A 57671-nucleotide genomic window follows, 5' to 3' on the forward strand; every position below is an offset into this window, starting at 1 on the left:
AAAGATTCGGGACGTATTCTGCCAGGACATGGTGGTGTATTAGACCGTATTGATTCTCTCCTTGCTGCAGCACCGATTTTTGCTGCAGGCATGTATGTCTTAAAACTAATTGGCGTAGATTTATAAATGTCACAAGCTGTTTGTATAATGGGTGCTACAGGTTCTATTGGGCAAAGTACTTTAAAAATCCTGCAGCGACATCCTGAAGCTTACAGCGTATATGCTGTGACTGCACAAAGCCGTATTGCTGAACTGGTCGAGATCTGTAAGCAGTTTCGACCAAAAATCGCTGTGGTGCCAGCCTTTAAAGTAGATGAACTGGCACAATTGCTGAAACAGCAACAGTTATCCGAAATAGAAATTTTACCAGATGAAGCAGGCTTGATTGCAGTTGCTGAACATCCAGAAGTAGATATAGTCATGGCGGCGATTGTTGGTGCAGCTGGCCTTTTGCCGACATTGGCTGCGGTCAAAGCGGGAAAACGCGTCCTGTTGGCTAATAAAGAAGCTTTGGTGATGTCTGGTGATATTATGATGCAGGCTGCTCGTGATCATGGGGCTTTATTGCTACCTGTGGACTCAGAGCACAATGCAATTTTCCAGTGTTTGCCGGCGAATTACTTCGATGCTGAGCGTAACGGTCAGCCAAAACTGGGTGTACAGCAGATTCTGTTAACTGCCTCTGGTGGTCCATTTTTAAATCATACTTTCGATCAGCTGCAGACGGTCACACCAGCACAAGCCTGCAAACATCCAAACTGGTCAATGGGTCAAAAAATTTCAGTAGATTCAGCAACCTTGATGAATAAAGGTTTGGAACTGATTGAAGCCTGTCATTTATTTGCAGTAAAAGAACAATTTGTTACAGTTGTCGTGCATCCACAGAGTATTATTCACTCCATGGTTCAATATGTAGATGGTTCAACTTTGGCGCAAATGGGTAACCCGGATATGTGTACCCCGATTGCACATGCCTTGGCATGGCCAGAGCGGATCAGTACGCATGTCGCTCCATTAGATTTATTTGTACATTCACAACTGAATTTCCAGCAACCGGATACCCAGCGTTTTCCTGCATTAAAACTGGCACGCCAGGCAATGCAGCAAGGCGGGATTGCGCCTGCTATTCTGAATGCAGCCAATGAAATTGCCGTGGCAGCATTTTTGCATGAAAAAATTACTTTCATTCAAATACCTCAGATAGTTGAATATACGCTGAATTCGATGGACAATCGGACAGCAGATCAGCTGGAAGTGATTCTTCAGGCTGATCGGCAGGCGCGTGATATCGCCCGTCAATTCGTTGTGAATAAAGGAAGTTAAGCCATGAACGCCTTGTTTATTATCGCAGCTGCAATTCTGTTATTAGGTCCTCTGATTGCGATCCATGAATTTGGACATTACTTTGTAGCTCGAAAACTTGGCGTAAAGGTTTTAGTTTATTCGATTGGATTTGGTCCAACGCTAATTAAATGGACTTCAAAAAAGTCTGGTATCCAGTATCAGCTTTCTGCTTTGCCGTTTGGCGGCTATGTCAAAATGCTCGATGAACGTGAAGGTAATGTACCTGAAGAGGACCTCCCTAAAGCATTTAATCGTCAACATCCATGGAAACGTATCGCGATTGTTGCGGCTGGTCCTTTAATTAATCTTTTCTTTGCAGTGATTCTATTCTGGATTTTATTTTTACCTGCACAAGAGCAGTTAAATACCCGTGTGGGTCAGGTTTTGCCTAATACACCTGCAGCTGCTGTACAGATGCAGCAAGGTGACAAAATTACCGCAGTGGATGGCACTGAAGTCGCAACCTGGGAAAAGCTGAATTATGCCTTGGTTGATCGTGTTGGTGAAACCGGGCTGATTACGATTCAGGCCGAACGTGATGGACAGATAAAAAGTTTCCAATTGCCGATTCAGAGTTTTCTGAAAGATCAGTCACAGTCTCCACTGGATACTTTAGGTTTTATACCGTATCGTCCAGAAATTCCTGCCGTGGTATCTAAGCTCAGTGACGATGGGGCTGCAATCCGCCAAGGCATGAAGGAAGGTGACAAGATCATTGCCATTGATGGTGTGGCGATGAAAAACTGGTTTGATGTGGTACAGGTTGTCCAGGCATCACCAGAAAAATTATTAAAAATAGATGTATTACGTAATAACCAGGTGGTGCATTTACAGGTGATGCCACAGGCGAAACGTGACAATATGGGTAAAGTGACGGGTATGCTGGGTGTACAAAGTGACCCAGGTAAAATTACAATCCCGGCAGAATATAAACAGACAATTCAATATAGTCCGACTGAAGCACTGGTCATGGCTTTTGACAAAACGACACAACTGTCTTCGATGATTCTGAACTCGATTGTGAAGATGGTTCGTGGTCTGATTGGTCTGGATAATTTATCTGGTCCAATCACGATTGCCAAAGTGGCAGGTCAAAGTGCGGAAATGGGATGGCAAACTTTTATTTCCTTTATGGCGCTAATGAGTGTAAGTTTAGGGATATTAAATTTACTGCCAATTCCAATGCTTGATGGCGGACATCTGGTTTACTATTTTATTGAATTATTACGTGGTAAACCTGTTTCTGAACAAATACAATTGGTTGGCTTAAAAATTGGTATGGTATTGCTGGGTAGTATGATGCTACTTGCACTATTTAATGATTTTATGCGTTTATAACAACGTAGATGGAATAAATTAACAAGCGGAAAAGACTGGCATGCAGCACACACATTTATTTATGCCTTTGGCACTCGTTAGTGCTATGGCAGTTGCACAACAAGTATATGCAGCAGATGAATTCGTAGTACAAGATATAAAATTTGACGGACTGGTTCGTCTCACTCCCGAAAATGTGTATGGCCTGGTGCCAATCAATAGTGGTGATCGTGTCAATGATCCGATTATTGCCAATGCGATCCGGAGTCTGTATGCCTCAGGCTTGTTTGATGATATCAAGGCAATTCAAGCTGGAAATACGCTAGTATTCCAGGTGGTTGAACGCCCGGTTATTTCCAAGATCGAACTAAAAGGCAACAAGCTGATTCCGAAGGAAGCTTTGGAAGAAGGTTTGAAAAAAATGGGTCTTGCTGAAGGTGAGGTTCTAAAAAAATCTGCTCTGCAAACTGTAGAAACTGAGCTTGAACAGCAATATATGCAGCAAGGTCGTTATGATGCAGACATTACAGTAAAGACTACGCCGAAGCCAAATAACCGTGTCGATCTTCTGATTGAATTTGTGGAAGGTAAGGCTGCAAAAGTTTTTGACATTAATATTATTGGGAATACGGTCTTTAAAGAAGATGAGATCAAGCAGGCTTTTGCTATCAAGGAAAGCTCTTGGAATTCGATTATTTCCCGTAATGACCGTTATGCACGTGAGAAAATGGCAGCAAGCCTTGAAGCTTTGCGTGCCATGTACCTGAACCGTGGTTATATTAACTTCAATATCAATAACTCAAGTCTAAACCTGAGTGAAGATAAGAAAAATGTCTTTATTGAAGTATCGGTAGATGAAGGTGAGCAATTCAAATTTGGTGAGACCAAATTCCTGGGTGATGCGCTTTATTCAGCAGATGAACTCAAAGTTTTACAACTATACAAAGACGGTGAAATTTATTCACAGGAAAAAGTGAATGCGGTTAAACAGTTATTACTGCGTAAATATGGTAATGCTGGCTATTATTTCGCTGAAGTAAATGTTGTTCCAGAAATTAATAAAGATACTAAACTGGTTGACTTAAATTATTACATCAACCCAGGTCAGCAGGTGACTGTACGTCGCATTAATTTTACTGGTAATAACAAAACTGCGGATGAAGTATTACGTCGTGAAATGCGTCAGATGGAAAGCGCACTGGCTAGTAACGAAAAAATTGATCTGTCTAAGGTCCGTCTGGAACGTACTGGTTTCTTTAAATCGGTTGATATTAAACCGGCGCGTATTCCTGGTTCGCCGGATCAGATCGATTTAAATGTTGCAGTTGAAGAGCAGCATTCCGGGACAAGTACCTTGGCAGTTGGTTTCTCGCAAAGTGGTGGTGTAACCTTCCAGGCAGGTTTAAGTCAAACTAACTTCCTGGGTACAGGGAATAGTGTATCGGTTGATCTATCTCGTTCTGAAACTCAAGATTACTATAACCTGAGTGTAACCGATCCATACTTTACTATTGATGGGGTACGTCGTGGTTATAACCTGTACTACCGTAAAACCAAGCTGGATGATGACTATAACGTCAACAACTATGTAACAGATAGTTTTGGTGGTGGGATTAACTTTGGTTATCCAATCGATGAGAACCAGAGTATTAGTTTTGGTCTGAATATTGATCAGACCGATGTTACGACTGGTCCATACGTTTCTACCTATGTACGTGACTATTTGCTAGCAAATGATGGCAAAACTAAACGCACTCAAACTTACTGTCTTGATGAAACAATTGATCCTCAGGTTGGGTGTTTGAATGTAAGTGATCCGTATGGTTCAGAATTTACGGGTGATTTTTTAACCTATAATTTAAATCTTGGTTGGTCATATAATACCTTAAACCGCCCAATCTTCCCTACAACTGGTTTCTCACATCGTGTCAATGGTGAAATTGCCTTGCCAGGCAGTGATGTGGAATATCAAAAACTGACCTATGATGCACAAGCTTATTTCCCATTAGGCAAGAATTTTGTAGTTCGTGGCTATGGTAAGCTTGGTTATGGTAATGATTTGCCATTCTATAAAAACTTCTATGCGGGTGGTTTTGGTTCAGTCCGTGGTTATGAGAACAGTACTCTAGGTCCTAAATACCCAGGCGTTACATATAATGAATCACGTACACGTGACACTGATCCGGAAGAAGTAGGGGGTAATGCGCTTGTTCAGTTTGGTGCTGAACTTGCACTTCCAGTACCATTTAAGGGAGATTGGGCACGTCAGGTTCGTCCAGTACTATTCGCTGAAGGTGCACAGGTCTTTGATACTCAATGTGATGTGCCATCAGGTAATCTATACTTGAATGGTAGAAATGATCCAGGTGTGAGCGCGAAACAATACTGTAAAGATAACTTCGGTTTTGAACTGGATAACATGCGTTATAGCGTAGGTGCCGGCTTTACCTGGATTACTATGATCGGCCCATTATCATTAAGTTATGCATATCCGTTGAATGATAAAAAAGGTGACGATACTAAGAATGTTCAATTCGAAATTGGTCGTACCTTCTAATTTAATTAACCAAAATTAATATTATTTGGCCTTATGAATAGTAAGAAATTACTATTTGTAAGGCCATTTTTATAGATAGAGAAATACAGATGAAAAAAATGATGATGGCGATGGGTATCGCTGTGGCAACTTTAACTTCAATGGTACAGGCAGCTGGTGTTGGAGTAATTGATCTGGAACGTTTGGTGGAAAATAGCACATATCTAAAACAGCAAAATACGTCATTCCAGCAGACTATCAAACCACAAACCGCCAAAATTGAGCAGCTAAATAAGGAATTGGAAGCCATTCAGCAACGTGCCCAGGCAAACCCTAAAATGAGTGCGGCAGATAAGAAAAAGCTCGAAGAACAATATCAGGCAAAATTTAAAGAGTTAGGTCAGTTACAGCAAGCTATACAGACTAGCGCGCAAAGCTCTATTCAGCAGGTTCGTACTGTATTTGATGCACGTGTGAAGCAAGTCGCTGAACAATTACGCCAAGAAAACAAGCTGGATGTGGTTTTGAATAAAAATAGCGCGCTTGCCTATGACCCTAAGTATGATTTAACTGATAAAATGATTCAAAAGGTTAATGCAATTAAATAATCAATGAATCATCAACAGCTTCAATTAGCTGACCTCGCTCGTCTGGTGCAAGGTGAGTGTATAGGTCAGTCCGATTTGCAGTTAAGAGGCTTGGCAAGTCTTGAGCATGCAACAGTACAGGATCTGGCGTTTGTTACTGCTGATAAATATCTGGAACAGGCAGCTCAAAGCCAGGCAGGTGCTCTGATTGTGACAGGTGAGCTTAAAACACAGCTAAGTTCACATCAGAACTTTATTGTCGTGGCAAATCCTTATCTTGCTTTTGCAATGCTGACTCATGTATTTGAGCAAAAGCAGACTCAACGTGGTATAGAAAGTACGGCACAGGTTCATCCTTCGGCTGTAATTGCAGATGACGCCTATATTGGTCACTATGTGGTGATCGGTGAAAATTGTGTAGTTGGATCAAATACGGTCATTCAGCCCCATGTGCAGATGGATAACCAGGTAGAAATTGGTAAAGACTGTTTTATTGATGCTCATGTGACCTTGACCGGTACGACAAAAATTGGTGACCGGGTACGTATCCATGCCAACAGCGTCATTGGCAGTGAAGGTTTTGGCTTTGCGCCTTATCAAGGTAAATGGCACCGCATTGCACAATTAGGGTCGGTACGTATTGGTCATGATGTCCGTATTGGTTCTAATTGCAGTATTGATCGTGGTGCTCTGGATGACACAATTCTGGAAAATGGCGTCATTATTGATAACCTTGTGCAAGTCGCTCATAACGTTAAAATTGGTGCCAACACTGCCATTGCAGCAAAAACAGCGATTGCAGGCAGTACCAGTATTGGCAAAAACTGTATCATTGGTGGGGCTACAGCGATTTCAGGACACCTGAATATTGCGGATAATGTGACTTTGACCGGAATGTCAATGGTGACAAATAATATTTCTGAAGCTGGAAAATATTCTTCAGGTATCGGATTGTTTGAAAATCAGAAGTGGAAGCGCACAGTGGTTCGCATTAGACAATTAGCAGATGTGCCATTGACCCAGGTAATGAAACGCCTTGATCATATGCAGTCTCAAATTGAGTCCATTGAATCAACATTTAAGTTGCGTAAATAATTATGATGACAGAATCGAATTTGCCTACATTCACGAAGCCTGAATTGCCAATGACCATTCAAAAGATTCGTGAGTATTTGCCTCATCGCTATCCATTCCTGCTTGTGGATCGCGTGGTAGATATTACTGATAATGGCATCGTGGGTTATAAAAACGTTTCAATTAATGAAGAGTTTTTACAGGGCCATTTTCCTAATTACCCAATCATGCCAGGTGTGCTAATTGTAGAAGCATTGGCACAGGTAGCAGGTATTCTTGGTTTCGTCATGAACAATGAGACTCCAACAGAGGGCTCTTTGTTCCTTTTTGCTGGTGCTGAGAAGGTTAGATTTAAAAAACAAGTGGTTGCAGGCGACCAATTGGTATTAAAAGCTGAATTAGTGATGCAAAAACGTGGCATTTACAAATATAATTGTATAGCCACAGTAGATGGCGTAGTCGCAACAACCGCGGAAATTATGGTTTCGCATCAGAAAGTCGAGCAGGCATGAGCAATAACTCCCTTATTCATCCAACTGCCATTATTGACTCATCTGCAGTAATTGCTTCAGATGTTCAAATTGGTCCTTACTGTATTATTGGGCCAAATGTCACTATTGGTGCAGGTACCAAACTTCATTCACACGTCGTTGTGGGTGGGTACACACGCATTGGCGAACACAATGAGATTTTCCAGTTTGCGAGTGTGGGAGAAGTTTGTCAGGACCTGAAATATGCAGGTGAAGAAACCTGGCTTGAGATTGGTGATCATAACAAGATTCGCGAACATTGCAGTCTGCACCGTGGTACTGTTCAGGACAATAGCATTACCAAAATCGGCAGTCATAACCTGCTGATGGTAAATACGCATATTGCACATGACTGTATGGTGGGCGATCACAATATCTTTGCAAATAATGTAGGTGTAGCTGGTCACGTCCATGTGGGTGATTATGTGGTAATTGGGGGTAACTCAGGTATCCATCAGTTCTGTAAGATTGATTCTTATAGCATGATCGGTGGTGCATCACTGATTCTTAAAGATGTGCCTGCTTATGTAATGGTTTCCGGCAATCCTGCGCATGCATTTGCAATGAATGTAGAAGGGATGCGTCGTAAGGGTTGGTCGAAAAATGTAATCAATGGCCTACGTGAGGCATTTAAACTGATCTATAAATCAGGTTTAACCACACAAGAAGCAATTGAAAAAATTCGTGCAGAGATTCTGCCAGAAGTGGCTGAAGCACAGCGCTTGCTTGATTCTTTGGAGCAGTCTAAACGTGGTATTGTGCGTTAATAGACTATTCATAAAAAAGACACCTTTTCAGGTGTCTTTTTTATTTTTGAATCTTTTTATTTAAAGAATTTAGCTTCTTCAGACTGCGGATAATTTTTCAACAAGCGAGATTTATATTGTGCAGCCAAGGTCTTGTTTTTCTCTACCTCACTGCTGACATTATACAATTGATACAAAGCACGAGCAGCTTTTGCCGAATTTGGATAGCGGTCTGCCACAATGGCATAATTTCGCTTCGCTTCAGTAAAATTCGGTGGATCAATCGACAGATTAAACTCTGCTAACCAGAAATAGGCATTGCTGATATACACGCTGTTTGGATTATTCTTAATGAAATTCTGCATCGGTGCAATCGCTTTTGTGGCACCGCCATTCTTGTAGGCATCCAGGGCTACCGTATATGCGGCTTTTTCTAACTCGGAGGGTTGGGCAGAAGAGCTCGAAGCTGTTGATGTTTGAGCTTGGCTTAACTTGCTGTTGCCTGCTCCTGAACTGGGTGCAGTATCCTGTTGATTATCCTCCTCAGTGCCTTGTTCAGGATCAATCTTTTGCTGTAATAACTCAAGACGTTGATCGAGATCGGCATAGCGGTTAGCCAGTTCACTTTTTAGCGACTGAATCTCATTGTCCTGTTCTTCAATCTTGCCGCGCAAGCCACGAATATCACTTTCCAGTTGCTGATTTTTTTGCAGCAATTGCCAGCTCATATTGGTCTGTACCGGGGTATCTATTCCTGAGGAAATCGCAGGCAGGGTGCTGGTAGGTGCTGTACTGTTACCACCCTGGCTTAAGCCTCGAGATTCAATTGGAACTGCAGCAAAAAGTGAAGTGGTACAGAGCATGCTGAACACGCATAAGACATGTTTTTTAAACATCATCTATTTTATCCATGTTGTTTTGAATGGACCAACGTTCAAGGTGGTCAATCAAATAAATTATTCAATGTATATGCCACACATTTAAAACGGCATTGCCGGGAATTGCAACATGCTTTTACAAAGTTGAAGGGGTTTTCCGGGCAGGAATTTGTATCTCGGATTTACAGAAAATTCTGAATTAATCCTACATTGTTTTTAAAATAATCAAACGGATAGCTTGTGCCAGATTTTTTAGTATTCTCGCTTGCAAGTTCATTAAAAATCTCTATACTCTGTTCTTGCAATGGTAGCCCTGCCGGTTACTTCGCAATTGCACTCTGCGAACCCCGCCAGGACCGGAAGGTAGCAACGGTAGTAGAACTGCGATGTGCCGAAGCTTTGCTGGTAGGGTTGCCACCATATTTTTCATTTAATAAAAACAATACCAATTTGAATTTTCTATTCTCATATCTAATCTTTTATTTATAAGCTCAAGCTGTATATCTTATTATTTGAATACTCAGTTCATGGTTGTTTTATTTTCGATTTAAGCTTGTTTCCTAAACTATATGAAATTCAATATTCAAGACTTTTAGTTATTCAGGCCTTTAGAATAAGTAATCAATCTTCTGCTTTACGGTTAATCGCTTTCATAATGGCATCCATTTCAAAACCCCGGTACATAAGAAAACGAATCTGCTTGGCTTTGACTTTGGGATCTTTTGTAACTTCAGGGCCGTATTTCTTGAGCTTCAGTTCATAAGCTTGCTGAACCCAGTCGGTTTCTTTAAGTTCATCTATAATTAAAGCTGTATCAATCTTTTTACTTTTCAGCTTCATTTTAATCTGATTCGGGCCTTTACCTTTGCGCTTTTGGCTGGAAAGTAAAGTTTCTGCAACACGCTGATCACTTTGGTAATTCTCACGGGAAAGCTCATCAACAAGCTCTAGTACTTCATCACGATTTTCTGCATATAAACACAGTTTCTCGATCAGTTCCGCTTTGGCATATTCCTTACGGGTCAGTACTGCAAAGGCATAGGAGCGCAAACGGGAGCCGGTTAAGCCCGGTTTCGTTTTATCTTGCTGCTTGTTATCAAATAAGCTTTCTTCAGGATCAAACTCGGGCAGGGCATCAGCTTGGGGAGGAATTACTGGCTGGGACGAATCATGAGCATCGCCAAACTGTTGCTTGATGGTTTCATAATCCAGGAGCTTAGTGAACTTTGCATCAGACATAGTGAATCCAATTCATTATATTACCTGTCTATAATAACAAAAACGCCCCGTAGGGCGCTCTGTAAGACGTTTAAGGATTATGCATCCAGAAAGTCTGCTGGTTCTTCTTCGTCTTTATCTTCAACCACATTGCCTGTCGTCAAAAGCTGCTCACGAATCAGTTTTTCAATGGTATCTGCAAGTGCTTTGTTCTCTTCCAGATAACGAATTGTGTTGTTCTTACCTTGGCCAATCTTGTCACCTTGATAAGAGTACCAGGCACCGGCTTTCTGTACGATTTCCTGCTGTACTGCAAGGTCAATCAGTTCGCCGAGATGGTTTACACCTTTACCATACAGAATTTGGAATAGGGCTTCTTTAAATGGAGGCGCCATTTTGTTCTTCACAACTTTAACTTTAGTTTCAGAACCAACGATTTCGTCGCCTTCTTTTACCTGACCAATACGTCGGATATCCAGACGTACAGAAGCATAGAATTTCAGTGCATTACCACCAGTAGTAGTTTCCGGGCTACCGAACATCACACCAATTTTCATACGGATCTGGTTAATGAAGATCACCATACAGTTTGAACGCTTGGCATTACCAGTGATTTTACGCAGTGCCTGGCTCATCAAACGTGCTTGCAGACCCATGTGTGAGTCACCCATTTCGCCTTCAATTTCAGCACGAGGGGTTAAGGCAGCTACGGAGTCGACAACGATCAGGTCAATCGCGCCTGAACGTACAAGCATGTCGGCAATTTCAAGTGCCTGTTCACCGTGGTCGGGTTGAGATACCAGCAGGTTGTCGATATCTACACCCAATTTACGTGCATATTGAGGATCAAGCGCATGTTCAGCATCGATGAATGCACAAGTACCACCAGCTTTTTGACATTCTGCAATCGCTTGTAATGTCATTGTGGTTTTACCTGAAGATTCAGGACCATAGATCTCGATAATACGGCCTTTTGGTAAACCACCAATACCGAGCGCGATATCAAGCGTTAAAGAACCTGTAGATACAGCTTCAACTGCTTGAACGGTATTGTCACCAAGACGCATTACTGTGTTTTTGCCAAACTGTTTTTCAATCTGGCTTAAGGCAGCATTCAGCGCCTTGTTTTTATTCTCATCCATCTTACAACCTCAATACGATGTCACTAAATTAGTACTCAAGTGGATGTCTTAAATTAGAGCTTTGTTCCACAGGTATAATAGTGACAGAAAGTTCCCTGATATTCTATAAAATTCAGCGCATGTACGACATACGCTGACGCTTGAATTTAATCATCATTATATGACCAATGCTGGTCAAATAGCTGACTATTTTCGTCTCTAAATTTACTGATGTCACGACGATCTTTTTTACTTGGTCGGTGATCCGGACGAGCAAGATTATGCAACTTTCTTTGTGATGCAATCAATTCCCGTCGGGCAATACTGACTTCAGTTTCTTCATAAAGTGTTTGCGCAACTGGAGCAGGGCCACGGACATCAGATAGTTCTTTGACAACAACAGTTTTCTTGTCAATGCCTTGTTGGACCGTGATTTCCATGCCGATCCGGACTTCACGGGAGACTTTGACACGTTCGCCGCCAATATGCACCTTGCCGCCTTCAATGGCATTCTTGGCAATGGAGCGCGTTTTGAAAAAACGTGCCGCCCACAGCCATTTATCTATACGCATGCCTACCGCATCTTTGGGTAAAGACGATTTACGCATATTGCTTGTTAACCTCAGCCTGATTTAAATATGTGATTAAATCTGTTAATTGGTGCAGCATCGGGTAATTGCAAGTCTCGTGAGAAACTTTGCTGGAGGAGGGCTGTTTAATACTGAACAGATTCTGAATGCCATAGGCTTTGGCACCATTCAATACTTTTTCCGTATCATCAATAAAATAGACCTGCTCAGGATCAAAGGGATGCAGGGCGTTTAGACCTTGCCAGAATTCAACAAACTCCTTGGCATGCCCGATGGTTTCAGAGCTGACAATCACATCAAAATAATCTTTGAGTTGCAGATGTTCCAATTTGAAGCTGAGTCCGGCACAGTCGGCATTGGTGGCCAGCCAGATCGGGTAGCCGTTTGCCTTTAGATAATCCAGTAACTCCAGTGCCTGTGGTCTTAATGCGACTTTGGATTTATGCTCGATTTGCATCGCCAGAACATCCACTTCGACTTTAGCTGTCCAGAAGCGCGATGAGTACCAGTTTAGGGTATGATTATGTTCTTGATAGAATGCATAAAGCGTTGTTCGACTTTGCTCCAGGCTGCAATGGTGCGTTTCAGCATAGCGGACAGGAAGCAGGTCATTCCAGATGAAATCGTCATAGGCAAGATCAAGTAGGGTCCCGTCCATATCAAAAATAATGGGCGGTTTTTCTGAGCAATTCGGCATATAAGGTTTTCTATGTTTAAAGCAACAACAGCACCACAAGATCCGATGATTTTGCAGTTTGTGCCCATTTTGACACAGGCTTGTGAAATTTTGCGAGAAGAATATCAGCAATATTGTTCCGGTGCTGCTTTTGACATTGAAAGGAAAAAGGATGATTCGCCTGTGACGCAAGCCGATTACCGCGTCAATACTTTTCTGACTCAGGTCCTCGCTGAAATTTCTGATTTACCGTTACTTTCTGAAGAAGGTAAACAGGAGGACCGTCAGGCATGGTCTGCATTCTGGCTGCTCGATCCTCTGGATGGCACCAAGGAATTTCTGCATCAACGACCCGAATTCACTATTAATCTGAGCCTGGTCAAAGACAATCTGACGACTTTTGCCATTCTTGCAATTCCGGCACAACAGCTTATCTATTTCTGTCCAGAACAAGGTATGCCGCTAAAATATGACATTCAGCAAGATTGCTGGCATGAATATTTTCCAGCATCTCAACAAGACACGGTGCATATTGGTCTAAGTCAGAGTAGCCAAAAAAAGCCTAAATATGCGGCTTATCTGGAAAGTCTGGCTAAATTTACTGAGTTTGAGGAGTTTAAAGCTGGCAGTGCTTATAAATTTTGCATGATTCTGGAAGATCAGGTGGATATTTATCCGCGCTTCCATCCGACCTGTGAATGGGATACCAGTGCCGGTCAATGTCTGCTGGAACGTATTGGCGGCGGTTTGGTAGATTTTAAGGGGCGGCCATTTAGCTATAACCAGCGCGAGACCTTATTAAATAGTGGTTTTATTGCTTATAAGACCAAAGAGATGAAGATATTGGCCTTTAAAGCGCTGGCTGATATGCAAGGTAGTGATTGAGCTGTGTAACGTTCATGTTATAGTGAAGCTGATTCCGTTGATAGACCAGTTGGCAAGATTGTGGCATTAAAACTGCTTCCACCGAGCATGCTCAGTGCAATAGATTTATTGCCTGATACGAAGACACCTGTGACTCTGTTTACGCGTCATTCCTTGCGTGAAGAGGTGGCCGGTCAGGGCCTGGCAGGCTACGACTTGCAATTAACATCACAGGGGCGTGATCTGGCGCAGGAGTGGGGGGCTTATCTGGTCAATCAAACTGATCGTCATATTCAGCATTGTATTTCTAGCCCTATTCAGCGTTGTGTCGATACTGCCGCCCTTATGATTGAGGGTGCAGATGCAACCAATAAGGCATCGCATACCCATAACATTGAAATTATCGAACAAGGTTTACTGGTCGAGCCTGGCAGTTTTGTGCTGGATATTCAGAAGGCTGGGCCATATTTCAAGAAACAGGGTGCATTAGGTTTTATTAATAGTTTTGTGAATAACGCCTTGCCGGGCATGAAGCATCCAATTCATGGTGTGGTCGATGTACTGGAGTTAATCTATAACACGCATCCAAAAACGCCGTATGGACTCAGTCTGGCAGTAAGTCATGACACGATTCTGGCAGCCATGATTGCAGTCATGTCAGGTCATCAGGAGGTTAGCCGGGAAGACTGGCCAAAAATGATGGAAGGTTTGTTTGTCTGGTTTGAAGGCGATGTGTTTGAGGAGTCTAAACTGAAATGGATCTGGCGCGGTAAGGTGTATGAACTGGATATTTCCCAGTTTCAGAATGCGGAATTACACACCAGGAAATAACTTAAAAGCTCAATCATGAGGGGTGAGCTTTTTACATTTGTCTTATGAAAGTGAAATAGAATAATCATCAAAAATCACTATGCTGATATCTAAGCAGATATTCAAGTATAGGAAAAACAATGAAAATCATCACAATTTTAAGTTTGGTTATTATGGTGGGTCTAAGCGCCTGTCAGAAACGTGATACGGATTCACCAGAGCAGGACAAGACCACAACACCACATTCTATGGATAAGGATCAATAATTCAAATATTAAACTGGCTGATATTCCCGTTCTTACTTTTATCAATCCTATTTTTGGTACGAAATAGGATTTCCATAAGTTTTAAAGAATATTTTAAAAATATTGGGAAATAAGGAAGAAGAATTGAGTGGAAATAATCTTGTAAAGTTTATTTATTCAAAAATTGTCTTTTTATTGAATAGATCATTTTGTTGATTTACTAAATTTTGGGCACAAAAAAAGCCCTAAAAGGGCTTTTTTCATTTGCGATTAGTTAGAAGCTAATGCTTTAACTTGCGCGTTCAAACGGCTCTTATGACGAGCTGCTTTGTTTTTATGGATGATACCTTTGTCAGCCATACGGTCGATTACTGGAACAGCTTTTTTGTAAGCTTCAGTAGCAACAGCATAGTCGCCAGCAGCAATAGCAGCTACTGTACGTTTAAGATAGGTACGAACCATAGAACGCAAGCTTGCGTTGTGTTTGCGTGCTTTAACGTTTTGACGAGCACGTTTTTTAGCTTGAGCAGAGTTTGCCACTCGTGCACTCCTTGAAATAGATTGGTCTGGGCGGGCTGAAACTCAACTGAAAACCAACATCAGAAGAACTATCACCAGCCCGTAAACAAGTGCCATATTTTGAGGAAACTGAGGGCTTAAGTCAAGTCTTGACATGCTTTGACAACATTTTAGTTGCAGAAAAATTCTAAAGAAAACGTTAGATTAGTATTCAGGCAGGGAGATCGTACAAAAAATGACTAAAACCATAACATATCCAATCATCATTGGTGCCACAGGTCTTGTGGGTAAGAGCTTGGTACAACAGCTGGTTAATGAGCCGAGCTGCAAGCGTATCAGTGTCGTGGTACGCAAGCACCAGCCAGAGTTTGAGCAATGGCCCAAAGTCAAACAACTGGTCTTTGAGGATTTTCTGATGTTGAATGATCAGGATGTCAGCGGACATACCCATGCTTTCAGCTGTCTAGGTACAACTTTAAAGCAGGCAGGTTCCAAAGATGCTTTTTATAATGTGGACTATACCATCAATGCCCATTTTGCTGAGCTGGTTCAACAGACGGATGCGCATTATCTGCTGATTAGTGCCATGGGGGCGAATGCTGAATCCTGGTTTTTCTATAATCGGGTCAAAGGCGAGCTGGAAGATTATATCCAGACCTTAACGCTGGAACGAATCAGTCTGATCCGGCCATCTTTATTAATGGGTGAACGTGGTCATCAACGTTTACTGGAAGATGCTGCACAGAAACTCTATGGCAAGTTTTCGCATTTGGTACCGGATTCTTTTAAATACAAGCCAGTGACAGCCGAGCAGGTAGCTCATACTATGGTATATGCAGCCCTGAATCAGACTGTGAAATTTGAAATTTATGATAATTTAGCCATACAAAAAATGAAATGAGGGTAAAAATCGTGTCCAGCGTACCATTTGTAACTTGTGACCTGCTTGATGATAATCCAGATAAAGACCTGCAAGTCGTAACACCATGCTTGGATGGCAAGTTTTTTAAAAGCTATGGTGCACGTAAAAGCTTTGGTGGCCAGATTGTCACAGTAAAGTGCTTTGAAGATAATTCTCGTGTCAAAGAATTACTGGCAACTGATGGTGCAGGCAAAGTCCTGGTGGTGGATGGTGGTGCTTCGATGCGCTGTGCACTGATGGGTGACCTGATTGCTGAATCAGCAGTAAAGAATCACTGGAATGGTGTAATTATTTACGGTTGTGTACGTGATGTGGATGCGATTGCCGAACTGGATCTTGGTGTGCATGCCTTAGCTTCGATTCCTCAAAAGAGCAACCGCAAAGGTATTGGGGAAGTCGATGTTCCACTGTACTTTGGCGGCGTGACTTTTCAATCAGGTGAATACGTTTATGCGGACAATAACGGGATCGTGCTGTCTAAAGATAAACTGGTGGACTAATCCTGTTTATTGAAAACATACAAAAATCAGCTATACCGTGAAAGTCAGGCAGTTTAGATTGCTGTTTTCACGGCTTTAAAACAATAAAGAGGACAGACGATATGTTAGGCCATCAGATTAAAGTAGCACAGGCATTGGCATCCGCATTTCTGGAAGGTGGACGAGGAGTTTCCGGAACGCCATTTCCAAACCAGCCTGAAAAACCCTTAAAGCTTTATGAGTACGAAGGCTCGCCATTCTGTCGCCGTGTCCGTGAAGTGATGACTTTACTCAACCTTGATTATGAAGTGTATCCATGCCCACGAGGCGGTAAACGCTTCCGTCCTGAAGTAAAACAGCAGGGAGGCAAACTCCAGTTCCCATTTTTAGTAGATGAAAATACGGGAGATAAGCTTTACGAATCTCAGGATATCATTCACCACCTGTTTAAGCATTATGGCAAAACTGGTAAGACTCCGGCGAAATATTCAAATTATCCAAAGGTGCCGGTGGCTGCAATTGCCGGTACGATGGTCAACGGTTTACGCGGTGGTATGGCAAAACCATTAAAGAAAAATAAACCTGCACCTGAACAGCTTCTGGAGCTGTGGGGGTTTGAAGCCAGCCCGTATACCCGTATAGTCCGTGGTGTATTGTCTGAGCTGGAAATTCCTTATATCTACCACAATGTGGCGAAAGAACGCTGGCAAGATTATGGCCCAGCCAAGCTACGCCTAAAGCCAGGAAAATATGAGCCCTTGCCAGGCGGTAAACGCGAACAGCTGTTCACCATGATGGGGAACAATATCCAGGTGCCTTATCTGGTCGATCCGAATACCAATGTAAAAATGTTCGAATCTAAAGATATTGTGAAATATCTAAAAGGTCAGTATGGCGCTTAATTTTCGTAAATTTTTTAATTAAAGAATTTCCTGGGTCACTAACAAAAAAAGAGGATCAAATGCCATTGCTGTCCCACAATTTTTCACAAGAGGAAGCTCAAATGAGCTTCCTCTTGTTTTATGGGTATTTTATCGGGTGAAAATAAAGCTTTTAAAGTTCTTATTTCAAACAAGTTCACTTGAATTATTCTGAGTAAACGTTGAACTGTCCAACCTGTTTTTCCTAAATGTTGAGCGAAACTCACCAATAAATAGGCGATCATCGCAATCCAGATTTGTGTCTGAATTGCGTTCCTGCTGCGGCCTAGAAACGCTTTTAATTTGAGATTCTGCTTAATCGCCTTAAAGAACAGCTCAACTTTCCAACGATCTTTATAAATCGCCGCAATGGTGGAGGCGGCTAAATGAAAGTTATTGCTGAGAAAGCTAAAGTGCTTGCCACTTTGCTGATCTCTATATTCAATTCTTCTTAACACTGGGGCTTTTCTTTTTAGGGCATGTGCGCTATTCAGCTGAATGGTTTCATCTTTTAGAATACCTTTGGATTCAAGCACTGGATGTTGCTGGATCACCTGATACACAGATTTAGGCCTAAAACGTGTGACAAATCCAATGTTTTGAGCAGTCAGATTTGCATACCATTGGTAATCGACATAGCCTTTATCAAAAACTACAATGCTGCCAGCAGGAAACTGGAATTTGCGGCCTTGTACCATGTCATTTTCTTTGCCATTTTCAACTGCAACAAACTCAGGAATATCATTGCTGTGATTCAATCCTATACTGAGTTTCATGCTGGCTTTTGAGTCGTGAACTTTGGCCCATTCACATAAGGAAAGCGACAGGTCAATATGACTGGCATCCAAGGAATACAAGGGATTCTTAAAGCGAAATTTATGAGCTACTTTTGAGTGTTCATAGTATTTAAGCAACTTGTAAAATAGCTGTTGATACAAGGCAGCAGGCTGCTGCTCATTGATTCGTGCCAGCGTGCTTCGGGGGAATAGACTTTGCTCCGAGATGACTTAGCTTTTCCTGTTGGCACTCCAAATTGGATTGAATATCTCTCAGACTTTGCCTACAAGAGAATTGAGACATCAATATGGCAATAAACTGATCCCACCGGGAAGCCGCTCTAAATTTCTGTCCAACATGGTGTACTTTAGCAAGTTGTTCAAAATCCTGTCGCACAACAGGTTTAATTAGCTCATGAAATACGGTATTCTGATGGGACAAAACCTGAATCCTGGTCGTTAAAGTGTTTGTTTGCACTCATATTTTAACTGTTAGGACTCAGGTTTTTTTATTTAAAGCAAACTATGGGACAGCAGTGGATCAAATGCCCCTCTTTTTTTGTTTCTTATTCTTCTTCAGCAGGCGGAACCAGCATCAGGATGGATTCATTGAGCAGATCTGCCAGGTCTTCTAGCATATCTTCATCAGCAAAGTCCAGATTGAGCATCACAGATTCACCATTGGCGATCAGCTTGAGTTTTTCTGCAAAAGCTTCCGAGATACATAAACCTTCACCATTGCCCCAGAATAGTATTTCATCATCTTCTTCAGTATAAAGCAGGCGTGATGCTGGCTCGAGCATAATGCTATAGCCTTGGTCTAATGCTTCTTCCAGGTCGCCAGTACCAATTTCTTCTGCTTCTGGAATATTTTCTGGGTATTTAGATTCAGACATCAGGCTCATGATGGCATCTTCAAGTACATTGGAGTTATGTAACTGCTCCATGATTTTACTTTTCAGATATTCAAGCTCATTAGCTGTGACTTCACCGGCAGCACTGATTTGATCACGAATGATATCAGTCAGGGGATTACGTAAAACTTCATTTTCAGCAAACTTGTCTCCAACACGGTCCATCATGTCACTGACATTTGGCATACGGAAACCAAAAGAAAAAGTTAAACAGTCATCTTCAGCTAAGCCGTAGTGTGAAAGCCCAGGTGGCACATATAGTAAGTCACCTGGAGCAAGAACTTCATCAAAGTTTACATCCATTTCTGGAAGTAATTTTAATGGCTGACCCGGAACAAACTCAGTTTCTGCATTACACATCTGACCTAATTGCCAGCGACGCTGACCATAACCTTGTACAAGGAAAACATCATAGAAGTCGAAATGCTTACCTACAGAACCACCCTGAGGCGCATACGACACCATGATGTCATCACGGCGCCATTGTGGAATGAATGGAAATTTTTTCCAGAGTTCTGATAGATCAAAGGAATAGTGATCTACTGCCTGAACAAGGAGTGTCCATAATTTAGGCATCTTCTGGAAATCAGCTTTTAGTAAAGGTGAAGATTTCACTGACCATTGGTTCGGGTCGCGGTCTTTTTGCTTGATCAGGCGTGCAGTGACATTTTCATCCAGAGCCAGCTCCATGACATCGTCAGGTTCAAGCAGGCCAGCAATTTCAGGCATGGCATTACGTACTAGGAGAGGTTTTTTCTGCCAGTATTCAGCAAGGAATTGTTCAGCGGTAATTCCGCCTAATACATCTAAAGATTGGGACATGGGATTAATTACAAGATAAATTTTGCTTATTGTCCCTTGAGTTATTGAATGGTGCAAGCGAGATGGTGAGAAATAGAGCTTTTATAAATACCAGGAGAGCAAACTAAGTAATATTTATTTTCATAAAATAAATGATGAGAATTTTATTTAAAAATTAATTTATTAAAAAATTTTAGAGCTCTTAAAAATTGAATAAGAAGAATAGCATTTTGAATGAAGGATAAGAATTACAAAGATATGAACCAAATTAGAGTAGCTCAATTAAAAGTGATAATTATAGATCTCTTTCATAAATCAAAAAACGATCTTCTTTTTGGTTAATATTTGCACTTCGGATTTCTTGGCATTCGTGCATAATCTGCGGATGAAATACATCGATTCAAACAAGCTTTCTGATCCTCAGTTCAAGCGATACACAGGCATCTCATGGTCAACTTTCTATTTGATGGTTGAGCAATTGCAGAAGCATGTCTCTGCCAAAGGCAGACCGCCCAAGTTAAGCCTGGAGGATCAGGTTCTGCTCTGTCTGAGCTATTGGCGGGAATACCGAACCTTATTTCACGTTGCGACGAGTTACGGGGTTTCAGAGCCCACAGCCTCAAGAATTGTCCGTCATGTTGAAGACTGCCTGATTCGGTCCAATCTGTTTAATTTACCCAAAGATTTACCCGAGGGCGAAGGCATCGACTGGAATGTTGTGATCGTGGATGCCACGGAAATTCCAATCCAAAGGCCTAAAAAAACAGAAGAAAAGCTATAGCGGCAAGAAAAAGACCCATACCTTTAAAGTACAGGCCATGATTCACTACAAAACTCAGCAAATTCTGAGTTTATGTACCAGTCGCGGTGCAGTGCATGATTTCGAGTTGTTCAAACGTAATTTAAACCAGATTCCTTTTGGGGCTTTTATCCTTGCAGATAAAGGCTATCAGGGGATTTATGTGTTGTATCCGAATAGCCTGTTGCCATTAAAAGCCAAAAGACACTGTAAATTGGATCCTGAATTGAAAATCTATAATCAAGAAATCAATAAAAGAAGAATCGGAATTGAGCATGTATTTGGCAGCCTGAAAACCTTCAAAATCCTTGCTGAACGTTATCGAAATAGAGGTAAAAGGCTTGGTTTGAGATTCAATTTAATCGCTGGAATCTACAACTTGGAACTGAGCAAAAAATGATTTATGAAAGAGGTCTTATGTAAATAAAATAGTGAAAAACATACTTTGATTGACATAAGTGACGAAATGACACAATTTTTTGTAAGGAGAATAAAAATAATTTGGAAAATAAAATGAAAGAAATTCAATTAATTAATAAAAAAACAAAAGAAAAAATACAGCTGAATGCTGATACGGTTCGAGTTGATCAAAGCTCCATTGTAAAAATCAAAATTTCTAAATCAGATATTGTCCAGATGTCTCAAGACGGTACAAATCTGATTTTAGTATTGAGAAGTGGCGAAAGATTGGTGGTTGAAAATTTTTATGCAAACAATCATGAAGATTTAACGTCTAGTCTTGTGATTGAAGAGCAAAGCGGTACTTTATATTGGTTTGATGAGGTGACCAAGCAATATAAGCAAATTTCAAGGACAGATACATTATTACCATCTTCCTCGTTTCTTGCAGAAAATTGGGAGTGGATAGCGATTGGTACATTACTCATTGGTGGAGTTGCAGCGACAGACAGTGGTGAAGTTGAAGGTGATGAACAGCTAGAGCTAAATAAGCCAGTGCCAATAGATCCTGCGCCGGAAGTGCCGGTAGATCCAGAACCCGAGCCGGAAGTGCCGGAAGTACCGGAGCCGGAACCAGAAGTGCCAGTAGAGCCTGAACCGGAGCCAGAAGTGCCGGTAGAGCCAGAACCGGAACCGGAAGTACCGGAGCCAGAACCAGAAGTGCCGGTAGATCCAGAACCTGAACCAGAAGTACCAATAGAACCTGAGCCGGAGCCAGAAGTACCGGTAGAACCACAACCGGAACCAGAAGTGCCAGTAGAACCTGAGCCAGAGCCAGGGCAACCAGAACCAACAATTCCCACACTTCGACTAGCTCGACTTAAGCTGGTTGAACAAAATGAAGATACCGTTCCTGATCAAGAAGCTCTGAGCAGATTCAAAACATCACAAGAATTTATGAGGAATAGCTCTGAAGAGCAACAAGGGGCAGCTGATACTAATCATGATGTTATTCCATCAGATGGGAACGAGGATATTATTGTTGCTAAACAGCTCATAGATTTCATTTCTTCGGGCTTGGATAACAATACGCAAGTTTATAAAGTACTAAATACAGCGGATGCAATTTCAAATTTAAATAATCAGATGAATCTGTTATTAGAGGGTATAGAAAAAGAAAGTAGTTTGATGAATATCGACTTTATGCGATCAGATACAGTTTCATTAGCTGAGCTGCTTTCTGATTCTAGTCATGTAGACAATATTATTGTAGTAGGGAATGAAGGAGATCAAATTATTATTCGAACTGACGCTGAAGAGGTTGCACAAGCCAGCGATCCGTTGATATTAGAAAATCAATCAGATCTCATGTTGCAACAGCTTTTATCTGAGCAGCGACAGATTATTGGTTAAATATTTACCTGATCGATAGTTGCTAAAAAGCAGTCTTAAAACTGTTTCCTTACTAATTTTTAAGGCACCAGAATATCCAGCTCACGCAAGATATTGCATAGCTTGATCATCGGCATGCCCATCAACGTCGTCTGGTCCTGACCAATCATTTCTTCAAACAGACTAATGCCTAAGCTTTCACATTTAAAGCTGCCAGCACAGTGCAGAGGCTGTTCAATGTCAATATAACGTTCGATTTCAGCTTGAGATAGCTTGCGGAATTTTACCTTATAATGCTCAACCAGAGTTTGCTCAAAACCGCTAGATTTCTGTTGTACGCTCAGTGCTGTACTAAAATATACAATCTTGTCTGAATTGGCCTGTAACTGGCGAACTGCTTTTTCAGCAGTTAAGGGCTTGCCGATAAAAATATCTGGTGCGCCTTCACGCCAAGCCACCTGGTCAGAGCCAATGACGATTGCATCTGGGTGTTGCTCAGCCACATGTCGGGCTTTTTCAAAAGCCAGTCGCTTGGCTAAGTCATCCGCATGATTTTCACCTTGCGGTGATTCATCGATATCCGGGACGATCGATACGTAGTCAAGACGTAAGCGATTCATCAATTCTTTACGGGTCTGGCTGGAAGAGGCCAGAATAATCTTTGCGGTATTCATTAGACAGCGTATTCTTCTAAAACATGCAGGGGGACATAGGCTAGAACTGCTTTATGGCAGGCTTGCAGCTTAATTGGTGGCGCCTGGCCTGCTTCATAAGCTTCCACCCAGCGCGTCACGCAAATACACCAGAAATCACCTGGCTGAAGCCCCGGAAAACCGACTTCTGGTAATGGTGTAATCAGATCATTACCTACTTTTTGGGAGAAATTTAAAAACTCCGAAGTCATCTGTGCACAAACTGTATGCTGGCCCAGGTCACTAGGGGAAGTGTGGCAGAAACCATTACGGAAGTAGCCGGTAATCGGGTCAAAACAGCAGCTCGCCAATGGCTCGCCCAAAACATTTAAACGGTTTAAATCTGGATCTGGAAGTATCGACATGGGTACTGAATCTGATGGATGCTTTTTCTTATCATAACAAAACTTTGGCAATCGTTAGCTTTTCTGCAAAAGATGCTAACCTTTTTCTGCATAATCATTTAAAATCGCCTCGTTTTTAATATCTATAAAGAGAGCTCTAGATGAACTTTCAACGTATGACTGACCTTGACCTTGCGGGTAAGCGCGTTCTTATTCGTGAAGATTTAAACGTACCTGTTAAAAATGGCGTGATTACTAGCGATGCGCGTTTACGTGCAGCATTGCCAACTATTAAAGCTGCCGTAGAAAAAGGTGCAGCGGTTATAGTGTATTCACACCTTGGTCGTCCAGTTGAAGGTGAGCCTAAAGCTGAACAGTCACTTGCACCTGTAGCAGCATATTTGACTGAAGCATTAGGTCAGGAAGTAAAGTTATTCACTGACTACCTGGATGGCGTTGAAGTTCAACCTGGTCAAGTGGTTTTACTTGAGAACTGCCGCTTCAACGTCGGTGAAAAGAAAAATAATCCTGAGCTTGCAGCGAAATATGCAGCACTTTGTGACGTATTTGTAATGGATGCATTTGGTACAGCACACCGTGCAGAAGCATCTACTGAAGGTGTGGCTCGTCTGGCGAAAGTGGCGGCAGCGGGTCCTTTACTTGCAGCAGAATTGGATGCTTTGGGTCGTGCGTTGAAAACTCCTGAAAAACCAATGGTGGCAATCGTTGCTGGTTCCAAGGTTTCAACTAAACTAGACGTATTGACTTCACTTTCTGATATCTGTGATCAATTGATCGTAGGTGGTGGTATCGCGAATACTTTCCTTGCAGCTGCTGGCTACAATGTAGGTAAATCACTGTGTGAAAGTGATTTGATCGACACAGCTAAAGCAATTGCAGCCAAAGTTTCTGTTCCGCTTCCAACGGACGTTGTGGTTGCTGATGCATCTGAAATCAATTTTGATGACTTCCTGGGTTCATTGGCTGCTGCTAAAGCGGTTGTGAAAAAAGTTGAAGATGTTGCTGACAACGACATGATCCTTGATGTAGGTCCAGAAACTGCAAAAGCATTTGCTGAAATTTTGAAAACGTCTAAAACGATTCTTTGGAATGGTCCAGTGGGCGTATTTGAAGTCGATCAATTCGGTGAAGGCACGAAAACTCTATCGTTAGCGATTGCTGAATCGGAAGGTTTCTCGATTGCAGGTGGTGGTGACACGCTTGCTGCGATTGATAAATACAACGTTGCTGACAAAATTGGTTATATCTCGACTGGTGGCGGTGCATTCCTTGAATTTGTCGAAGGTAAAACCCTTCCTGCAGTTGCAGTACTGCTAGAACGCGCTTAATTGCATGTTTTAGCCTAAAAAAGCTGGCCAAGTGCCAGCTTTTTTATGTCATTTTTTTGACAGCGGACACTTATCATTCATGGCTTCGTCATTAAAATGCAATAAATCTGTCATAAGATGCAGACATTAAATCACCAAATGATGAGATTACGTGATGAAAAGACAGTTAACTTTAGCGGCATTATTGGCAGCATCATTGGCACTGACTGCATGTGCGAAACAGGAAAATGCCCCAGCAGCTGAAGCAGAAGCTTCGGCAGCCGTTGCAGATGAGACTGTAACGCCAGAACAGCAAGCAGCGATTGATGCAATTGATCAGCCGGTTCTAGATGAAAAAAATACCGACATTCCTGCTGAAATTGCGAATGCTCCGGCAGATGCAGCGACTGCAGACGAGTCAGTTGCAGCAACTTCGGAAGCTGTGGCACCTTAATTGGGTCAATGTGAGACAAAATCCCTGCAAATGCAGGGATTTTTTTTAAATAGTGTTATTTGTTGCTGAATTGAAACCTTTGTGCATGTAGAATATGTGGCATTCACTGGGAGGATATTATGGCTCTTATTTCATTGCGCCAGCTCTTGGATCACGCCGGCGAACATGCTTACGGCGTACCAGCATTTAACGTAAACAACTTAGAACAAATGCGTGCCATTATGTTGGCAGCAGACCAAACAAATTCACCTGTAATCGTACAGGCATCTGCGGGTGCACGTAAGTACGCAGGTGCACCGTTCTTGCGTCATCTGATTTTGGCAGCAATCGAAGAATGGCCACACATTCCAGTGGTAATGCATCAAGACCACGGTACCAGCCCTGACGTATGTCAACGTTCTATCCAGTTAGGCTTCTCATCAGTGATGATGGATGGTTCTTTGGGTGAAGACGGTAAAACACCAACTTCATATGAATACAACGTCGATGTCACTCGTCGTACGGTACAAATGGCGCATGCGTGTGGCGTTTCTGTTGAAGGTGAAATTGGTTGTCTGGGTAGCCTTGAAACAGGTATGGCGGGTGAAGAAGATGGTGTAGGCGCAGAAGGCGTACTGGATCATTCTCAACTCCTGACTTCAGTTGAAGAAGCACGTAGCTTCGTTGCTGATACCAATGTTGATGCGCTGGCAATTGCAGTGGGTACTTCACACGGTGCATACAAGTTCACGCGTCCACCTACAGGTGATATTCTTGCGATCGACCGCATTAAAGAAATTCACGAAGCACTGCCAAATACGCACCTTGTAATGCATGGTTCAAGCTCTGTGCCACAAGAATGGTTAGCTGTAATTAACCAGTATGGCGGCGACATCAAAGAAACATATGGTGTTCCTGTTGAGCAACTGGTTGAAGCGATCAAACACGGTGTTCGTAAAATCAACATCGACACAGACTTACGTTTAGCTTCTACTGGCGCAATGCGTCGTATGATGGCTGAAAAACCAAGTGAATTCGATCCACGTAAATTCTTTGCTGCAACAGTTGAAGCAATGAAGCAAATCTGTGTAGATCGTTACGAAGCATTTGGTACAGCAGGTAATGCTGACAAGATTCGTCCAATTTCATTGGAAAAAATGGTTTCTCGCTACTAATTGCTAGCCTGAAATCATGTTTGAAAGCCCACAAAAATCTTGTGGGCTTTTTTTGTATTAAAATAGCGTACTTAAAAATAATGATGAGCATGCAATGGAACTGATCTTTGCAGCTGCACTATGCAGCGTCATGGTCTCGATTTTACTCAAGAAAGGAAGGAACAGGGGACTCAATCCCATTCATCTGATTGCATGGAACTATGCCACAGCAAGTATTCTGTGCTATTTCTGGTTTAAACCCGATCTGGCACATGTATCAGTCACTCATACGCCGTGGTTACTGATTTTTGCTTTAGGCATCTTGTTGCCAAGTGTATTTCTGCTACTGGCTCGGGCTTTGCAAATAGCGGGGATCCTAAAGACAGAAATCGCCCAGCGTCTATCAGTCGTACTTTCTCTTGCAGCAGCTTACTTCATCTTTCAGGAACAGTTTAGCCAGCTGAAAATCATTGGAATCGGTCTCGGGATCACTGCGGTGATTTGTATCCTGCTGTCCAATCGAAATGATACTGGCACAGGAACTCGGGGTATGCTGTATCTGGGATTAGTGTGGGTCGGATATGCACTGATTGATGTGTTATTGAAATACACCACCAGTTTGGGATTACAGTTCGCTGTGACGCTGAACCTGATGTTCATTTGTGCCTTTATTTTCTCAATGACTTATCTAGTGATTAAATATCATCATCTCGGTGATTTGAAGCATATTGGCGCCGGGCTGGTTCTAGGGGGGCTGAACTTCGCCAATATAGCGTTTTATGTTAAAGCGCATATGCTGCTAAAAGATACACCAGCGATTGTCTTTGCGGGAATGAATATTCTGGTAGTGGTATTTGGGGTACTTGCAGGCCTGGTCTTCTTTAAAGAGCGTCTAAAGCCTGCAAGCAGTCTCGGGTTGGTGCTGGGGCTTGCCAGTGTTATCTGCTTAGCCTATGCCATGTCTGCTTGACATAGGCACTGGCATAATCTAATGGTAGGCGAATCAGGTCTTCTTTTTCAGCCAGGCCCAGAAGCATGCCAGCCTGTCGGCAGTGTGGACAATGCGGATAACGATGCTGTTCATGCTTATATTGATGTAGATAGATTTTTTCGCAGTGTTTGCATTCAAATTTCATTGGTCTGGATGGAAGAACTGACATGGATACCTCTATTGTTATTCTGAATTATAAGTGTTCTTTAGTTAAGCAAAAATTAGGCCCATAATGACAAGTAAAGGGGCTTTGCGCCCCTTTTATAGCATAAAATTCTTACAGTTTGGTGAAAACATCTTCAGCTTTCAGACGGGATTTTGGCAGCTTGGCATTGAAATCATTTTCACTGCGGTAACCCAAAGTCATAATTACAGATGGAATCAAGCCTTGTTCATTGAGCTTCAATTCTTCAGTAAGAATGCCTTCATCAAAGCCACCAATGGGCGTTGCATCTACACCTTCGATTGCTGCAGCAATTAACATTTGACCCAGTGCAATAAAGGTCTGGTTTTCCGCCCAACGCTGAATATCTCCTTTTTCATTACGGTAATATTCAACATAACCTGTACGGGTATTGCGCTGTGCTTCTTTGGCGGTTTCATCTTTAAAACGGCCGAGTACATCATCACGTTCCAGAAGATTATTTAAATGCTGCTCAGTAATGTCAGCTTTAGTGCAGAAAAGGATCGTATGCGAAGAATCCAATACTTTTGGTGCATTATAGGCATATGTACCCACTAAAGCCTTGGCAATACGTGCTTTGGCATCCGCATGATCAGCGATAAAAAAATGCCAGGGCTGGATATTAATTGAAGAGGGAGCCAGGCGAAGAATCTCGGTCAAACGATCAAACTGTTCCTGCGGAATTTTCCTGGATGGATCATAAGCCTTTGTCGTATAACGAGATTCAGAAACCTTAAGTAAATCCATAACTGGACTCCATTCGTCTTTGTTGATCTTGGATGGGGGCATACAGTAAAGTCATGCTGTAAGTGAAGTGGATTATTACAATAAATTTCCTTCAGGCAAAGCATAAGTTGTGCAGATATCTACTATTTATAATGTTAGCACTTAGAGCTTTGGCTAATGATAAAAGAGCTTTTCACTATTGGCACTTTTTGCCAAGAGGCGTTTAATAAGCTTATAAGCAATAACATGCAAGCGAGCGGGCGTATGCAATACACCAATTACTTCAAAAGAAAACTCAAAACTGAACAGCAAATCGGGTTATGGATCGGTCTGGCAGATGCTTACGGTACAGAAATTGCTGCCAATGCCGGCTATGACTGGCTGCTGATTGATGGTGAGCATGCACCTAGTGATTTAAGAACCACGTTATCGCAACTACAAAGTATTGCAGCCTATCCATCGCAGGCAGTGGTACGTCCACCCATTGGCAGTGTACAGCTCATCAAGCAGCTTCTGGATATTGGCGCGCAAAGCTTACTCATCCCCATGGTTGAAACGGTTGAACAGGCCGAGCTGATGGTAAAAGCGGTACGTTATCCACCAGAAGGGATTCGGGGTGTTGGTGCAGCGCTGGCACGTGCTACTCGCTGGAACAGTATTCCGAATTATTACCAAACCGCCCACAAAGATATCTGTCTGTTGATTCAGATTGAATCGGTAAAAGGTCTGGAAAATCTGAATGAAATTTTAAAGGTCGATGGTATTGATGGTGTTTTTATTGGTGCAGTGGATCTGTCTGCGACCATGGGGTATCAAGGCAATCCAAATCATCCTGAAGTTCAAAAAGCCGTGATTGACGCGATTCAGCGGATTCGTGCTGCTGGTAAAGCGGCCGGTATTCTGTCGACACAACATGATATTACTCAAAAATATCTCGATTTGGGTGCTGAATTTGTTGCGGTCGGCGTGGATACCAGTGTACTGATGAATTCTTTGCGTGAACTGTTATCTAAATATAAGCCGGGTACTGAAGTAGTGAAATCTGAAGGTGGATATTAGCCACCTAGTATTTTCCAAAATAACGAAAGCAACTGATTACAGTTGCTTTTTATTTGTCTTGGTTTTATGAGGTCAAGTTTTTAAACTATTTCACTAATCAATTCAAAGCTGCGATTGCAACTCATTTAGTAATGCCAGGTCGTCAGCTGTATTTCTTGCTCAGGATCACCAGAAAGCTCGAGAATCTGCGCAGATTCTTTTCGCCAGTCGCCTAAGACAATCCGCTTTTTGCCATTTACATCATGAATATTGGCACGATGAGTATGACCATGAATCAGCAGATCGACATCTTGTAGTGCGGTGTTAACAGCATCTTGATTCACGTCCATAACCTCATAGCTTTTGAATTGCTGCGCTTCATGGCTTTTCTTGCGGAAACCTTGTGCCAACCGGGCACGAAAAGACAACGGCATTTTTCTTAAAAAGCCGACTAACCAGGGATGACGGATAATTTTACGGAATCTTTGGTAGCTGATGTCATCGGTGCAGAGTTCGTCGCCATGTTCTATACGAATCTTTTTGCCAGTAATCGTTAAGAACTGAATATCGGGCAAAAGTTGTCCTGTGAACTGATTTAGAAAATCTTCGCCCAAAGCGAAGTCACGGTTACCGACCAGAAAATAAACCTGATTACCCGCTTTGGTGAACTGTTTTAAATGCTCAACAATTTCATCCAGCCAAGGAGCGGTATAGTCGTCACCAATCCAGGCATTAAACCAGTCACCCAGAATATAGAGTTGGGTATTCTTATCTTTATAGGCATCTAATAAATCTAAAAACCCCCGAACGAGTCGAGGGTGATCAGGTGACAAATGTAAATCGGCGATAAACAGATGGGTCACAAATCTTTTCCTTTTATTCCTCTCTAGATCCCTCATTCATATGAGGGATTTTCGATTACACCGTTTTAAAGCATCGCTTTAAAACTCATAAACAACGGAGAGGACGTTTTTTATTCAGAAATGATTTTTGCAGATTCGATTACAACGTTCTCTAGTGGAACGTCAGCATGGTAGCCACGGTTACCAGTGCGAACACCTTTGATTGCATCAACAACGTCCATGCCTTCAACAACTTTACCAAATACTGCATAACCCCAACCTTGTGCAGTTTTGCCAGTATGGTTAAGGAAAGCGTTGTTTTTCACGTTAATGAAGAACTGAGCAGAAGCAGAGTGAGGTGCTTGAGTACGTGCCATTGCAATGGTACCAACGTCATTGCTCAGGCCGTTGTCAGCTTCGTTTTCAATCGCGTCACGCGTTGCTTTTTCTTTAAAGTTTTCGTCCATGCCGCCGCCTTGAATCATGAAACCATCAATAACGCGGTGGAAAATTACGCCGTCATAAAAACCGTCACGTACATATTCTAAGAAGTTTGCCACTGTTTTAGGTGCTTTTTCAGCGTTTAATTCAAGAACAATACGACCTTTATTGGTGTTTAATTCGACTTGAGGAAAACTCATTGTGTAATCTCCTGATCATGACCTTTGAAGTCATGGGTTTTTTTGAATGAGAGAAGCATAAGCAAACTGTAATCGACAAGGCAAGCAAAAATATACTTTTCTCGGATAAAATTCTGAAAATCGTATCTTATTTATGCATTGTTCCAGCAGGCAAATACAGATGGTTGCCTGCGCTTTACCAATTAACAATGACACATTTTTTTGCAATAGTATGTTTCTTTTCTTAAACAGCGACATGCGATTAGATTTATGAAAAACTTCCGGATCATTCGTCCAAATTTGTATGCAATTGCAGCAGACCTAGCCTGATCATTTTAAAATGATTGAATAGAAAACAAATGCCACAGTTAGCAGTTGAGAGATTGATCACCTAAAGTTAAACTAGGGGACTTTAGTTTATGTTTTACGGCATGTCTAAAGCCTCCCGTAACAGGACATAAAACCCTTAATTTTAACTTTAGAAGTGAATGATTGATCATGAAGCCAAATGATGTTGTTACATCTCTGCCCGAGAACCCGACCCAAAACAAGAATGCAGTCGATTCAGCGCAGCAGCAGGAACAACAACCGGGCTTAGATTTTGTGCGCCAGGTCATCACTGATGATTTAGAAGCAGGCCGTACTCAACAAGTGGTGACACGTTTCCCACCTGAGCCAAATGGTTACCTGCATATCGGACATGTAAAAGCGATCTGTCTGAACTTTGGTATTGCTCAAGAATTTAATGGTTTATGTAATCTGCGTTTTGACGATACCAACCCGGATGCTGAAGAACAAGAATATGTTGATGGTATTGCCAATGATGTGAAATGGTTAGGTTTTGAATGGAATGGTGAGCCGCGCTATGCATCGAGCTATTTTGATCAGCTTTACACCTGGGCTATTCAACTGATCGAACAGGGCGATGCCTATGTGGATTTACAGTCTCCAGAAGAAATCAAGTTAAACCGTGGTAACTTTGTAGAATCAGGTAAAAACTCGCCACAACGTGATGCCACTGTTGCTGAAAACCTAGAGCGTTTTGAGAAAATGCGCAATGGCGAGTTTGCGGAAGGTCAGGCTGTGCTTCGTGCCAAGATCGACATGGCGTCTCCAAACGTGCATATGCGTGATCCGATTCTGTACCGTATCCTGCATTCTGAACACCATCAGACTGGCGACAAATGGAAAATCTACCCTATGTACGACTATGCGCATCCATTATCAGATGCCATTGAAGGTGTAACACACTCTTTATGTACACTGGAATTTCAGGATCACCGTCCATTCTATGACTGGGTGGTTGAGAAAGTTCAATCCCCAGCTGTTCCACGTCAGTATGAATCAAGCCGTCTGAATGTCGACTACACCATTACTTCTAAGCGTAAGTTGCGTAAACTGGTTGAAGGCGGATATGTGAATGGTTGGGATGACCCACGTATGCCAACTGTGGTGGGTATGCGCCGTCGTGGTTTCACCCCGGAAGGTCTGCGTGACTTCTGTAAGCGGGTAGGTGTATCTAAGGTTGATGGCAGTATCGTCGATGTAGCAATGCTGGAGTATTGCATTCGCCAGTCTCTGGAAAATGCGGCTGCACGTGGTATGGCAGTACTTAATCCACTGAAAGTGACTTTAACCAATCTGCCAGCGGATATGGATCTGACGCATTCTCGTCACCCAAATGTGGATATGGGCGAGCGTGTGATTCCATTGACCTCTGAAATTTACATTGACCGTAAAGACTTTGAAGAAGAACCACCTAAAGGCTTTAAACGTCTGATTCCTGGCGGTGAAGTGCGTCTTCGTCATGCTTATGTCATCAAATGTGATGAAGTGATTAAAGATGAAAATGGTGAAGTGGTTGAGCTGAAATGTTCAATTGATCCTGAAACTTTAGGTAAAAACCCCGAAGGCCGTAAAGTCAAAGGTGTAATTCACTGGGTATCTGCAACGAAAGGTATTCCTGCAGAAGTTCGTATCTATGACCGTCTGTTCACTGAATCTGATCCAGAAACTGGGGATGATTTCCTGGCGAACCTGAACCCTGAGTCATTGAAAGTGGTACAAGCCGTAATTGAGCCAGCACTTGCAGAGGCTAAACCGGAAGACCGCTTCCAGTTCGAACGTGAAGGTTACTTTGTAGCGGACCAATACGATCACTCAAGTGAAAAGCCAGTGTTTAACCGTATTCTGGACCTGAAAGACAGCTTTAAGCCAGGTAAATAAGTTATTTTGGCTTGGTGACTTAAATTGTATTGGTCATTTGCTGCTAAGGAAACCAATTGGCCTCGGCGGATTCAAAACAGTTTGGTTCTAATACCTTTAGATAGCCCAACTTCGGTTGGGCTATTTCTATGGAGCGTAAAACAAAAACATGATCGTCCGTGATAAAAGTAATAGTTTTAGTCTGCTGTTTGCGTGGCATGGCACCATTTTGCCTAAGGTATTACCCGCACTTATGTCAGTGATTCTGATTTCTGGGGTACTGGTTTATTTAAGCCGGGAGCACTTTTTTAGCCTACCTGCAGTCCCTGCAATTGGCTTCACCATCTTCGGGGTAATTCTGTCGATCTTCCTGAGTTTTCGGAATACCGCCTGTTATGATCGCTGGTGGGAGGGGCGTAAGCTTTGGGGTGGATTGATCGCCACCACGCGTCACCTGAGTCGGGATACTCACATACTCGATACTGAAAACAGGGAATTGCTCTTATACAGGATGATGCTGTTTACTCATTTATTGCGCGATCGTTTGCGTCAGCAAGAGAGTAACATTGAGCATTACCAGCCTGATACTCAGTTTGATCCAATTGCTTTCAATCAGATCAAGCAGCAGGTTAATCCTGCACAATGGGTACTGGAACAGATGCAGAAACAGTTAGTAGAATGTTATCGATCAGGGCAGATCTCCGATATTATTTATAATAACCTGAATCAGCATACGGTAGAGCTCGGAAATATTCAGGCAGGTTGCGACCGGATTCTGTCGACGCCGTTGCCATTTTCTTATTCCGTACTGTTGCATCGAGCAGTATATTCTTTCTGTTTTATTCTGCCTTTCAGCCTGGAAGCCAACTTGGGATTATGGACGCCAGTCCTAGTGGCATTGATTGCCTATCTGTTTTTAGGCTTGGATGAGTTGAGTGCCGAGCTAGAAGAACCTTTTGGACTACAGGACAATGACCTGGCGCTTGATTCAATCGTGCGCTTGGTCGAACGGGAAACTTTAAGTTCTATAGGACGGGAAATACCTGAACCTTTAAGGCCTTGGAAAGGGCATCTGAGTTAAGTCAGTTATTTTCATCGATATTAAAAGCCCCATTTATTTGGGGCTTTTAATTAGCGTTTTTTCAGGTTGCTGAGTATGTTCCTGGAATTGTTCCTGTAGCTCACGGTATTGCTGTAAGCGTCGTTTTGCTTTGTCGCGTAATTTCTTTTTAATATACAGTGCCAAGGCAAAGCAGGTGGTGGTTAAGGTCAGAAACATACTGTTCATGAAGCTCATCATCGAACTGATATAACCATTGGTGGTTAGACGGTTCATCATGCGGATCACCTGCGGGCTGCTTTCCACGCCAGTAATCGCCCAGGTACATAGATGTTCACAGTTATTGATAATCAGATGATAATTATTTTCATGCATGCGTGAACGCATACGACGCACAACTTTACGGCCTTTGTATTTGGTATGTGCATATTCCTGAACTTGGATTGGTTTACCATGACTAAACTTGTCAATCGAGGTAATTTCAATCGGGTGCTTTTTAAATAAGTGCGCAAAACCGGAATAATGGATCACACGACCTCGTCCGGCATAAATACCATGATGGGTATAGCCGAAGTGTTTGACCATAAGGTGAGCACCTAAGGGAAAACGTTGAGTTTGTTGCATATGCCACTGAATGCCAATTGATGTACAAATGTTTCAAGAAACCAAGTTTAACGGGTTTTCGTGATTTTATCGATGTTTATGTCTGAAAAATCAGCGAACTGATCAGTTGTGTTAATAATGGAATGATGAAAAAAAGTAGAAAGCTTAAGATTAAAATAGCCTAAGCACTATTGAGGATCACTACTCAACCAAGACAAGAGCTAGAGCAGAACATACAGATTGAATAATGCTTCTATTTAAAAGTTCCAGCCAATAAAAAAGCATTTGCTTTCACAAATGCTTTTTTAAAATAAAGCCTGACCACTACTGTAATGGCAAGTGCTGCAGTTCATTCAGTTCCTTACGGCTATAGCCGCGAGAAGCGAGAACTTTTTTGATACCGACAATCACGTCTTCATCAGTTGCTTTTGCCAATGCTTCAAGAAGCTGTTCATTTGACTTACAAGCGCAGTCATTTTCAACACAAGCAATTTGATTCTTGTGTTCATTTTGTTGTTCAGCAGTGAACAATTTTTGCCAAAAACTCATAGAGCCTTCATACATGATCTAACATAGCTTGAAATATAGCCAATTAAATAAATAAAGCAATAGGACCTATGTGATAAAAGCAGCAAACGGTCTTCAAAATTTCCGATTGCAGCGGGTGTTTCAAACGATATTATTCAGTTGAAATAATGAAATTAATGTATAAGTCCATTATTTTAAAAACAAAAAATGGAGCTATTAGAAACTCCATTTATGTAACAAAAAAATAAATTGAAACAATATTTTTAGCGTTTTTCCAGCAGCACACCTGACTCCACATGATGGGTATATGGGAACTGATCGAACAGGGCAAATTTAGTAATTTTATGCGTCTGAGACAGCTGTTTCAGATTGTCATGCAATGTATCTGGATTGCAAGAAATATAGATGATTCGTTCAAAGCGCTGTAGTAGTTTAAGCGTTTCATCATCAATACCGGCACGTGGTGGGTCGACAAAGACGGTATCGAAGTCATAAGTCGAAATATCAATTTTGGCTTCTTGCAAACGACGGAACACACGTTCACCGTTATAGGCTTGGGTGAATTCTTCAGCAGACAGACGAGCCACCTGAATATTGTCGATACCGTTCTGCTGAATATTCCATTCAGCTGCATAGACTGAAGATTTCGCCAGTTCAGTTGCTAATACACGACGGAAGCGGGTAGAGAGTGGTAAGGTAAAGTTGCCATTACCACAGTAAAGCTCCAATAGGTCTTTATCAGACTGCTGTGCAGCATTGCATGCCCATTCCAGCATTTTCTGGCAGACTTGCGCATTGGGTTGAGTAAAACTGCTTTCAATTTGCTTATATTGATACTTGCGATCGAACACAGTCAATTCTTCAACAACATAGTCATCAGTTAAAATGACTTTCTGCCCACGACTACGACCAAAAATCTTAATATTGAGTTGTTCTGATATGGCTTTAGCTGCAGCTTCCCATTCAGCAGTCAGTGGGCAACGATAAACCAGTGATACCAACATTTCACCTTTTAAAGTGGCAAGAAAATGCGCTTCAAAGAGACGATTTGATAAAATAGGCTCAGCCTTAAGTGCTGCCAATAAGAGTGGCATTAAGGCATTAATACTGCGGTCGGCAACCGGAAACTCATCAATACGGATGACTTTTTTATTATTGTTCTCATCACGTTCAAACATGGCATAAAACAGGTCATCTTCTGTATGCCAGATCCGGAACTCAGCACGCATGCGATAGTACTGTTCAGGTGATTCGAATACTTCTAAAGCAGGTGGTTGATATTCGGCAAATTGCGCGCTAATGCGTTCAACTTTGGCATCCAGTTGTTGCTGATAAGATGAGGTCATATGCAGTAAAAATCGCAAATATTTTGAAAGCCAAGATGGTAGCAAAAAATTGCTGTTCTGCCTAAGACTATTCAGGGAAACAGGCTGGAAAAGCTCTAAAAAAAGGCCAAATCTACAAAGGGGAGAGATTTGGCCTTAAGAGGAAAGAAATTAAAATAAAATAAGTGATAAAGCTGTTTATAAGCCTGACATGGTCATCAGACTAGCATTACCACCCGCTGCTGCGGTATTAATGCTAATTGCACGTTCAATTACAAAACGTTCCACCGGAATCTCATAATTTCCGGAACTTAGATGAGTAATACCTACAATTGGACCTTGACGTGTTGCAATACGCTGCTGCAGATCAATCAGTGCAGAAGCATCACCATGATGCAGTACAGCTTCGAAATCACCAGATTCGATATCTTTAATTACTTTAATGGCCTTTACCACTTTTGCTGGCATACTTTGTAAATGTTTAAGTATGAAAGTATTGTCTGCCAGTACAGCCGGGCGACTACCCACCGATAAAATCGCCAGTAATTGCTGAATCTGATCAGCATCATTCGTTGCCAGAGATAATACACTTTCACGTGGCAAGATCATGTACTGGTTTTCTTCACCTGTTGGACCTTGCAGGCTAAAGCTGTGCCCAGTTGTGATTTTAGCCGGAGTAGTTAAGGAAATCGTTGGGAAAGTTTTATATACCCAAGCTTTAAATTCCTGTAGTAATGGATTTTCAAGCGTTGCCTGAGCAGAATTCATCGCATAAGGTTGAGCTAACTTTTTCTCGGATACCTGATGCATTAAACGGTAAATATAAAGTGGACCACCGGCTTTTGGACCAGTGCCGGATAGACCTTCACCACCAAATGGCTGTACCCCAACGACTGCACCGACAATATTACGATTAATATACAGGTTGCCGACATGTGCTTTCGAGATCACAGTCTGCATGGTTTCATCGATCCGGGTATGTAGTCCCATAGTCAGGCCATAACCCTTAGTGTTGATCTGATCTAGCAACTGTGGCAGTTGGCCAGCTTTATAGCTAATCAAATGTAACACCGGACCAAAAACTTCACGTTCCAGATCATTCAGGTTTGGCAGTTCAATTAAAGTAGGCGGAATGAAGGTGCCTTGAGCCAGTTCATAAGCATCCTGATTAAACATCAATTGATGGACTTTATGGCCTTTGCTGCGCATCTGATCAATATGCTTCTGAATGTTCTGCTGGGCTTCGGCATCAATGACCGGACCAATATCAGTTTTGAGCAGAACTGGATTGCCAACACGCAACTGCTGCATGGCACCTTTTAACATATGACGTACAGTGTCCAGATTATCTTCCTGTACACACAATACACGCAGGGCGGAACAACGCTGACCAGCACTATCATAAGCAGAGTTAACCACATCCAGCACCACCTGTTCGGTCAATGCAGATGAATCGACAATCATGGCATTCTGACCACCAGTTTCGGCAATCAGGGTCACACTTTCACCAAACTGGTTTAACCGTTTGGCTACGGTTTTTTGCAGAATTTTTGCTACTTCGGTAGAGCCGGTAAACATGATGCCTTGAATACGGGAGTCTTGGCTCAGCTGGGCACCAATGGTTTCACCACGGCCGGGCAACAGTTGCAATACATCTTGTGGAATGCCAGCTTCCCAGAGAATTTGTACAGCTTGGGCAGCAATTAGCGGAGTCTGCTCAGCCGGTTTGGCAATTACCGTATTGCCCGCTACTAATGCCGCAGAAATCTGGCCGGTGAAAATCGCCAGCGGGAAGTTCCAGGGGCTGATACACAGTACGGTACCTAAAGGCTGGATATGGACATTGCCAGGTAAATCTGACATCTGGCCAGCATAATAACGTAGGAAGTCAATGGCTTCACGTACTTCAGCAATGGCATTGGCATAGGTTTTACCAGCTTCACGCGATAGCAGAACCATCAGGGGCAGCAGGCGTTGCTGCATCAGCTCGGCGGCTTTATTCAGATAGGCGGCACGTTCATCCTTTGGCAGATTGGCCCAGAAATGTTGTGCATTGGCAGCTTGGATCAGGGCAATTTCTGCCTGTTCAGTCGTTGCTTCATAAACGGTACCGACCACATCCTGATGCTGGGCCGGATTGATTACTTGTACAGTATTACTTGTATCTGGTTCTGAAAAAGCTGTGCCCATTGCTGCTGCCTGGAACTGGGTGTCAGCCAGAGTTGCTGCAACTTCATTTAAAGCATTGAGTTCCGCATCATTGGCCAGATCCAGTCCAGATGAATTGATACGTGTGCCATAAAGATCTTGAGGATAGGGAATATGAGGATGTTTGGCACCCAATACATTTTCCTGTTGAGCGGTCTTTATAATTGTCTGACGAGGATTTTCGATCAGATCTTCAACTTTTAAGCTCTTGTCCGCGATCCGGTTCACGAAAGAAGTATTGGCACCATTTTCCAGCAGACGGCGTACCAGATAGGCCAATAGGGTTTCATGATTGCCGACTGGGGCATAGATACGACATGGAATACCGAGCTTGCCAGCCGCTTTGTCACCGACCACATTTTCATATAGCGGTTCACCCATGCCGTGCAGGCACTGGAATTCATATTGACCAGCGTAGTAACGTTCCGGATTGGCGAGTTGGTAAATGGTGGCCACAGTTTGTGCATTGTGAGTGGCAAATTGCGGGTAGATATAATCGGGTTCTGCCAGCAGTTTACGTGCGCAGGCAATATAGGACAGGTCAGTATGTACCTTGCGGGTAAATACCGGATAATCCGCCATACCTTCGATCTGGGCTTTTTTGATCTCGCTGTCCCAATACGCACCTTTGACCAGACGGATCATCAGGCGTTTCTGGCTGCGTTTAGCCAGATCGATAATATAATCCACTACATAAAAGCAGCGTTTCTGGTAGGCCTGAATCACGAAACCAATGCCTTTCCAGTCATTAAGTGTCGGTTCAAAACACAGGCGTTCTAAAAGCTCTAAGGAAATTTCCAGACGCTCGGTTTCTTCCGCATCGATATTCAGACCGATATTGTACTTTTTCGCCAGAACCGCCAGATTCAGTACTTTGCTATACAGTTCATCATTAACACGATCCATCTGTGAGCGTTGATAACGTGGATGCAGCGCAGACAATTTGATGGAAATGCCCGGACCGTTATAAACATCTTTATCTGTTGATGCCTGACCGATGGCATGAATTGCATTTTGATAATCCTGATAATAACGTTCTGCATCCGGATCGGTTAGGGCTGCTTCACCCAGCATGTCATAAGAATATTGGAAACCTTTTTCTTCCAGACGTTCGGCATTTTTCAGGGCTTCATCAATGGTTTCGCCAGTCACAAACTGTTCACCCATCATACGCATCGCCACATCGACCGCCTTGCGGATAATGCCACGGCCACTGCGTGCCAAAAGGCCAGTTAACAGACTTGACAGGTTTTTCTGTTGTGGGGTTTCCATCAGCTTTCCGGTCAGCATCAGTCCCCAGGCCGCAGCATTGACAAACATCAGCTGGCTTTGCCCAAGATGTTCTTTCCAGTTGCCCTGATTGATCTTGTCACGAATTAACAGGTCGCGGGTCGCCGTATCCGGAATACGCAGCAAAGCTTCTGCCAGACACATCAATGCGATACCTTCCTGAGAAGACAGCGAAAATTCCTGTAATAGCCCTTGCACAATGCCGGCCTTGCCACCTGAACCTTTACGTTCACGCAAGGAATGCGCCAGATCAAAAGCCAGGCTTTGGATTTTGTCCGTCAGTTCAGAGGAAATGTCACTATGTTCCAGCAGGGTTTCCACGCACTCGGATTCTGCACGTCGCCATGCAGAATTAATGCGCTGTTCATATTCATTTTTATCCTTAAATTCAGCAATATAATTCGACTGCTGCATGGCATTCGAGTGCGAATTTGGGCGTAGGATGGTGGACATAGTGACTTCCTGTACTGCGTCAAACGGTTCTTTGAGTTGAATGAGTTTTAATCTATAATCCCAAAATAATTGACGAATATCTCACTATAGTTTGTATCATTTTTAGAGAATAATTCTAATGAATAGCCCATATGTAAGCCTTGACCGAATAGATATTCGTATTCTTGATTTGCTGCAATCTGAATCGAAAATTTCCAATATCAAACTGGCAGAAATGGTGAACCTGTCGCCAACAGCAGTACTGGCACGGGTGCAGAAATTGACCAAGGAAGGATTTATTCTCGGTTATGAAGCCCGTCTAAATCCGGTCAAGCTGAATAACGGTTTTGTAGTTTTTGTCGAGATACTGCTGGATAAAACTACACCGAATGTACTGGAAGAATTTTCTGAAGCAGTGCAGCATATTCCGGATATTGTGGAATGTCATATGATCAGTGGTGGCTTTGATTTTGTAGTGAAAATCCGCTGTGCGAATATGGATGAATTCCGTAAAATTTCCGGTGATATTCTGTGGCAGTTGCCGGGCGTAAAAGAAACCCGCAGTTATCCGGTGATGGAAGTAATTAAGGAAACCCAGCAGATCAAGCTGAAAGTACCTGCCAAAGCTAAAGTATAAAATGCTGATAAAACAAAAGGGACATAAAGTCCCTTTTGTTTTTGAAATAGAAAGACTATTTCTTCATTTCTGCCATTTCTTTTTGATATTCGGCTTTCGCCAGTTCAAAACGATTGACTACATCGTGACTTGGAGCTTTATCCAGCAAACTAACAATCACAATGCTAAGCGCTGCCAGAATAAAGCCGGGAATAATCTCGTACAAACCTGTATCGCCCATATAATTTTTCCAGGCAATTACGGTTACTGCACCTACTACCATGCCCACAATTGCGCCATTGAGAGTCATGCGTTTCCAGAACAGCGAGAAGATGATCAATGGACCAAACGCCGCACCAAAGCCTGCCCAAGCGTAAGCCACCAGACCGAGAACCTTGCTGTTCGGATTGATTGCCAAGGAAATTGCAATCAGGGAAATCACAATCACCATGCCACGGCCAACCCAGATCAGTTCTTTTTGCGAAGCATTTTTACGCAGGAAACCTTTGTATAAATCTTCGGTAAGAGTCGTAGAACAGACCAGCAGCTGACAGCTTAAAGTACTCATAATCGCAGCCAGAATTGCAGCCAGAACGATGCCAGCCACCCAAGGATTAAACAGGATTTTGGTCAGTTCCATAAAGACTGTTTCAGGATTCTGGTTCACGATCGCTGCAGCAGGTAAATCAGGATTTGCTGCAAAATAAGCAATTCCGATATAACCTGCAGACATTGCACCCACCAGACACAGGATCATCCAGGTCATACCGATACGACGTGCAGCGGGAATGGTTTTTACTGAATCTGCCGCCATAAAACGAACTAAAATATGCGGTTGGCCAAAATAGCCTAAGCCCCATGCCAAACTTGAAATAACCGCCACCATACTCAGACCTTCCAGCATATTGGATGCATGTGGACGAGCTGTTTCAAGCAATGTACCGACCTGTTGAGCATTATCACCCAATGCCAGATAGGTAATGATCGGGGTAATTAACAAGGCGAAAATCATCAAACCAGCCTGAAAGGTATCGGTCCAGCTGATCGCCAGAAATCCACCGATACACACATACAGAATCGTAGCAACAGCACCGAGCCAGAGTGCAGTGGTATAGTCCCAGCCAAACAGGCTTTCAAATAAGCGTGCACCTGCAACCATGCCGGAAGCACAGTAAATCGCAAAGAAAACCAGAATCACGATTGCAGAGAGCAAGCGTAAAATCCGCTTCTTATCCGAAAAACGGCTGGTAAAATAATCGGGCAATGTCAGGGCATTGTTCTGGTATTCGGTGTGGGCACGCAGGCGGCCAGCCACCAGGAGCCAGTTCAGCCAGGCACCAATAATCAGACCAATCGCAATCCAGACTTCAGACAAGCCAGACAGGTAAATTGCACCAGGCAGACCCATTAGCAGCCAGCCGCTCATGTCGGAGGCGCCTGCCGAAAGTGCAGTCACCACACTGCCCAGACTTCGCCCACCCAAAATATATTCATCAAAATTGGACGTTGCACGATAGGCGTATAAACCAATTCCAATCATGGCGACGATATAAAACAGAAAAGTAATCAGTGTCGGGTTTAGCGAGCTCATAGGCAGAGTATCCTTAAATATTGCACATCATCATCCGGGATGATTTTTTGTACTGCGTTCACAGGGCAGTGATTCAAACACGGTTTAAAAATTACACTCTGTAACAGTTAAGCAGTTTTTATGTATGCTTTATGTAAATTTGATTTTTTAAATAGAATAGTATGGAATTCAAAATGGCTAAATAAAGCCAAGAATAGTCTAATTTAGAGCTAAGAAGCTAATTTTTAATAAATAGTTAAAATCATTAAACTTTTGTTATTTTATTACACAAAGTTACAAAACTAACAGCAAATGCGAACTAGACATATTTTGTTGCAAATATCGCTTAAAAGATTTCTATTTGTTTCTGACCACTCCGCGCATAGTGGAAGAGCACCATCAAGGTGCATCATCGCCAAGAGTAAAAAATATGGACAATATGCTTCAAATTGACTTGAACAGAATCGAACAGGATTTATTGGGTAAAAAACAGATTCCACAGCATAGTTATTATGGAATTCATACTATACGTGCGCTGGAAAACTTTCAGATATCAGGTTTAACTGTAGGACAGCAATTACATTTTATTCGCGCTTTGGCACAAGTTAAAAAAGCGTCTGCACAAACCAATCTACATTTTCAGAAAATTTCAGAACAACAATGTGCAGCCATTCAGCAAGCCTGTGATGAGCTGATTCAACATCCGGAAAACTGGCAGGATGCTTTTCCACTGGATCCTTATCAGGGCGGAGCCGGGACTTCCATCAATATGAATGCCAATGAAGTGATTGCCAACCGTGCGCTGGAACTGATGGGGCATCGTAAAGGGGAATATCATATTCTGCATCCGAATGATCATGTGAATACATCGCAATCTACCAATGATGTCTATCCCACGGCACTGCGCCTGGCGACTTATACACGTTTAGATGAACTGCTCAATGTGCAAAAATCTTTGATTGATACTTTATATAGTAAGGCTACAGAATTTCAGTATGTGATCAAGATGGGCCGTACTCAATTGCAAGATGCTGTTCCTATGACTATGGAGCAGGAATTCCGCGCTTTTGCGACTTTATTAAAAGAAGATTTTAAGCTGATTGAGCAGATGCGTCAGTTATTGCTGGAAGTTAATCTGGGTGCAACAGCAATTGGAACTGGTGTAAATACACCAACGGGTTATGCCAAGCGTGCTGTAGAAACTTTGGCACACATTACTGGTCTGCCTTTAAAAGGCGCGGAAGATTATGTAGAAGCGACCAGTGATTGTGGCGTATTCATTATTCTGTCTAGCAGCCTGAAACGTCTGGCAGTCAAGTTGTCCAAAATCTGTAATGACTTACGTCTCTTAAGTTCTGGACCACGTACCGGTTTGGCAGAAATCCGCTTGCCAGAATTACAGGCAGGTTCTTCGATCATGCCAGCCAAAGTGAATCCAGTGATTCCGGAAGTGGTGAATCAGATTGCATTTCGGGTAATTGGCAATGACCTGACCGTGACCATGGCGGCAGAAGCTGGACAATTACAGCTCAATGTCATGGAACCTGTCATCGCGGTATCTTTAAATGAATCGATTCAATTGCTGACCCACGGTATGCAGACGCTACAGCAAAAATGTATTGCCGGTATTCAGGCCAATGAGCAGAACTGTTTAAATGCCGTGATGCGCAGTATCGGCATTATCACTTTGCTGGAACCACTGCTAGGGCATGCCATGTGTGATGAAATCGGAAAACAGTGTATTCGTGAAAATAAAACTGTGCCTCAAGTCGTACTGGAGCTGGGTCTGCTCAGTCAGGCTCAGTTAGATCAAATCTTTGCCTTTGAAAATCTGGTCTCGGAAGTACCTAGTGAGATCAATCAGTTAGAACAAGTGTCCTGAAGCTCTTAAGGCTTTGAATCACGATTTATAGGATCGTGCTGATTTTAACCATTTACCCCAAATCCAGTCTGTGGATTTGGGGTATTTTCATCTAGACTAGATAAATCCCACGATGAATTCGGAACATAGCATGTTTGATAAAATCAGCACTTTATTCAAATCAAATAAACCTTCTCCTCCACAGCTTTATCTAGAAGAAAATAATATTCAATATACCGAAGAAACTGGCTATATCGTAGATGGGATTAACCTGAATCAAGAGTTAGGTGAAAGACTAGAATATCTGTCTAACCGACGCATGAAAACATTTGATGATCTGAAAGAATTATATTTTACAGCCATGATCATTAATGAAAAAATTGATCTGGAAATTGCCAATCAACGTTTTAATTCAAGATTGGGCAATACTGAAGAAAACTTGCTGCAATTTAAAGTAATCGTAAAAAAGTTGAATGATTATTACCGAAATTTTCTGCGTGAGAAAAAATAGCATTTGAAGTGGAAAGAAACCATTATTTTCCTGATAGCAAAGACTGCATAAAAATAACGAAATGCGCAGATACCATCGTGATAGTATAAGGGACATGTTGTTTAGACTTTAAAGCTATATACATGTTCCAACAAGAAATTTCCCAACTCAATTTAAAACAACTCAAAGCTGGTGAACGACGCTGGTTAGGCAACCTGCAGGGATCATCCACAGCATTATTGCTGAAGGAAATTGCCAAGCAGCATAAACAGTTATTTGTGATTGTGGCACGCAATAATCAGCACCTTGGTCAGCTGGAAAGTGAACTGGAATTTTATGGCATCAAGCCGACTATATTTCCAGACTGGGAAATTTTGCCTTATGACCGTCTCTCTCCGCATCAGGACATTGTCTCTGAACGTCTGGCAATTCTTTCCAATATGCCGCAAACCGGGGTGTTGCTGTTATCTGCTTCTACGCTGGCACAGCGTGTAGCACCAAGCTCATGGGTATTGGGTGAACACTTTGATATTCGTGTCGGGCAAAAGCTTGATCTGGAACAGCAAAAGAAAAAACTGATTCAGGCGGGTTACCATCTGGTTGATACGGTATATGACCATGGTGAATTTGCAGTCCGCGGCAGCATCATGGACATTTATGCCTCTGGTCAGGATGCACCGATCCGGATTGACCTGTTTGATGATGAAATTGAAACGCTGAAATTTTTTGATCCGGAAACCCAGCGCACTACGCAAACTTTAGAACAATTTACCGTATTACCAGCACAAGAATTTCCACTGAAAGAAGGGCGCGCCACTTTCCGGGACCGTTATGGTGAGCTGTTCCCCACAGCAAATCCCAAGAAAAACCCGATGTATCAAGATGTCATGGATGGTATTGCTTCGCCCGGTATTGAATTTTACATGCCACTTTTCTTTAGTGCAGAAGCGATGCAAGCTTACAGCACTTTGGCTTCATACTTACCAAAGAATGGCATTGTCATTACAGATCGCGGTCTGGAAGAGTCATTAAACCAGTTTTGGGCTGAAGTGGTACGTCGTTATGAGGATCGCCGTCATAATGTGGATCAGCCAATTCTGCCTGCGGAAATGCTGTTTATCCAGACTAATCTTGTGCTGGAACAATTGAACCAGTTTGGTCGCATTATTGCCTCTCAAGATGTTTTTGATGAAAAAGCGGGTGTTATAAATCTGGATACTCAGACACCGCCACGACTGCCGGTCGATCCGAAACGGGAAAAGCCATTCATCGAAGTTAAAAAATATATCGATGCAGCTAATCATCCTGTTCTACTCGTGGCTGAAAGTGCAGGTCGCCGAGAAACTCTAAAAGATGCACTGCGTCCAAGTCTGGGGGATATCCCGACTGTTGAGAATTTTGATGCATTTGTCGCATCATTACATGCGATTGCCATTACCAGTGCACCTTTAGAACGTGGTCTGGTTTTGACTGATCGTATCGCTGTGATTTCGGAAAACCAGCTCTATGAACATCGGGTGGTACAGCGCCGTCGCAAGCGTCAACAGGAAGTATCCGAAGAATTCCTGATTCGCAGTCTGACCGAGCTGACCATTGGTGCCCCAGTTGTACATATTGATTATGGCGTAGGGCGTTATGCCGGCCTGATTACCTTGAGTATTGACGATCAGGACCATGAATTCCTGCAACTGGATTATGCTGATGATGCCAAGGTTTATGTACCAGTCACCAATCTGCATCTGATCAGCCGTTATAGTGGTGGTGATCCTGATCTGGCACCACTACATAAGCTCGGAACAGATGCCTGGAGCAAAGCAAAACGTAAGGCACTGGAACAGATTCACGATGTCGCAGCCGAATTACTAGATATACAGGCACGACGTTCATCCAAGCCCGGGATTAGTTTTGAGCTGGATCAAAGCCTGTATATGCAGTTTGCCAGCGGTTTTGCCTATGAAGAAACGTTAGATCAAGCCAATGCCATTGAAGCAACTTTATATGACATGCAGCAGGCCAAACCAATGGATCGTCTGGTTTGTGGTGATGTAGGCTTTGGGAAAACTGAGGTCGCAATGCGCGCTGCTTTTGTGGCGGTGCAGAATAACCGTCAAGTCGCAGTTCTGGTCCCAACCACTTTGTTAGCACAACAGCACTATGAATCCTTTAAAGACCGCTTTGCGGACTGGCCAGTACGCATTGAAGTGTTGTCACGTTTCGGTTCTTCTAAGGCACATACTAAAACGATTGATGACCTGGCAGAAGGCAAAGTGGATATTGTGATTGGTACACATAAAATTTTGCAAGAAAATGTCCAGTTCAAGAATCTTGGCCTGATGATTGTCGATGAAGAACATCGTTTCGGGGTGCGGGACAAAGAACGCATCAAGGCGCTACGTGCCGATGTAGATATGTTGACCCTGACCGCAACACCAATTCCACGTACTCTAAACATGGCTTTTAGTGGTATGCGTGATCTTTCAATCATCGCCACACCACCAGCACGTCGTCTGGCAGTAAAAACCTTTGTGCAGGAACAGACCAATGACACCATTAAAGAGGCGATTCTGCGTGAATTGCTACGTGGTGGTCAGGTTTATTTCCTGCATAACGAAGTGGATACTATTGACCGTGCTGCAGAAAGCCTACGTGAACTGGTACCAGAAGCGCGTGTTATTGTTGCCCATGGGCAGATGCGTGAACGTGAACTGGAGCAGGTCATGCAGCAGTTCTATCACAAGGAATACAATGTTCTGGTGTGCTCGACTATTATCGAAACCGGGATCGATGTGCCGAGTGCCAATACTATCATTATTGAACGTGCGGATAAGCTCGGTCTGGCCCAGCTGCACCAGTTGCGGGGGCGTGTTGGTCGTTCTCATCACCAGGCTTATGCTTATCTCCTGGTTCCATCGATCAAAGGCTTAAAAGGCGATGCTGAAAAACGCCTGGATGCGATTCAGCGAGCGTCAAATCTGGGTGCGGGTTTTATGCTGGCAACTGAAGATCTGGAAATCCGGGGTGCAGGTGAGCTCTTGGGTGAACAGCAAAGTGGTTCGATGCAGGCGATAGGTTATAGCCTGTATATGGAAATGCTGGAAAAAGCCACCAAAGCCATTCAAAAGGGCAAGACACCGAACTTTGATGCACCATTATCTTTAACGGCAGAAATCAATCTGCATATGCCCGCGCTGATTCCGGATGACTATCTGGGAGATGTGCATCAGCGTCTGCTGTTCTATAAACGTATCAGTAATACCGATACCCAAGACAAACTCGACAATATCCGTATGGAGCTGATTGACCGCTTTGGCATTCCACCACAGCCAGTGAAGCAGCTATTTGCAGTGCATCAGCTTCGTCTGAAAGCAGAACAGCTGGGCATTACCAAAATCGACATTGGCGGTCAGGGCGGGCATATCGAATTTGCTCCAGATACGCCAGTGCAGGCCATGAGTATTATCCAGATGATGCAGAAACATCCGACCTATTTCCGGATGAATGGCGGGCAACGTCTGAAAGTCATGGTCATGCTCGAAGACTATCAGAAACGTATTCAGTTTTTAAACGATTTGCTGGATAGCCTGCTGAAAGAGCTGCATTAAAAAGGTTTTAAAAAATGGGTCAGAAAAGGAATTCTGACCATTCTTTTAAATCGATGGCGAAGTCACCCCTCAATGGAAAGAAAGTCTTGATTAATTTGTGTGATTCGGTAAAGTCTGAGTTGTGACCGAGTTCATAACAAATCATCCAAATTTGTATTTAAACACATTGCTCACAATATTCAGCTAGCACTGGATATGTTAGTATTAGCCATCATTCTAATTTTGCATCATTTATAAAGATATGTTTAGTTTGCATCCTCAACTTGCTCAAGATACGTTTTTTGTAGGCGACTTTCCTTTATCAACATGTCGTTTGATGAATGATATGCAATTTCCGTGGTTAATCCTGATTCCACGTGTGCCGGGCATTACAGAATTATATGAACTTAGCCAGGCCGACCAGGAACAGTTCCTGCGTGAATCAAGCTGGTTGTCTAGTCAGCTTGCGCGTGTATTCCGTGCAGACAAAATGAATGTGGCTGCATTAGGTAATATGGTTCCACAGCTGCATTTTCATCATGTAGTTCGTTACCAGAACGATGTGGCTTGGCCAAAACCAGTGTGGGGAACTCCTGCGGTTCCTTATAGCAGTGAAGTTCTTGCTCATATGCGTCAGACGTTAATGCTGGCTCTACGTGGTCAGGGAGATATGCCATTCGACTGGCGTATGGATTAATCTGATCCCATGCTGCAATCAGGCCTGTAAATTATACAGTGCTGCAAGGAGCAACTGAGTGCAAATAGACGATTGGGTACATAAAGAGCCGAAACAGTTTGAATATTTCCATCGACTGATGGGATATATCATGCTGTCGCTGGTCATCGTCGTTTTTCACTATACAGATCCTGATACGCAGTACCAGATTTTTATCCCGTTTTTCTTTCTTGCGATTATACTGGCTCTGCCGAAGCTGTCGCGCTGGCTCATCTATCGCTACAACACCAGTATCAAGCGTAATGTCTTCTTTGTGCTCGACATTGCTGTAATTGCAGTCATTCTTTCTGCAATGCATATGAGTCTGGTACTGTCTTTATTGGGACTGGTCGCATTGTTGTATACTGCAATCAGTAACAAAATTTCATTTTTGACGTTCTCATTGGCAAGCCTGATCGGTATTGCCATTTTTTATTTCTGCAATATTTTTATCTTTGGTTTTGGTGAATATTTTCAGCCAACCAGCAATGAGTTGACGGTTTTGGGCTTCCTTTGTCTGGTGACTTATTTTGGTGTAGGTAATTATTATCAAACCACGCGTGCACGTTTTATGGCGCAGAAAAAGAACCATTATTATGATCAGATGAACCGCTATATGGAATTTGCCAACCAGCTGAGCCGTTATGCACCCTTGCAGCTGTGGCAATCAATTATGAAAGGTGAGTCTGAAGCCAAGATTGAATATAAACGTAAGAAACTTACCGTATTTTTTTCCGATATTCAGGGTTTTACGGAACTCTCTGAAACGCTGATTCCAGATGACTTGGCCTTCCTGCTGAATGACTATCTCAGTCACATGACAGAAATCGCCAAGCACTATGAAGGCACGGTAGATAAATTCATGGGTGATGCGATCCTGATCTTTTTCGGTGATCCGCATTCTGATGGTGTTGAGCAGGATGCTAAAAACTGTCTGGATATGGCGATTGCCATGCGTCAGCAGATGAAAATCCTGCGTGAACGCTGGGTGAAAATGGGCTATCCACCGCTACATATCCGTATGGGTATTTCGACGGGTTATTGCCACGTTGGCAATTATGGCGCTAATCACCGTATGGCTTATACGATTGTGGGACGGGATGCCAACCTGGCAGCACGATTACAATGTGCTGCTGAAGTAGATGAAATCCTGATTTCTGAAGATACCCATACACTTATCAAGAATGACTATCTTTGTGCAGGAAAAAAACCAGTATTCCTGAAGGGGATTAAAGAGCCAGTACGTACTTGGCAAGTAATGGAGCGATTTACTTCAGAGAAAATTGATTATCAACGCTGGTTTGACTACGAATATAAAGGTTTCCATCTGTTACTTAATCTGGATGAAGTACAGAACTACGAATATCCTAAACTGGTCAATGTGCTTGAAAATATGATTAAGCGGATTCAGACCCAGCAGAAGATGACCAATTCACAAGGTATTGTAAAGTTAAAACTTGAAGATGAAGTCATTGAACATCTACCAGCGAGTACAGCAGAACCTGTGGTATTAGAAAAAGAGACTGAGAAGCAGGAATATGAAATCAGGTCAGATCAATCAGAAAAAAAGACCAGTCGTGCGAGTTAAGAAAAAACAATCACCATAAAGATCAGATGTAAAAAAACCACGCTTGAGCGTGGTTTTTTTATGAAAATCACTTAGTGATTTTCTGAAGCGTGGTTGATGGTGTATTTGGGAATTTCAACTTCCAGATCTTCGTCCACCACTTTGACCTGACAAGACAAACGTGAATCAGGCTCAAGGCCCCATGCACGGTCTAACAGATCTGCTTCAACATCATTCATTTCTTCCAGGCTGTCAAAGCCACGACGTACAATCACGTGACATGTGGTACATGCACATGACATATCGCAAGCATGTTCAATCTTGATCCCGTTATTTAGCAGGCTTTCACATAAATTGGCATCTTGTTCAACTTCAAACTCAGCACCTTCAGGGCAAATTTGCGCATGTGGAAGAACTTTAATACGTGGCATAGTCTTTACCTTAAATTAGTTTGAGTTTGACCAGTCGTCGAGTTTAGTACCTTTCAGTGCTGCATCGATATGCTGGTTCATACGAGCAGCTGCAAATGCATCACTATGTATTTTAAGCTGTTCTACGGCAGATTCAATCGCTTTGATATCTGTACCTTGCAGCTCTTGTTCAAGCTTGGCTTGAGCAGCTTGCAGATCAGTAAGCTGCTGTTCACTTAACAACGCCGCATCCATTTTCAGGGCCTGAGTAAGTGCTTCAAGTTCACGTTGTGCTTCAACTTTAGTTTCCTGAAGATGACGCAGGTTTTTGTCTTCTTCAGCAAATTTATAACCTTCAAGCAGTAAACGCTCTGTATCTTCGCTCGATAAACCATAAGATGGCTTGATATCGATCTGTGCTTTCACGCCAGACGTGGTTTCTTGCGCAGCTACGGTTAATAGACCATCAGCATCCACCTGGAAAGTCACTTCAATACGTGCCTGACCTGCAGTCATTGGGGGAATACCGTGCAGTACGAAGCGACCCAAGCTACGGCAATGCTCCACCAGATCACGTTCACCCTGAACTACATGGATCAACATCGCGGTCTGACCATCTTGATAGGTGGTGAATTCTTGACGGCGTGCCACAGGAATCGCGGTATTACGTGAAATTAGACGCTCTACCAGACCACCCATGGTTTCAAGACCTAGAGACAATGGTGTTACGTCTAATAACAATGAACCGTCGGTTGAATTACCAATCAATTGGTTCGCAGTAATCGAGGCACCAATTGCAACTACTTCATCCGGATTGATGGTACATAGAGGTTCTTGATTGAACACTTCACGCACTGCTTTCTGAACGGCATAGGAGCGGGTAGAACCACCTACCAGAACAACATTTTGAATATCATCCAGTTCCAGTTTGGCATCACGCATTACACGTTTACAAACGCTAATCGTTTTATCCAGTGCAATTTTAATGATTTCTTCAAACGTTGGACGATCTAATGTTAAGACATGATCCAGCAGTTTTAATTCTACAGACTCTGCATCAGAAAGCGCTTCTTTGGCTTTACGCGCAGCTGTAATGAAATGTGCATATTCAGCATCATTGAGGGTTTCAATATTCAGCTGTTTCTTGGCCCATTTTAGAATCAGACGATCCAGGTCATCACCACCCAGAGCAGTATGGCCACCAGTCGCTAATACTTCGAATACGCCTTGCGAGAAACGCAGGATAGATACGTCAAAAGTACCACCACCTAGGTCATAGATCACATAGTTGCGATCTGTGCTTAGATTTGATTCTTGATCTAAACCATAAGCAACCGCTGCTGCAGTCGGTTCATTTAACAAGCGTAAAACATTTAAGCCAGCAAGCTGTGCTGCGTCACGTGTTGCTTGACGCTGTGCTTCATCAAAATATGCAGGAACTGTAATAACAGCGCCATTAATCTCATTTTTCAAGCTTGCTTCTGCACGGTCTTTCAGCTGTTTTAAGATTTGTGCTGAAATTTCGACGGGTGTTTTACGACCTTGAGCTGTTTCAAACGCTGGCATTTCATTCGCTTCACCCACTAAGGTATACGGGTGCTGGAATTTAATATCCGCTTGAGAACGACCCATGAAACGCTTTACAGAAACGATGGTATTTTTTGGGTCGGTCATTATGAATGGTGCAGCTTCATAGCCGTACTGAGTGCTTTGCTCTGCATAATGAACGATAGAAGGAAGTAACACACGTCCTTGTTCATCATTAAGTACTTTGGCTTTACCTGAAAGAACCGTGGCGACCAAAGAATGGGTGGTGCCTAAATCGATACCAATCACAATGCGGTGTTCATGCGGTGCACTTGATTGACCTGGTTCTGCAATCTGCAAGAGAGCCATAGTGTTACATCCTTTGCACGTTAAATATTAAAGAGAGAAATTAAAAATCGTCATCGAGGTCAAAGCTGTCGTCATCGAGGAAGCGGTCTTCCGCTTTATCAATATCGGCCATGACTTTGACAAAGAAGCGCAGTTTACGCACAGTATCGCGAGCCTCAGCCCAGTCTTCCTCTTCATAATCTATTTTGAATTCACGCACCAGACCATCAATCCACTGTTGAACTTCAACTTTTAGGGAAGATAAATCTTCTGCTGAAGCTGCATCATCAAGCTGCTCACGAATTTCAAGCGCATCTTGCAGGAACTCAAAATCACTGATGGACTGATCCAAATGATAATCCTGTTTTTTCAATGAAAGTAAGTAAGCAGCGCGACTATCCACAGCCGACAACACCTTATATGCCTGATTGATTTCACTTGATTTGATCAGGGCCTGGTCTTTGTCTGCAGCTTTATCTGGGTGATATTGTTGCTGTAACTTTAAAAATTCAGCTTTTAAAGCAGCTGAATCAATATCAAGTGCGACAGGGAGGTTGAACAACTCAAAATGATTCATGGGAGATTGGATCCACGATTAATATGCAAATTAACTGCAATGTACAGCTAAAAACTACTGCCTAAATGCAATTAAAACAGTGTAGATGACACTGTTTTAATGCTGCAAGGATAAATGTACGCTAATGATTAAGCCTTATATAGTGAAGGATTCACCGCAGCCACATTCACCTTTTTTGTTCGGGTTGTTAAATTCGAAGCCTTCGTTCAGACCATTTTTTACGTAGTCCATCTCCATACCTTCGAGATAAACCAGGCTTTTCGGGTCAACGAAAACTTTAACACCAAACTGTTCAAATACTTCATCATGTGTATCAGCGTCATCGACGAATTCAAGCACATAAGCCAGACCAGAACAGCCTGAAGTTTTCACACCAACGCGAATGCCTTCACCCTTACCACGATTTTTCAGGTAATTGCTGATATGAGTTGCAGCATTTTCAGTTAAATGGATCATGAAAACTCCGTTAATCTTTCTTCAAAAATACACGTCAGCAATTAAGCTTTCACTTTTTTGCTACGATAATCTTCTACAGCAGCTTTAATGGCATCTTCAGCAAGTACAGAACAGTGTACTTTTACTGGAGGAAGAGCAAGTTCAGTTGCAATATCAATATTCTTGATCGCTTGAGCTTCGTCCAGAGTTTTGCCTTTTAGCCACTCGGTTACCAGTGAGCTAGATGCAATTGCTGAACCACAGCCGTAAGTTTTAAAACGTGCTTCTTCGATTACACCTTCATCATTCACTTGAATCTGAAGACGCATCACGTCGCCACATGCTGGTGCACCCACCATGCCTGTACCTACGTTTTCTGCATTTTTGTCTAAAACACCAACGTTACGTGGGTTTTCGTAATGGTCAATTACTTTTTCGCTATAAGCCATGTTGCTTCTCCAAACCTCGGGGTCAGCCTAATATTAAATATGGGGATTAAAAAACTTTTATCAATGAGATAACAACATAAATGCTGTTATCTTCGATACAAGATTAGTGTTCAGCCCATTCAACTGTAGAAAGGTCGATACCTTCTTTGTACATATCCCAAAGCGGAGAAAGTTCACGTAACTTCTCAACAGCAGCTTTAGTGACTTCAAGTACATGATCAATATCTTCTTCAGTGGTGTATTTACCAAAGCTAAAGCGGATTGAGCTGTGTGCAAGTTCGTCTGATAGGCCCAATGCACGTAGAACATAAGACGGTTCTAGTGTTGCAGAGGTACATGCTGAACCTGAAGATACTGCTGCATCTTTCAGAGCCATCATTAGTGATTCACCTTCAACAAAGTTGAAGCTCACGTTCAGGTAGTTCGCAACGTTATAAGTTTCGTGGCCATTCAGGAATACCTGTTCAAGGTCACGTAAACCATTCCAAAGTTTGTCACGAAGTACACGTAAACGCGCTTGTTCAGAATGCAAGTTTTTACCTGCAAGTTCAAATGCTTCACCCATACCTACGATCTGGTGAGTCGCAAGCGTACCAGAACGCATGCCACGTTCGTGACCGCCACCATGCATTTGTGCTTTCAGGCGTACACGTGGGCTACGACGTACAAAAAGGGCACCGATACCTTTAGGACCATAGATTTTGTGTGCAGAGAAACTCATCAAGTCGACTTTCAGTTGAGAAAGATCGATTTCAACTTTACCTGCAGCCTGGGCAGCATCTACGTGGAAGAAAATTTTCTTGGCACGAGTGATTTCACCAATTGCAGCAACATCCGTTACGGTACCAATTTCGTTGTTTACCATCATCAGGGAAACAAGAATGGTATCTGGACGAATTGCAGCTTCAACCATGTCTGGTGTAATCAAACCAGTTTTTGGTTGTGGTTCCAGATAAGTAATTTCAAAGCCTTCAGACTCTAACTCACGGCATGTATCCAAAATTGCTTTATGTTCAATTTTAGACGTAATAATGTGTTTACCTTTAGATGCATAGAACTGAGCTACACCTTTTAGGGCAAGGTTGTCAGATTCAGTCGCACCAGAAGTCCATACGATTTCACGTGGGTCAGCTTTGATAAGGTTAGCTACCTGTTCACGTGCGTATTCAACTTTTTCTTCCGCTTGCCAGCCGTATGCATGTGAACGAGATGCAGCATTACCGAAGGTACCTTCGAAAGTTAAGCATTCCATCATGCGTTCTGCAACTTGAGGGTCTACAGGAGTGGTTGCTGCATAGTCAAGATAAATCGGACGTTTCATGTCAAATACCTGTAACCGATAAAAGAGCTGAATCAAAAGATGCTGAATTTTGGCGAAGTGAAACGGTTTGAACGTTGTCACGTGCTACGAGGTCAGCAAGCGAGATTTTTGCGAGATAATCGGCAATGTGGTGGGAGAGTTCCTGCCATAAATCGTGAGTCAAGCACATCGCACCATTCTGGCAATTGCCTTTATGGTCGCAGCGAGTGGCATCAACAGTTTCGTTTACAGCTTCAATGATTTCTAACACAGTGATGTCTTGAGCATTACGCGCCAGATGATAACCACCATTGGCACCACGGACACTTGAAACTAAGCCATGACGTTTTAGTTTCGCAAATAACTGCTCAAGATAGGCAACGGAAATAGTTTGACGAGCTGCAATTTCAGCAAGCGTGATCGTTTGTTCAGTTGGCTGCAAAGCTAGATCAAGAAGAGCAGTCACTGCGTAGCGACCGCGAGTGGTTAAGCGCATGATTCGATACACATGGTTAGACTAGATGTGTCGATTTTAAGAATCCTGACTAAAATAGTCAAGTTTTTTTATTATGCAAAATGAAACGTTAAATCGTACCAAAAAGAAGGCTTTATTAAGCAAGCCAATTATATACTAATAACGTAATTAAACCTACGGTAATAAGACCAAAGATTATATTAATTTGCTTCTGACGACGTTGCATGCGTCGAATCCGGTTTTCATACTGCTTAACTTCCACTTGCAGGGTATTAATTTTAGAACGTTGCTGGTCAATTTTATCTAGAAGTGGGGCCAGACGATTACGTGAAGTAACGACTTCAGACTCGTCTCTTGGTTCATACAGCCACTGTTTCCAGTCAGCAAGCAGTTTCGGCAGGGCAAACAGGGTCAGCAGATCACGGAATTCGTCTTTCAGGATCTGATTGCCATCAATACGCATAGCCTTAATGCTGCGACGATTGCCAAAAATAAAGATTTTGATCAGATCGGACAGATTAGTACGCACATCAAGGTCAATGATTTTATTTGGCGCTTTATGGTCAAATAGCAGACCCTTATCGGTAAACTGCACATAAAAGTCGAAATAAGGAATATAACTATTAATCTTAATAGCAATATTTTCATCAATAAACTTTTTAGCTTGTAATGCAACAACGCGATCATGTTTTAGAATAAAAGTGAAAATCGTTTCTAAAACAATTAAAGTCATTGTCAGCAATAAGTGCGGCTGCTTTTGACTTTGCTGCGATTCGCTCATAGATACAACCAATCCTTTCCTGAAAAATTTGAAATATAAAGCATCCTGCCTAATTGATATTTCAGGGATTAAACTTAAAACATGAAATAAATTGCTTTGTAGAACAGTTTAGCAAAACTGGCAAGTATTAAATTTGCTAATATGCTGTAATTTTGTAGATTTCTATATAAAATTTGCATAGAAAATAATCAGGAGGCGTGCACATGGACAAATCTGAAGCGGCACAGGATGCAATTCCGGAAACAGAACAAAAAACATCAAAAGCTAAGTCGAGATCAGGATCAGAGCGTAAGTCGGTCCTCGACTTTCGAAAATATACCAAACAAATCTGGCTGGCTGGACTGGGTGCATTCTCTCGTGCCGAAGAAGAAGGCAATAAATTATTCGACTCTTTGGTCAAGGTGGGAGAAGAGCTTGAATCCAAAACGACTGACATTGCCGACCAAACTGTCGAAAAAGTCTCAGAAAAGGCCAAAGAGTCTGTCACAGATACCAAAGATAAAGTTGAA

Annotated in this window: 57 protein-coding genes, 1 other RNA gene and 1 pseudogene (2 of these 59 running past the window's edge); 32 read left to right on the top strand and 27 right to left on the bottom strand. The window is 42.6% G+C overall.

Annotation, left to right across the window (positions count from 1 at the left end):
• The 8 genes from F955_RS10845 to lpxA all read left to right on the top strand — a co-directional run.
• Positions 1–126: the 3' portion of a phosphatidate cytidylyltransferase gene (locus F955_RS10845; protein ID WP_004894403.1), read on the top strand. Its footprint begins 699 nt before the window's first position; 126 of the gene's 825 nt are visible here — the last part of the coding sequence; the start codon falls outside the window, past its left edge; the stop codon is at positions 124–126.
• Entirely contained in the window at positions 127–1323 is a 1197-nt protein-coding gene (gene ispC / locus F955_RS10850; RefSeq protein ID WP_026056780.1) for a 1-deoxy-D-xylulose-5-phosphate reductoisomerase, read from the top strand.
• A 3-nt stretch (positions 1324–1326) separates the two neighbouring features.
• The gene (gene rseP / locus F955_RS10855; RefSeq protein WP_004812654.1) at positions 1327–2682 is read left to right on the top strand and encodes an RIP metalloprotease RseP; all 1356 of its coding nucleotides are present in this window, start codon (positions 1327–1329) and stop codon (positions 2680–2682) included.
• Between the two features lie 40 nt (positions 2683–2722).
• The gene (gene bamA / locus F955_RS10860) at positions 2723–5218 is read left to right on the top strand and encodes an outer membrane protein assembly factor BamA (protein ID WP_004894408.1); all 2496 of its coding nucleotides are present in this window, start codon (positions 2723–2725) and stop codon (positions 5216–5218) included.
• Positions 5219–5307: 89 nt separating this feature from the next.
• Positions 5308–5805 (top strand): OmpH/Skp family outer membrane protein, encoded by a 498-nt coding sequence (locus tag F955_RS10865; protein ID WP_004894410.1) that lies wholly within the window; start codon positions 5308–5310, stop codon positions 5803–5805.
• Between the two features lie 3 nt (positions 5806–5808).
• Positions 5809–6879: a UDP-3-O-(3-hydroxymyristoyl)glucosamine N-acyltransferase gene (lpxD, locus tag F955_RS10870; protein WP_004894413.1), complete on the top strand. Its 1071-nt coding sequence runs from the start codon at positions 5809–5811 to the stop codon at positions 6877–6879.
• A gap of 5 nt (positions 6880–6884) precedes the next feature.
• The gene (fabZ, locus tag F955_RS10875) at positions 6885–7370 is read left to right on the top strand and encodes a 3-hydroxyacyl-ACP dehydratase FabZ (RefSeq protein WP_026056779.1); all 486 of its coding nucleotides are present in this window, start codon (positions 6885–6887) and stop codon (positions 7368–7370) included.
• Complete coding sequence (gene lpxA, locus F955_RS10880) at positions 7367–8155, top strand: acyl-ACP--UDP-N-acetylglucosamine O-acyltransferase (RefSeq protein WP_004894416.1); 789 nt, start codon at positions 7367–7369, stop codon at positions 8153–8155. Before fabZ ends, lpxA begins: the two co-directional genes overlap by 4 nt.
• 56 nt (positions 8156–8211) lie before the next feature.
• Here lpxA and F955_RS10885 read toward each other — a convergent pair whose 3' ends face one another.
• A complete protein-coding gene (locus F955_RS10885) occupies positions 8212–9033 on the bottom strand; it encodes a YbgF trimerization domain-containing protein (RefSeq protein ID WP_004894418.1) in 822 nt (273 codons plus the stop codon).
• A gap of 293 nt (positions 9034–9326) precedes the next feature.
• Between F955_RS10885 and ffs the strand changes: the two genes are divergently transcribed.
• Positions 9327–9423: signal recognition particle sRNA small type (gene ffs / locus F955_RS16380), an RNA gene on the top strand.
• A gap of 210 nt (positions 9424–9633) precedes the next feature.
• Here the strand turns inward: ffs and F955_RS10890 are convergent.
• The 4 genes from F955_RS10890 to F955_RS10905 form a co-directional block, all read right to left on the bottom strand.
• Entirely contained in the window at positions 9634–10251 is a 618-nt protein-coding gene (locus F955_RS10890) for a regulatory protein RecX (RefSeq protein WP_004894421.1), read from the bottom strand.
• 77 nt (positions 10252–10328) lie between these two features.
• Complete coding sequence (recA, locus tag F955_RS10895; RefSeq protein WP_004812670.1) at positions 10329–11372, bottom strand: recombinase RecA; 1044 nt, start codon at positions 11370–11372, stop codon at positions 10329–10331.
• A gap of 146 nt (positions 11373–11518) precedes the next feature.
• Entirely contained in the window at positions 11519–11959 is a 441-nt protein-coding gene (locus F955_RS10900; protein ID WP_004894423.1) for an RNA-binding S4 domain-containing protein, read from the bottom strand.
• Positions 11952–12638, bottom strand: coding sequence for an HAD-IA family hydrolase (locus F955_RS10905; RefSeq protein ID WP_004894425.1), 687 nt, complete (start codon positions 12636–12638; stop codon positions 11952–11954). The genes F955_RS10900 and F955_RS10905 overlap by 8 nt, the downstream gene beginning before the upstream one ends.
• 12 nt (positions 12639–12650) lie before the next feature.
• Here F955_RS10905 and F955_RS10910 point away from each other — a divergent pair, with 12 nt between their 5' ends.
• The 3 genes from F955_RS10910 to F955_RS16990 all read left to right on the top strand — a co-directional run bounded on the left by F955_RS10910 (position 12651) and on the right by F955_RS16990 (position 14557).
• Positions 12651–13502, top strand: coding sequence for a 3'(2'),5'-bisphosphate nucleotidase CysQ family protein (locus tag F955_RS10910; RefSeq protein WP_004894426.1), 852 nt, complete (start codon positions 12651–12653; stop codon positions 13500–13502).
• 60 nt (positions 13503–13562) lie between these two features.
• The gene (locus F955_RS10915; protein ID WP_008305272.1) at positions 13563–14312 is read left to right on the top strand and encodes a histidine phosphatase family protein; all 750 of its coding nucleotides are present in this window, start codon (positions 13563–13565) and stop codon (positions 14310–14312) included.
• Positions 14313–14431: 119 nt separating this feature from the next.
• Positions 14432–14557, top strand: a complete 126-nt coding sequence (locus tag F955_RS16990) for a hypothetical protein (protein WP_004894429.1) — start codon at positions 14432–14434, stop codon at positions 14555–14557.
• 249 nt (positions 14558–14806) lie between these two features.
• Here F955_RS16990 and rpsT read toward each other — a convergent pair whose 3' ends face one another.
• On the bottom strand, positions 14807–15076 hold the full coding sequence (rpsT, locus tag F955_RS10920) for a 30S ribosomal protein S20 (protein WP_004786139.1): 270 nt from the start codon (positions 15074–15076) through the stop codon (positions 14807–14809).
• A 214-nt stretch (positions 15077–15290) separates the two neighbouring features.
• Here rpsT and F955_RS10925 point away from each other — a divergent pair, with 214 nt between their 5' ends.
• The 3 genes from F955_RS10925 (at position 15291) to F955_RS10935 (ending at position 17358) form a co-directional block, all read left to right on the top strand.
• A complete protein-coding gene (locus F955_RS10925; RefSeq protein ID WP_004812676.1) occupies positions 15291–15956 on the top strand; it encodes a Rossmann-fold NAD(P)-binding domain-containing protein in 666 nt (221 codons plus the stop codon).
• Between the two features lie 11 nt (positions 15957–15967).
• Positions 15968–16477: a ribonuclease E activity regulator RraA gene (gene rraA / locus F955_RS10930; RefSeq protein ID WP_004894432.1), complete on the top strand. Its 510-nt coding sequence runs from the start codon at positions 15968–15970 to the stop codon at positions 16475–16477.
• A gap of 101 nt (positions 16478–16578) precedes the next feature.
• On the top strand, positions 16579–17358 hold the full coding sequence (locus F955_RS10935; RefSeq protein WP_004812679.1) for a glutathione S-transferase N-terminal domain-containing protein: 780 nt from the start codon (positions 16579–16581) through the stop codon (positions 17356–17358).
• Between the two features lie 83 nt (positions 17359–17441).
• On the opposite strand, the pseudogene F955_RS10940 reads toward F955_RS10935, so the two are convergent.
• A pseudogene (locus tag F955_RS10940) lies at positions 17442–18594 on the bottom strand (IS4-like element ISAbe18 family transposase).
• A 124-nt stretch (positions 18595–18718) separates the two neighbouring features.
• Positions 18719–19888 (bottom strand): ribosomal protein uL16 3-hydroxylase, encoded by a 1170-nt coding sequence (locus F955_RS10945; RefSeq protein ID WP_004894437.1) that lies wholly within the window; start codon positions 19886–19888, stop codon positions 18719–18721.
• 364 nt (positions 19889–20252) lie between these two features.
• Between F955_RS10945 and F955_RS16385 the strand changes: the two genes are divergently transcribed.
• The 3 genes from F955_RS16385 (at position 20253) to F955_RS10955 (ending at position 22478) form a co-directional block, all read left to right on the top strand.
• The gene (locus F955_RS16385; protein WP_008306679.1) at positions 20253–20648 is read left to right on the top strand and encodes a transposase family protein; all 396 of its coding nucleotides are present in this window, start codon (positions 20253–20255) and stop codon (positions 20646–20648) included.
• On the top strand, positions 20596–21066 hold the full coding sequence (locus tag F955_RS10950) for an IS5/IS1182 family transposase (protein WP_004809604.1): 471 nt from the start codon (positions 20596–20598) through the stop codon (positions 21064–21066). Before F955_RS16385 ends, F955_RS10950 begins: the two co-directional genes overlap by 53 nt.
• 113 nt (positions 21067–21179) lie before the next feature.
• Positions 21180–22478 carry a BapA/Bap/LapF family prefix-like domain-containing protein gene (locus F955_RS10955; RefSeq protein WP_004894441.1) on the top strand — a complete coding sequence of 433 codons (1299 nt, stop codon included), beginning with the start codon at positions 21180–21182 and terminating at the stop codon, positions 22476–22478.
• A 59-nt stretch (positions 22479–22537) separates the two neighbouring features.
• Here the strand turns inward: F955_RS10955 and F955_RS10960 are convergent, their stop codons facing one another.
• Together F955_RS10960 and F955_RS10965 are read right to left on the bottom strand one after the other, a co-directional pair.
• Entirely contained in the window at positions 22538–23131 is a 594-nt protein-coding gene (locus F955_RS10960) for a Maf family protein (protein ID WP_004812682.1), read from the bottom strand.
• On the bottom strand, positions 23131–23514 hold the full coding sequence (locus F955_RS10965; RefSeq protein WP_004894443.1) for a DUF2237 family protein: 384 nt from the start codon (positions 23512–23514) through the stop codon (positions 23131–23133). Before F955_RS10965 ends, F955_RS10960 begins: the two co-directional genes overlap by 1 nt.
• A gap of 140 nt (positions 23515–23654) precedes the next feature.
• Here F955_RS10965 and F955_RS10970 point away from each other — a divergent pair, with 140 nt between their 5' ends.
• The 4 genes from F955_RS10970 (at position 23655) to F955_RS10985 (ending at position 27378) form a co-directional block, all read left to right on the top strand.
• Positions 23655–24842 carry a phosphoglycerate kinase gene (locus tag F955_RS10970; RefSeq protein WP_004894444.1) on the top strand — a complete coding sequence of 396 codons (1188 nt, stop codon included), beginning with the start codon at positions 23655–23657 and terminating at the stop codon, positions 24840–24842.
• A 154-nt stretch (positions 24843–24996) separates the two neighbouring features.
• A complete protein-coding gene (locus tag F955_RS10975; protein WP_004894446.1) occupies positions 24997–25275 on the top strand; it encodes a hypothetical protein in 279 nt (92 codons plus the stop codon).
• Positions 25276–25394: 119 nt separating this feature from the next.
• Positions 25395–26429, top strand: coding sequence for a class II fructose-bisphosphate aldolase (fba, locus tag F955_RS10980; protein ID WP_004894447.1), 1035 nt, complete (start codon positions 25395–25397; stop codon positions 26427–26429).
• 94 nt (positions 26430–26523) lie between these two features.
• Positions 26524–27378 carry a DMT family transporter gene (locus F955_RS10985; protein ID WP_004894450.1) on the top strand — a complete coding sequence of 285 codons (855 nt, stop codon included), beginning with the start codon at positions 26524–26526 and terminating at the stop codon, positions 27376–27378.
• Here the strand turns inward: F955_RS10985 and F955_RS16390 are convergent.
• Both F955_RS16390 and nfsB read right to left on the bottom strand, forming a co-directional pair.
• A complete protein-coding gene (locus tag F955_RS16390; RefSeq protein ID WP_004812688.1) occupies positions 27347–27568 on the bottom strand; it encodes a hypothetical protein in 222 nt (73 codons plus the stop codon). The two genes, F955_RS10985 and F955_RS16390, sit on opposite strands and share 32 nt — an antisense overlap.
• Positions 27569–27676: 108 nt before the next feature.
• Complete coding sequence (gene nfsB, locus F955_RS10995; RefSeq protein WP_004894452.1) at positions 27677–28330, bottom strand: oxygen-insensitive NAD(P)H nitroreductase; 654 nt, start codon at positions 28328–28330, stop codon at positions 27677–27679.
• 243 nt (positions 28331–28573) lie between these two features.
• Here nfsB and hpaI point away from each other — a divergent pair, with 243 nt between their 5' ends.
• Complete coding sequence (gene hpaI, locus F955_RS11000; protein WP_026056734.1) at positions 28574–29368, top strand: 4-hydroxy-2-oxoheptanedioate aldolase; 795 nt, start codon at positions 28574–28576, stop codon at positions 29366–29368.
• A 125-nt stretch (positions 29369–29493) separates the two neighbouring features.
• On the opposite strand, the gene F955_RS11005 is transcribed toward hpaI, so the two are convergent.
• Positions 29494–30210 (bottom strand): UDP-2,3-diacylglucosamine diphosphatase, encoded by a 717-nt coding sequence (locus F955_RS11005; protein WP_004894455.1) that lies wholly within the window; start codon positions 30208–30210, stop codon positions 29494–29496.
• A gap of 110 nt (positions 30211–30320) precedes the next feature.
• On the bottom strand, positions 30321–30830 hold the full coding sequence (locus F955_RS11010) for a peptidylprolyl isomerase (protein WP_004812701.1): 510 nt from the start codon (positions 30828–30830) through the stop codon (positions 30321–30323).
• A 477-nt stretch (positions 30831–31307) separates the two neighbouring features.
• On the opposite strand from F955_RS11010, the gene F955_RS11015 reads away from it, so the two are divergent.
• On the top strand, positions 31308–33035 hold the full coding sequence (locus tag F955_RS11015) for a glutamine--tRNA ligase/YqeY domain fusion protein (protein ID WP_004894460.1): 1728 nt from the start codon (positions 31308–31310) through the stop codon (positions 33033–33035).
• Between the two features lie 148 nt (positions 33036–33183).
• On the top strand, positions 33184–34095 hold the full coding sequence (locus F955_RS11020; protein ID WP_004894463.1) for a bestrophin family protein: 912 nt from the start codon (positions 33184–33186) through the stop codon (positions 34093–34095).
• A 33-nt stretch (positions 34096–34128) separates the two neighbouring features.
• Here F955_RS11020 and F955_RS11025 read toward each other — a convergent pair whose 3' ends face one another.
• The 4 genes from F955_RS11025 to putA form a co-directional block, all read right to left on the bottom strand.
• Entirely contained in the window at positions 34129–34698 is a 570-nt protein-coding gene (locus F955_RS11025; protein WP_004894465.1) for a lecithin retinol acyltransferase family protein, read from the bottom strand.
• A gap of 303 nt (positions 34699–35001) precedes the next feature.
• Positions 35002–35226, bottom strand: a complete 225-nt coding sequence (locus F955_RS11030; protein ID WP_008305254.1) for a hypothetical protein — start codon at positions 35224–35226, stop codon at positions 35002–35004.
• 242 nt (positions 35227–35468) lie between these two features.
• The gene (trmA, locus tag F955_RS11035; RefSeq protein ID WP_004894469.1) at positions 35469–36551 is read right to left on the bottom strand and encodes a tRNA (uridine(54)-C5)-methyltransferase TrmA; all 1083 of its coding nucleotides are present in this window, start codon (positions 36549–36551) and stop codon (positions 35469–35471) included.
• A gap of 177 nt (positions 36552–36728) precedes the next feature.
• Positions 36729–40481 carry a trifunctional transcriptional regulator/proline dehydrogenase/L-glutamate gamma-semialdehyde dehydrogenase gene (gene putA, locus F955_RS11040; protein ID WP_004894471.1) on the bottom strand — a complete coding sequence of 1251 codons (3753 nt, stop codon included), beginning with the start codon at positions 40479–40481 and terminating at the stop codon, positions 36729–36731.
• 118 nt (positions 40482–40599) lie between these two features.
• Between putA and F955_RS11045 the strand changes: the two genes are divergently transcribed.
• Positions 40600–41097: an Lrp/AsnC ligand binding domain-containing protein gene (locus F955_RS11045; protein ID WP_004812716.1), complete on the top strand. Its 498-nt coding sequence runs from the start codon at positions 40600–40602 to the stop codon at positions 41095–41097.
• A gap of 55 nt (positions 41098–41152) precedes the next feature.
• Here F955_RS11045 and putP read toward each other — a convergent pair whose 3' ends face one another.
• Positions 41153–42667, bottom strand: a complete 1515-nt coding sequence (gene putP, locus F955_RS11050) for a sodium/proline symporter PutP (RefSeq protein ID WP_004894475.1) — start codon at positions 42665–42667, stop codon at positions 41153–41155.
• Between the two features lie 409 nt (positions 42668–43076).
• On the opposite strand from putP, the gene aspA reads away from it, so the two are divergent.
• The 5 genes from aspA (at position 43077) to F955_RS11075 (ending at position 50881) form a co-directional block, all read left to right on the top strand.
• The gene (aspA, locus tag F955_RS11055) at positions 43077–44528 is read left to right on the top strand and encodes an aspartate ammonia-lyase (protein WP_004894477.1); all 1452 of its coding nucleotides are present in this window, start codon (positions 43077–43079) and stop codon (positions 44526–44528) included.
• A 130-nt stretch (positions 44529–44658) separates the two neighbouring features.
• Positions 44659–45018, top strand: coding sequence for a hypothetical protein (locus tag F955_RS11060; RefSeq protein WP_004894481.1), 360 nt, complete (start codon positions 44659–44661; stop codon positions 45016–45018).
• 122 nt (positions 45019–45140) lie between these two features.
• Complete coding sequence (gene mfd, locus F955_RS11065) at positions 45141–48599, top strand: transcription-repair coupling factor (RefSeq protein ID WP_004894484.1); 3459 nt, start codon at positions 45141–45143, stop codon at positions 48597–48599.
• A gap of 241 nt (positions 48600–48840) precedes the next feature.
• Positions 48841–49275, top strand: coding sequence for an HIT domain-containing protein (locus F955_RS11070; RefSeq protein ID WP_004894486.1), 435 nt, complete (start codon positions 48841–48843; stop codon positions 49273–49275).
• A 58-nt stretch (positions 49276–49333) separates the two neighbouring features.
• Complete coding sequence (locus tag F955_RS11075) at positions 49334–50881, top strand: adenylate/guanylate cyclase domain-containing protein (RefSeq protein ID WP_004894490.1); 1548 nt, start codon at positions 49334–49336, stop codon at positions 50879–50881.
• 71 nt (positions 50882–50952) lie between these two features.
• Here the strand turns inward: F955_RS11075 and fdx are convergent, their stop codons facing one another.
• The 8 genes from fdx to F955_RS11115 form a co-directional block, all read right to left on the bottom strand.
• On the bottom strand, positions 50953–51291 hold the full coding sequence (fdx, locus tag F955_RS11080) for an ISC system 2Fe-2S type ferredoxin (protein ID WP_004812732.1): 339 nt from the start codon (positions 51289–51291) through the stop codon (positions 50953–50955).
• A gap of 15 nt (positions 51292–51306) precedes the next feature.
• Entirely contained in the window at positions 51307–53166 is a 1860-nt protein-coding gene (gene hscA / locus F955_RS11085) for a Fe-S protein assembly chaperone HscA (protein ID WP_004894493.1), read from the bottom strand.
• A 40-nt stretch (positions 53167–53206) separates the two neighbouring features.
• The gene (gene hscB / locus F955_RS11090; RefSeq protein ID WP_004812736.1) at positions 53207–53722 is read right to left on the bottom strand and encodes a Fe-S protein assembly co-chaperone HscB; all 516 of its coding nucleotides are present in this window, start codon (positions 53720–53722) and stop codon (positions 53207–53209) included.
• 135 nt (positions 53723–53857) lie between these two features.
• Complete coding sequence (iscA, locus tag F955_RS11095) at positions 53858–54178, bottom strand: iron-sulfur cluster assembly protein IscA (RefSeq protein WP_004894496.1); 321 nt, start codon at positions 54176–54178, stop codon at positions 53858–53860.
• A 41-nt stretch (positions 54179–54219) separates the two neighbouring features.
• Complete coding sequence (iscU, locus tag F955_RS11100; protein WP_004812740.1) at positions 54220–54606, bottom strand: Fe-S cluster assembly scaffold IscU; 387 nt, start codon at positions 54604–54606, stop codon at positions 54220–54222.
• Between the two features lie 103 nt (positions 54607–54709).
• Positions 54710–55927, bottom strand: a complete 1218-nt coding sequence (locus F955_RS11105; RefSeq protein ID WP_004812743.1) for an IscS subfamily cysteine desulfurase — start codon at positions 55925–55927, stop codon at positions 54710–54712.
• Position 55928: 1 nt separating this feature from the next.
• Entirely contained in the window at positions 55929–56402 is a 474-nt protein-coding gene (locus F955_RS11110) for an Rrf2 family transcriptional regulator (protein ID WP_004812744.1), read from the bottom strand.
• A 115-nt stretch (positions 56403–56517) separates the two neighbouring features.
• Positions 56518–57162 (bottom strand): hypothetical protein, encoded by a 645-nt coding sequence (locus F955_RS11115; RefSeq protein WP_004812747.1) that lies wholly within the window; start codon positions 57160–57162, stop codon positions 56518–56520.
• A 203-nt stretch (positions 57163–57365) separates the two neighbouring features.
• Here F955_RS11115 and F955_RS11120 point away from each other — a divergent pair, with 203 nt between their 5' ends.
• A protein-coding gene (locus F955_RS11120) for a phasin family protein (RefSeq protein ID WP_004894501.1) crosses the window boundary here: on the top strand, positions 57366–57671 show its 5' portion. 174 nt of this gene lie beyond the right edge of the window; 306 of the gene's 480 nt are visible here — the first part of the coding sequence; it begins with the start codon at positions 57366–57368; its stop codon lies beyond the right edge, outside the window.

It is taken from the genome of Acinetobacter schindleri CIP 107287, from assembly GCF_000368625.1.
GTDB lineage: Bacteria > Pseudomonadota > Gammaproteobacteria > Pseudomonadales > Moraxellaceae > Acinetobacter > Acinetobacter schindleri.

Coding starts and splice junctions, on each gene's coding strand:
- nfsB (WP_004894452.1), bottom strand. CDS start 28,330: ATGGATTTACTTAAGGTTTCTGAATCTCGTTATACGACAAAGGCTTAT.
- F955_RS10925 (WP_004812676.1), top strand. CDS start 15,291: ATGACTAAAACCATAACATATCCAATCATCATTGGTGCCACAGGTCTT.
- F955_RS10975 (WP_004894446.1), top strand. CDS start 24,997: ATGAAAAGACAGTTAACTTTAGCGGCATTATTGGCAGCATCATTGGCA.
- F955_RS11060 (WP_004894481.1), top strand. CDS start 44,659: ATGTTTGATAAAATCAGCACTTTATTCAAATCAAATAAACCTTCTCCT.
- F955_RS11110 (WP_004812744.1), bottom strand. CDS start 56,402: ATGCGCTTAACCACTCGCGGTCGCTACGCAGTGACTGCTCTTCTTGAT.
- iscA (WP_004894496.1), bottom strand. CDS start 54,178: ATGATCCATTTAACTGAAAATGCTGCAACTCATATCAGCAATTACCTG.
- rseP (WP_004812654.1), top strand. CDS start 1,327: ATGAACGCCTTGTTTATTATCGCAGCTGCAATTCTGTTATTAGGTCCT.
- iscU (WP_004812740.1), bottom strand. CDS start 54,606: ATGGCTTATAGCGAAAAAGTAATTGACCATTACGAAAACCCACGTAAC.
- F955_RS11105 (WP_004812743.1), bottom strand. CDS start 55,927: ATGAAACGTCCGATTTATCTTGACTATGCAGCAACCACTCCTGTAGAC.
- F955_RS10890 (WP_004894421.1), bottom strand. CDS start 10,251: ATGTCTGATGCAAAGTTCACTAAGCTCCTGGATTATGAAACCATCAAG.
- F955_RS11030 (WP_008305254.1), bottom strand. CDS start 35,226: ATGAGTTTTTGGCAAAAATTGTTCACTGCTGAACAACAAAATGAACAC.
- bamA (WP_004894408.1), top strand. CDS start 2,723: ATGCAGCACACACATTTATTTATGCCTTTGGCACTCGTTAGTGCTATG.
- F955_RS11010 (WP_004812701.1), bottom strand. CDS start 30,830: ATGAGTTTTCCTCAAGTCGAATTAAACACCAATAAAGGTCGTATTGTT.
- F955_RS16385 (WP_008306679.1), top strand. CDS start 20,253: ATGAAATACATCGATTCAAACAAGCTTTCTGATCCTCAGTTCAAGCGA.
- F955_RS10955 (WP_004894441.1), top strand. CDS start 21,180: ATGAAAGAAATTCAATTAATTAATAAAAAAACAAAAGAAAAAATACAG.
- F955_RS11025 (WP_004894465.1), bottom strand. CDS start 34,698: ATGCAACAAACTCAACGTTTTCCCTTAGGTGCTCACCTTATGGTCAAA.
- F955_RS10945 (WP_004894437.1), bottom strand. CDS start 19,888: ATGTCCCAATCTTTAGATGTATTAGGCGGAATTACCGCTGAACAATTC.
- F955_RS11020 (WP_004894463.1), top strand. CDS start 33,184: ATGATCGTCCGTGATAAAAGTAATAGTTTTAGTCTGCTGTTTGCGTGG.
- F955_RS10905 (WP_004894425.1), bottom strand. CDS start 12,638: ATGCCGAATTGCTCAGAAAAACCGCCCATTATTTTTGATATGGACGGG.
- F955_RS10965 (WP_004894443.1), bottom strand. CDS start 23,514: ATGTCGATACTTCCAGATCCAGATTTAAACCGTTTAAATGTTTTGGGC.
- mfd (WP_004894484.1), top strand. CDS start 45,141: ATGTTCCAACAAGAAATTTCCCAACTCAATTTAAAACAACTCAAAGCT.
- F955_RS16390 (WP_004812688.1), bottom strand. CDS start 27,568: ATGTCAGTTCTTCCATCCAGACCAATGAAATTTGAATGCAAACACTGC.
- lpxA (WP_004894416.1), top strand. CDS start 7,367: ATGAGCAATAACTCCCTTATTCATCCAACTGCCATTATTGACTCATCT.
- aspA (WP_004894477.1), top strand. CDS start 43,077: ATGGACAATATGCTTCAAATTGACTTGAACAGAATCGAACAGGATTTA.
- trmA (WP_004894469.1), bottom strand. CDS start 36,551: ATGACCTCATCTTATCAGCAACAACTGGATGCCAAAGTTGAACGCATT.
- F955_RS10960 (WP_004812682.1), bottom strand. CDS start 23,131: ATGAATACCGCAAAGATTATTCTGGCCTCTTCCAGCCAGACCCGTAAA.
- F955_RS10910 (WP_004894426.1), top strand. CDS start 12,651: ATGTTTAAAGCAACAACAGCACCACAAGATCCGATGATTTTGCAGTTT.
- ispC (WP_026056780.1), top strand. CDS start 127: ATGTCACAAGCTGTTTGTATAATGGGTGCTACAGGTTCTATTGGGCAA.
- F955_RS10885 (WP_004894418.1), bottom strand. CDS start 9,033: ATGATGTTTAAAAAACATGTCTTATGCGTGTTCAGCATGCTCTGTACC.
- putP (WP_004894475.1), bottom strand. CDS start 42,667: ATGAGCTCGCTAAACCCGACACTGATTACTTTTCTGTTTTATATCGTC.
- F955_RS10935 (WP_004812679.1), top strand. CDS start 16,579: ATGTTAGGCCATCAGATTAAAGTAGCACAGGCATTGGCATCCGCATTT.
- lpxD (WP_004894413.1), top strand. CDS start 5,809: ATGAATCATCAACAGCTTCAATTAGCTGACCTCGCTCGTCTGGTGCAA.
- F955_RS10985 (WP_004894450.1), top strand. CDS start 26,524: ATGGAACTGATCTTTGCAGCTGCACTATGCAGCGTCATGGTCTCGATT.
- putA (WP_004894471.1), bottom strand. CDS start 40,481: ATGTCCACCATCCTACGCCCAAATTCGCACTCGAATGCCATGCAGCAG.
- F955_RS10950 (WP_004809604.1), top strand. CDS start 20,596: ATGCCACGGAAATTCCAATCCAAAGGCCTAAAAAAACAGAAGAAAAGC.
- F955_RS16990 (WP_004894429.1), top strand. CDS start 14,432: ATGAAAATCATCACAATTTTAAGTTTGGTTATTATGGTGGGTCTAAGC.
- F955_RS10865 (WP_004894410.1), top strand. CDS start 5,308: ATGAAAAAAATGATGATGGCGATGGGTATCGCTGTGGCAACTTTAACT.
- hscA (WP_004894493.1), bottom strand. CDS start 53,166: ATGGCTCTCTTGCAGATTGCAGAACCAGGTCAATCAAGTGCACCGCAT.
- F955_RS10900 (WP_004894423.1), bottom strand. CDS start 11,959: ATGCGTAAATCGTCTTTACCCAAAGATGCGGTAGGCATGCGTATAGAT.
- F955_RS10970 (WP_004894444.1), top strand. CDS start 23,655: ATGAACTTTCAACGTATGACTGACCTTGACCTTGCGGGTAAGCGCGTT.
- F955_RS11070 (WP_004894486.1), top strand. CDS start 48,841: ATGTTTAGTTTGCATCCTCAACTTGCTCAAGATACGTTTTTTGTAGGC.
- F955_RS11115 (WP_004812747.1), bottom strand. CDS start 57,162: ATGAGCGAATCGCAGCAAAGTCAAAAGCAGCCGCACTTATTGCTGACA.
- hscB (WP_004812736.1), bottom strand. CDS start 53,722: ATGAATCATTTTGAGTTGTTCAACCTCCCTGTCGCACTTGATATTGAT.
- recA (WP_004812670.1), bottom strand. CDS start 11,372: ATGGATGAGAATAAAAACAAGGCGCTGAATGCTGCCTTAAGCCAGATT.
- fba (WP_004894447.1), top strand. CDS start 25,395: ATGGCTCTTATTTCATTGCGCCAGCTCTTGGATCACGCCGGCGAACAT.
- hpaI (WP_026056734.1), top strand. CDS start 28,574: ATGCAATACACCAATTACTTCAAAAGAAAACTCAAAACTGAACAGCAA.
- F955_RS11015 (WP_004894460.1), top strand. CDS start 31,308: ATGAAGCCAAATGATGTTGTTACATCTCTGCCCGAGAACCCGACCCAA.
- fdx (WP_004812732.1), bottom strand. CDS start 51,291: ATGCCACGTATTAAAGTTCTTCCACATGCGCAAATTTGCCCTGAAGGT.
- fabZ (WP_026056779.1), top strand. CDS start 6,885: ATGACAGAATCGAATTTGCCTACATTCACGAAGCCTGAATTGCCAATG.
- F955_RS11045 (WP_004812716.1), top strand. CDS start 40,600: ATGAATAGCCCATATGTAAGCCTTGACCGAATAGATATTCGTATTCTT.